Raw genomic sequence first — 57,671 nt, forward strand, 5'->3', positions numbered from 1 at the left:
TACATGTTTTTCCAAGCCATGCTCCTCTTCAACATACGCAAAAGCATATTGTAGCATGAATTTTAATCGGTCTTTTTGAAATAACGAAGTAGCGATCGAATTCGTAGCAGAGTTTGGATTTTTATTCGAGGCAAATTCTTTGGCATTTTTTATACTGATCAAATTAGTATCTTTCAGTACAAAATTTTCTATTTCCTCAGAAACTGGTTTTAATAATTCCCCTAAGTCAAACTGTTCTTCTTCTCTAAAATAGTTAAATATGGGTTTTCTATAATTAGTTGTGCTATAAAAAGCTCCTTCCAACATTTGCGTATCAGCATCATTGTAAGGCATATTGTTAGAAAAAACCATCAACTGTGTTAGGTTGATGAATTTTCTAAATTTTTTATTTTGAAAACGAGTTTGCATTCGCTTGTGTTCCGCTAAAATACCATCTCTATTATTTGGCTTTTTAACTTCAATAAAAACCAAAGGCATACCGTTAATCAACAGGATAATATCTGGTCGAAAATTATCATCGTCTTTTTCATAGGGCAACTCAGTAACCACATGAAAAGAATTATTAGTCTCGAAATTCTCAAAATCGATTAATTTAATTCCAGATTGATCTATTAGCTTGTTGTAAAATACTCTTCCTAAATCTTCATTTTCTAAAGTAAGAGAAATTTCATTGTAAAATCGCTCTGCTTCTTTTTGAGACAGGTTTGGATTTATTTTTATAAGTTGCTCGTAAAAAATAGCCGTAAAGATATTGGTGTTTGCATCCCAACTAGTATCCTTTAAAGATAAATAAGTATATCCTAACTGTATAAAATGTAATATGGAGGGAATTTTAACTCTAGAGTCTTCGTTGAATTTCATTTAATTTTTTGTTTTCAAAGCAAGCATTAAAAATAAATAAATATATCGGCTTTCCTATTTGTTAAGGTATTTACTTTTTACCAAATTACAGATTTTGTAGTATTTTAAAAAGGAAGTCTACATATTTTACTATTTCTACAATTTTATTTGACTATTTACAACAGAAATATTTACTTTAAGGCGAATTTCATTTTAAACAAAAAATTGATTACAAAACAACAAAGAAGAAATGAGCTTGAAAAAATCACGGGTTGTCTGACAGCCGTACTTCGCATCATTGCCAAAAAATTACAAGAAGGAAAAATCACCTCTCGCTTAGAATTGAATGAATTATTAGAAGCAAATTACAAAGGAGAAATTTATTTGAGTTTTATTGAATTGTTTAGCTACAACTGTACAGAACTTAATGCTATTGAAGTTACTGTTCAGTTAAAATTTATTAGTGAAATACTTCCTGCTTTTTCTTGTGGCATTGAAGGAGGCTTTATATTGAAAACACCTCACAATAAACCCGACAGTATTCCAATTCCACAAAGATTGTATGCAAAGGAAGTATTGAAAGAAGATGAGACTTATAAATAAAAACACCCAATTGCAACAGATCTGTTGCTTAGCACGTCACCCATCACTCTTACTTTCTTATTAGCAAAAAAAACCTGTTTCCTCAGTAAAACAAGGACTTCATCTATTTGCAACAACAGCAACAACCGCGTTGCAACAACAGCAACAAACATATTGCAACAATAGCAACAACAGCAACAAACGTATTGCAACAATAGCAACAACAGCAACAAACGCGTTGCAACAACAGCAACAACTTTGTTGCAACAATAAAAACAGTATTTTTCTATAGGTTCCTAACTAAAAAGTCTATGAAAAACACAAACAAGCTACCCTAGCAACTCACTTAACAAATCTTCTAAGTCTGAATTGTATTTATTTTCTTCTTTTAGTTGCGCATCACTTTTTCCTTCTGTCATATCCCAAATTGTAGCTTGAATATTATTGCTAAGGAACTTTTCTTTTTTGGCATTCATTATTTCAACAGCATTGTTGCTAATGTCTGGAATGATTAAAATTCGCTCTCCAGAAAGCACTTTCATTTTAGCATCGGTCAATCCATTAATACCTCCATACGACAACCAATTATAATTTGGAAAAACCATGGAACACACCAATGCCGTTTTTTCACTCTCTACTAAATTAATTGGCTTGTCTTCATTCAATAAATGCTCACCAAACAAACATGCGTAATATCCATCTTCATTTTTAAAAGGAACTTTAAAAACAGAAGTCCTTTTACCATTGTTAGTGTAATAGCTAATTTTATTTTTTTGAAATTTATACTCCTTATTCACATAAAAGAAAACTGTACCTCCATCTTTTGTTGATTTTAAATGGTATTTCTGAATAGCTTCTCTCACCAATTTAGTATCGTATTGCATTAACAGAAATTTGGTTAAATTATCTGTAGGATTTGAGTTATAATATTTTTCTATATCGTTTGGCTCTATAAATCTTTCTTTTTTTTCTGGTTGCAACTTCTCCTGTGGTAAACTTTCCAAAGAAATGCTGTAATCTTCATTTACATACTCCTGAAAACTACCCGCTAGCTCATTCCAAACAAATTTTCTTCCCTTCTCATCGACATATAAAGATGGAGGTTTCGTTATTTGTCCACATGAATGACAATAACCAAAGCGTAAGGGAAGATTCTTAAAATTCACAAATTTCCCATCCTTATTTTCTTTCCCACAACAAGGTGTTATGAGTGAAAAGTTTCTCTTTCTTTGAAAATCTATTTTGACTTCTATTTTTTTCAACATAATTGATATTATGGATTTACTTCGTGCAACTTGCAACTCACAACTTCGTTAAAAAACGCTATACAATATTAATATACTGACACTTACGCCTAAAAACAGCTTACTTGCGAGTTGCAAGTTGCATTTCTAAACGCACCTTTTTAAATCTTCTTGATATAGATCCTTTATCTTTTCCTGTAATCTCGGCAACAGCTTTTTGTTCTGCATTATTTTTTATTGCAAGCTTAACAATTTCATCTAGAGGTAATAATTCCTTATGTACCTGTGTTCGCTTAGCCAATAACATATTGAAATTGAGAAAATAAAATTCATTCAATAAAATCGCTAATTCCACCGTTTCTATATTCAATTTTGAAGCAAAAGTGCCTTCTGAAGAATTTTTCATCATATAACACACAATACAAAGCTTATGAATTGATATTTGCATTTTAGACATGTATTCTTCAATAATTGGCTTGGCTTTTTCTTGAGCACTAACCAAACCTTGAACATATTGAAAGAGTCGATCTTTTGCTTGGTCGGAAAACTCTATTTGAAATTCTTTTTTTGGCTCATCCTCTTTTTCACTTTGATTTTTATACGACAAAATAGTGCCCAAACAAGTATTGTAATTCTCAATAGCCTTTTCTGAAATACTCCCTCTAGATAGCACTAAATTTTTAGTACTTGGAAACACAACTAAAAGCCGATCTACAAAACCACTTTCCAAATTCCCTTTTCCAAATATTTTATCGATAAACTGAGTTTGTATACCTCCTATAAGTGTTGGATAAGATTCTGTCATTCTAAAACTTTCTGAACCAATCCTCGCTACATCAATTGAACTATTATTGTATCCTTCCAAAAACAATTCTCTATACTTAACACCATCCCTACTGTTAGGATTCCCCATTTTATCAATCAAAGTAAAAAGCTCATCTTGACAAATTCCTAACGACTTTGGATTGTCAAAATGAATTCTCTGAACCGCTTCAATTGTTGCATCTTTCACCAAAAGATGTTTTCTCTTAGGCTCCTGCCCTTCTTCTTTATTATAAGAGGTTAACTCCTCTCTATAGTTCTGATAATAAACATCATCTAATTCTTTTAACTTTTTAGTCGCAACTTTAATGGCTTCACTTTTAGCATCTCCTCTACTACCAATTATTGCAAAGTATAGATTCCCATAATTCTTAAACCCCAACTCTTCTATATAAAAAGTAGTCCCAATAGAGCTGCTCACGGCAAACAACATAGAGGACAACATAAATTCTTTGGGTATTCTTTTATGCTTATGAGATTCCTCCAAAAGAAACGTGAATTCTTTTGGTAATAAGTCTATTATTTTATCAAAACACCCTGATGCTTTTGACGAATCGGTGGCATGAAACTCTTTTAAGCTATCCTTAATTTCTTTGATTTTATTTATATCCATATCTAAAAAATTAATAGTTAATTCTTTTTAACGAACTTAAAATCTCTGACTTTTTAAATCGAATTTTATTTCCTATTCGATAACTAATCACAATTTTACTTTTTCGCCAAGCGGCTAAAGTTGGTAATGTAATCTTTAAGATATCACAAGCATCCTTACTTGTGATAAATTCATCTTCTGTGTCTATTTTTGATTTTTCTGTTTTCTCCTTTAAGATCAACTTTAATTCATTTAAAAATCTAGACGACATTCCTTCTAATAATTCCTCAAAAGAAATGCTTTCTATTTGTAAAAATTTATTTTTCATATTACTATATTTAATTATAGTAGCAAGAGAGCTAAATAAAGCAAGGTAAAATGGAGTAAAACGAAGAAAAAAACAAGTAAAAAAAAACCTTAAAAACTAGAAACACTAGTTTTTAAGGGAGCAAAAAATAATTTTAATAAAAAAACTAGTGAATCGGATTCTAAAATGCTGAAAAAAATGTGATTTTCACTAGTTTACTAGTTTTGCCTTTCTACTGATTTAGTAAAAAGTCAGTAAAAACTTTGTCAAATTCTTTAAAAACATCTTCTTCATTTGTAGTTGACGCCACTTGAATTTGAGCGTTTTTAAACGTATAAATTTCATTCTCTTTTAGAAAACTGTAATACCCCTTTGGCTTTTCATTTTTCCAAAATTTTCTAGATTTATAATACCTGTGCAATTTGCTGAAAAATGCATCATTTTGTTTCTTATTATTTTTATGAACTAAAAAACAAAACAACTCTTTTACTTGAGTGTTTAAGAATAATGAATCTTCATCCAAATCATCTAGTCCTTGTACATCAAAAACACTTTTCTTCTTAAGACCATCTATAAAATCAATTACTATAGTAACATATTCTTTTACGTCAGTCATTTCAAATTGTCCCTTAAGCTTAGACAAGCCATGCTGAATAAAATAATTATAAGGTATATAAGACAGTTCATTCTGCTTTTTCTGTAAGAAAGAATTCAAACTATTAATTTTACTACTCTCTTTTGATCCTATCTCATCAATGAAATACGCAAAAAACAAATGCTGCATCAAAACCAGATAGCAAGAATAAAAACCATTGTACAAATCAAACTCTCTATGTATCTGTTGATTATTTTCATCTTTATATTCAATACTCCCCTTTCCTATTTTATTTTCTAGCTGTATTTCTTCAAATCGATCTTTAAACACAACGGCAAGCTCAATCTCTTGATCAATTCTATAAATATCCTTATACACCTCTACCAGAACCTCATTAATATTAAAATCCGCAAAAGGAATAGATCCGTTGAAAGTATTAATAACCTCCAAGACATTGGGAAAAGCTTCCCTCACAGATTTATTGAATTTCGTATCAAACTGTTCAGATTCTAAAATTGAAAGATTACTAATTTTGTTTCTGTAATTCATAGGTTAATTTTTAAAAAATTTATGATTCGAAATTCTTTCCGCAAACTCTTCTTTACTAATTTTTATATATGTCAGAAAACTCTTCTCTGTTTTATGACCTGATAACTGCATAATAGCCAGACTATCCATTCCTGATTTATAGGCGTTAGAGCAAAATGAACGTCTTGCAGAATGAGAACTTATCAATGTGTGTTTTGGCTTATCGTCCTTTTGCCGTATCAATTCTTTAATCTCCGCTTTTTCAGCAATTTCCTTTATCGTTAAATTAATATCTTGTTCGTTTACGAACTTTGGAGACTTTCCGTTTCTTTTTAATAAAATTTTCTCAATAATTGGATGAATTGGAATGATCACATCTGTATTTGTTTTCGTCTGTTTCATTACAAAACATCTTTTGCCATTAAACTCCTGTATATTTTCAGCTACCAACTTTTTCCAATCAGAAATTCGTTGCCCCGTAAACGCTCCTATTAAAAATAAATCTCTTACTCGATCATCAATAGAATCAAACTTTAATTCTAAGAGTTCTATTTTTTTCAATTCTTCGTTCGTCAAGTAAACCTGAAAACTATCTTCTTTAAGGACTTTAAAATACTTATGCCTATGACCTGAACACTTAGTAAATCCATCTTCCAGAGCCGAATTCATAAACATCTTAATGTTTTTAAGATGTTTTCCTATCGTATTCGGACTCATCTCATGTGAATCTTCTAAATACGCGACAAAAGCATAATAAAATTCTATATTAATCGATTCGAATGAAATTTTATACCGCAAAGAACTTTCAAAACTCTTAATCAGATCCAACGTCCTCTCATACGACTGCCAAGTGACCTTTGCGACTCTTTTCTTTGAATTCTCTATAAGTAGGTCTATGTATTGGTAAAACCCCGCTACGACCACTTTACTTGACCTTCTTTGAAAGAAAACATCTAGTTTCTCCTTTACATTCTCTTTTGACAACTCATTACCAACTTTAAGCTTTAGATATTCGTTTTCAGTATACGATTTGATTTTAGCAAGCTTGATATTAATCAAATCCTTGACACCTTCAACTTCTATCTTATTTCTTACTTTTTGATTTTTTGAATCCCAGTATTTTGGAGCGATCTTTAAACCTGTAGAATAAACTAAATCCTTTTTATTAGGTAATAAGATTTTTAGACTTATCGGAGTTTCATTTAAAGTAGATTTATTTCGTAAAAAAAAGTTTAAGGAAGCCATAAATGTGTTTTTTCAATGCCTGATAAACTTAAACAAAAATAACACCGTACCGAAATATGTACCGAAAATAGTTTTATTTACCTTTATTTCATTTTAGTCTACTTTCTAAGAAAAACACTGCAAACCCTCTTTAACATTAAGAAATCTGAAAAAAGAGCATAAAAAAAGGGAAGTATAAACTTCCCTTTTGCGGTCTGGACGGGACTCGAACCCGCGACCCCCTGCGTGACAGGCAGGTATTCTAACCAGCTGAACTACCAGACCGTTGCTGTTAGCGGTTGCAAATATAGAACATTTCATTGTTCTGACAAGTACTTTTCTTGTTTTTTTTCATTTATTTTTTGAATCCACTTGCAAGGTTAGTTTTCTTAACGAAGCCAAGTAATCTTCGATACTATCTACATCGCTAAGGATTAAATTATTACTTACTGAAATTGATTCTGAAGCATATTTTTCTAGTATTTTTTTCGCCCCCCTATCTCCGGAAAGTTTTTTTAAATCTTCAAAGTATGCTTTCGGAATCACGGCAGGAACCCCGAATTTAGTAGTATACAGACTAGAAATGATTTTACTTTTGTTTTGTTCCGCTGACTGTAATAATTCATTCAAATAAGAAGTTAACACAAATGGTTGGTCGGCTAAGAGAATTAAAACATGTGTATAGTTCTTATATTTTTCTAATTCTTTTATTCCAAAACTTAAACTACTCCCAATACCTAAGTTCCAATTTTCATGAAATAACGGCGTTATAGGATATTTAGCTATAGATTCTTTAATTTTTTCATAGTTAGCTCCTAACACTACAAAAACATCATTATCACCAGTGCCTGTAGCCTGTTCAATTGCATTGCCTAACAAAGTAGTCGCTTTCCAAGCTAGTAATTGTTTTGGCCGTTTCATCCTACGAGAACCTCCCGCGGCCAATATTAAAATGGCTGTTTTATTTTTCATTGAAAAATTTTACAGACTTTAGATCTCTATCATGAATAGAACCTTTTTTATCTTGTAAATGGTATGCCTTTTTACCCTGACTTACAGCTATAATTTCAGAAATAATAGAAATTGCAATTTCCTGAGGAGTTTCTCCTCCAATATTTAAACCTGCGGGTCCGTAAATGCTTTCTAAAAAAGCATCTGTTACGTCAAAATGATATTCTATAAAAGACGAAAGCATTTGTTCTTTTCTTTTAGAAGGACCTAACAAACCAATATACATCGGCTCGGTATTTTTCAATGCTTTCAAATACAATACATCTTTTGCGTAATTATGATTCATTAACACAAAAGCTGTTTGTTTGTCAATACCTTCTATAGAAAAATCATCTGCCGATACTTTTACTAAATGACTTGCTCCTGGGAAATTTTGTTTTTCTTTTCTTGAATCTGAAGCGGCAACAATCCAAACTTCCCAACCCAAACAACTTGCTTGTGTACATAAACTAACAGCATCGTGTTCGGTTCCTATAATAATCAGCCGGAAACAAGGAAGTAATTTTTCTTTAAATTCTAAAAAACTAGTACGCTCATTTATCAATCCCTCTTTGGAAGAAAACGAATAAAAGTCTTCTTTCCTACTAAATGAAATAATACTTCCACATTGTATATGCGCTGTATCCTTATTATAAAAAGTACTTATTTCAAATGCATGACGAGCATCAATACTTTTTTTTATGCTATCAATTACTTCTTTCTTTGGAGAAAAAACTTCTAACAAAACAAACAAAGTACCTTCACATCCCAAACGAAAACGCCCGTCATACGTCATTAATTTAGAGTTTCCTGTTTTAAAAACTGTTTGTGCTTGCCGAATGACTTCTTTCTCAACACAACCTCCACTAATTGCACCTACAATTTGTTTGTTTTCCAAAACCAACATACGCACCCCCGCTCCTCTATATGAAGAACCGTCTACAGAAACAACAGTTGCCAAAACAGTTTTTATTCCGGCTTGGTTTGCTATTGTATAGGCTTCAATTATATGTTTAAATTCGTGTGTCATGAAATATTTAATTCCCAGTTTTTAATAAAGGGTTGTTTTCTTAACCTTATTCCCATAGCTGCTTTTATCGCATTTGCTACTGCCGCTGCTGCTGGAGGTAAAGTCGGCTCTCCCAAACCTGTTGGCGCTTCATCACTATCTATAAAATAAGTTTCTACTTGAGGGGTTTCACTCATACGAATCAAACGATAGCGATCATAATTTGAACTTTGAGGAGTTCCATTTTTCAAGTCTAAATCTCCATACATAGCATGGCCGATTCCATCTATAACGCCACCCTGCATTTGATTTTTTGCTCCTAGTGGATTCACCACAATTCCACAATCTACTACGCAATAAACTTTTGTTACCACTGGCATTCCTTCTTTCACCACAACCTCAGCTATTTCAGCAACATGTGTGTTATGACTGTAATAAGCGCTAAAACCTTGAAAGGTTCCTTTTGGAGCATTTCTCCAATTGGACTTTTCTTTCACCATTTTAATGACTTCTAACATTCTTTTTGGTGAATATTCCATTCTATTATCAGAACTATCGGCCGCATTTAATAAATCTATTCTTAGTTGAATTGGATCTATTTTTAATTCTTCGGAAACTTCATCTAAAAAAGTTTGTTCAGCACAACCTAAAAAATTGGAAATAGGGGCACGCCAAGCCATTGTTGTGACTTTACTTCTTAATTTAGCGACTTCTACTTTATAATTTTTCACAGAGCCAGCCGGAAAAAAATTGGCTCTACTTTTATTTATATTTCCTCCAATAGCCGCTTCTTTTATATGATAGGCTGCTATTTTTCCATTCTTTAAACCTGCTTTAAATCTATATTTAACTTTTGGTCTGTAAAAACCTGCGGTCATATCATCTTCCCTAGAAAAAATTAATTTTACGGGTTTTTGAATGATACTAGATATTTCAGCAACTTCTAAAACAAAATCATTTTTTAATCGCCTACCAAAACCACCACCCATACGGGTCATTTCTAATAAAACCTCATCTGGTGAACGCTTTAATAATTTGGCCACTCTATTGGCACTTCCTTCCGGTGTTTGAATAGGTCCTACCAAATGTATTTTATCTGCAGTTACATTTGCATAAAAATTCATCGGTTCCATGGTATTGTGCGGCAAAAATGGAGCTTCGTAAGTTCTTTCTATGACACGATCAACTTTGGAAAAAGCAGTTTCTAAATCACCATCCATACGAACCGTTTTTAGCTTCACTCCTTTTATACTGCCTCCTTCTAACAAGGTAATTAAATCTTCGTCTTGTTTTTCTGTATTTTCTAAAGTAGAATTTGAAGACCAGTTAGCCGTAATTGCTTTCTTTCCTAAAAAGCACAGCCAAGTACTTTCACCTATCACAGCAATCTTATCGCCAAAACGGATGACATCGATTACTCCTTTTATTTTTTTTGCTTCAGCACTTTCAAAATTTAGTAGTTTTTGCCCAAATGCCGGTGGTCTTATAACCGAAGTATACAACATACCCGGTGTTTTAAAATCGATTCCAAACAAAGGTTTTCCTTCTGTAATTTTAGAAGAATCAACATTTTTTATATCCTGACCGATGATGTTAAAATCTTTGGTTTTCTTTAAAGTTACATTTGTTGGAATTTCTAACTTAGCCGCTTCCACAACCAAATCGCCATAACCTATTTTTTTACCTGAACTATGAATGACAAACCCGTTTTTAGTTTGACAACTAGCTATTGAAACTCCCCATTTAGTTGCTGCAGCTTGTACCAACATAGCTCTTGCCGTTGCTCCAGTTTGACGTAAAGGCAACCAAGCAAAACGTATAGATTGACTACCTCCTGCTACTTGTCTTGTATAATTTTTTGTATCTAACTTTCCTTGTGCTACGGTTACATCCTTCCAAGCTACATCCAACTCTTCAGCAATAAGCATGGGCATAGATGTTTTTACTCCTTGACCTATTTCAGGGTTTGGTGAAAAAATAGTGACTTTTCCATTCAACGCAATTTTTATAAAGGCATTGAAATCTTGGTAATTCAAATTAGAAACAGCATCCGTAAGTAAGCTTTCTGGATTTACAGCTTTTATCAAATTAAATCCGAAAAGAATTCCACCACTTGCCAAAAGCGACGTTTTCATAAACGACCTTCTGTCTACATTATTTTTTTTATTTGTATGCATCGCTTCGTTTTAAGAGTTAGATTTCATTTTTTCAGCAGCAGAAACTACGGCTTCTTCAATTCTATTATAGGCTGCACAACGACAAATATTTCCATGCATTGCCATTCTAACATCCTCTGAGGAAGGATTTTTATTTTGCTCTAAAAAAGCAGAAGCCGTCATTATTTGACCAGCCTGACAATATCCACATTGTGCAACATCAAGCTTGTTCCATGCTTCTTGAACTGGATGGTTGTTATTTTCAGACAAACCTTCTATAGTTGTTATTGCACTATCACCAACCATAGCCACCGTTAGCAAACAACTTCTTGTAGCATAACCATTTAAATGAACTGTACAGGCACCGCACTGCCCAATACCACATCCATATTTTGTTCCTACCAAATCCAAAGAATCACGTAAAACCCACAATAGTGGGGTGCTATCATCCACATCAACTGTGTGAATTTTATTATTGATTCTCAATTTAAAAACACCCATAATTAATTCCTTATTTGTTAAATGATCTTTCCCTTATGCAAATTGTCATTTGCAAAGACTTACAAATGACAATTTCTTATTTAATCTTGAAGTTTTTAAACTTCTTGTAGCTTGCCACTAAACTAAGCTGCAAAACCTACTTGAACTTCTTCAATATTACCCGACACTATCTAAATTTTGCCTGCTAAAGTTAAATATTATATTTTAAAGTAAACATTAAATAACGAGGCTGTACAAAATACTCAATGGTTGATATACTATTTTGAACTTCTGAAATATTATCTCTGTTAATGGAATTTGTTTGTAATAAGTTAGTTCCTGAAATTCTATACTCCCATTTGGAACCTTTTTTTCTAAATGTCAAATCGGCTTTTAAGAAACCATAATGATTAGAAATTGTTTCTGCTTTGTCTTTGTAATCAAAATACTCATAATCTGCAGTAAAAATAAAGTGCTTTAAAAACAAGGCATCTACATTTACATAAGGTTTGTCTGTATAAAAAACTCGATCGCCGTAATCATTGATACTTTTTGTATATCCTACTTTTATATTAGGTGCATTGTTAAAATTGGTTCCTACATCACCGCCATAATTATAACTAGTTACCTCATTCAACAATAAATTTGTTTCTCCAGCATTGTTTGTTCTAAAATTGTAAAATTTAGAAAGTGAACCATTGGCTTTTAAGTTTACTTTTATTTTTCTGAACGTTCTACCATATCTAAAGTTTGAAGACAAGGTCTCATCTGGTAAATTCGAGTTTTGTGAAGTAGCTACTTGACCTACTCCATTAAACTCAGTACTGTTTTTTATATCATTTTCCTTTTTGTTATAAGAAATAGAAGCGTTGATATTGGTATAATTATACATAATAAAGCTAAAATAACTCAATGAATAACTATGATAAATAGCGCTTTCTAAATTTCTATTTCCTTGATAAACCGAATTGTAATTATTAAACAATAGTCCTTCCGATAGTTTATTTATATCCGTAAACTGATTGGTCATTAAATACCTAAAACGTAAACTTTCAGATTGTTTGAACTGATAGTTGGCATAAAAATCAGGTAAAAGCTTTGTCAAATTATTTGTATTTGTGGTCGCCAATTGCCTGTCTACTGTTTTGTATTGATGCAATTTAACTCCCGGTTCAAAGGTGAACTTGCCTGTAATAAATTTATAGTGAAAACCTGCGAAAAAATCAGAGAATTGAAATTTCACGTCGTTTCCAAAAGAAGCATCTGTAAAATTATTCACCGTTTTATCATCCAACAATTGAAATAAATCAGAGTTAAAATTCTGTGTGCTTAGTAAAGTCCCTAAGGTAAAATTTAAATGACTTTTAGCATTTAGCACATAAAAATAATTAAGCTTTGCATCAAACTTTCCAGTTGTTGTAATTTTATTTTGCGTTAAATTAAACTTCGATTCTTCGGTCTCTAAATACGGACTTAAATGTTCTTGTACATTTAACAAATCAGAAATTGAATTGAACAACGGACGCTCTTTTTGTGCCATGTATTGTGCTTCAAAAGCCAAAATATTTTTATCATTTATGGTTTTATAAATATTTAAATTCTGCGTAAACACAAAAGGATCGTCTTCTTTTAAGGTCTTTATACCATTCGAATTTGGATTACCATCAATAAACGTATCCGACGAAAGAGAATCTGCTTGTTGTTGTTTCGAAATTTTTAAAAACACATCATAATCTAATTGATAATTTGCACTTGGTTGGTATTTTGCACTCAGTTTTAGCAAGGTTAAATCACTTTCTTGTGAAGTAGTGCTACTTACTTTCTCTGTATTCAAATTATCACGAAACAATTTATTTGTAGTTTGTTCCATTTCAGTTTCTGTACCTGAATAAATTCCAAATCCGCTAAGGTCTAATTTATCATTAGGTTTATGACTAAAGTTAGAGGCCAAGAATTTTGTATTGATATCTTTGGCTCTGTTATTTTGTAAAGTCGACAAACCAATTCCGTTAGAACCTACATTGAATGAGGTTCCTCCTCTTGAAGATACATTTCTGAAACCTCCGGTAAATCGGTAATAATCTCTAGTAGTAAAGGGCACTTCACCAATATTATTGGCATCTGTTAATAAATTGATACTTGTTTTCGGACTGTAGTAAAAAACTTTAGGATGAATTAAATAACGTTCATCTGCTCCTGCACCGGCAGTTACTTCACCAAACCAAAACTTGTCTTTTCCTTCTTTTAAGCGAATATTAATTGCAATATTGTCTTCATTGTTAGAAACGCCCTTCATTTGAGAAACCTCATTGTAATTTCTCAAGACTTCAATTTTAGACAAGGCGTTGGCAGGAATATTTTGAACGGCAATTTTAGAATCCCCATCAAAAAAATCTTTTCCTTCCACCATTACTTTCGTCACTTTTTTCCCTTCAACCTCTATTTCACCATCTTCATTTACAACAACACCAGGTAATTTATCCAAAACATCGCCCAATTTTTGTTCGGTTCCGTTTTTAAAAGAATCGGCATTGTAAACAATCGTATCTCCTTTAATAGTCACCGGCATTTCATAAGCAATTTCCACTTCGTTTAATAAATTAGAAGCTTCTTTTAGCAATACATCTTGGGTAACTTTTTTTGTTGCGTTTGTCAAGTCAACGAGTATGGTTTCTGTATCAAAACCGATATAACTCACTTTTAATTCGTACTTAAATTTAGCAGGTAAGCTTAAGTGATATTCTCCTCTAGGATCTGTAATGGCATAATTTTCCATGGCATTTGTTTCCAAATTAAAAGCTATAACATTGGCCATATCTAAACCTACACCTACACTATCTTTTACGATTCCTGAAACTTTTATAGTTTGACCAAAGGTTACCTGCAACAAGCATAGAAACACAAAGGAAAGGAATGTTGATTTTTTCATCATTATTTTTTTTTAGTATTTTGTTTTATCTTCTTGGTCCTCCTGGTCTACCTCCGCCAGATCTTCCACCACCTTTTCTAAATCTTTCTCTCAGTTCTGCTGTTTTTTCTTGCACTATTTTCTGAAAATCTTCATCGCTAATTTTTTTTCCTTTTTTAGGCGCTTTTAATTCTTTCTTATCGTTAACATTCATCACCACTTTGGTACAAATAATTTGTGTATCTCCAGCATTTACTCCTAAAATTAAACCTGGCAATCCCCAATATTTATCAGGTCCCATACTAACAGGAATCATTGGTGTATACCAAACGGTAACCAAAACCATTTCTTCCTTTTCTTCCTTTGGTTTTTCTTCACCTTTTTCTGGAGGAGGCCCCATTGTTTTCTTTACTGTTTTGATAAAAGTACTTGCCTTAAAGCAAGTATATTTTCCAATTTGTTTGGTTTCCTTTTCCAATTTCCAGTTAAAGTCTTCTAACTTTTCTTCTATTAAAAAATTCTTTCCAAAAAACTCCACTGCTCTTTTGCTTTCTTTAGAGGCTGTATTCTTATAATACTCACCCGTTAAAGCGCCTCCAAAAACAGAAGCAAACATCCTACCTCTTGTGCTTTCTCCTGGCCCTGCCAATTTTTCTTCTTCTTGATAAATAGATTCTGTTTTATTAAAACTAAGCTCGTATGTTTTTTCTGAAAAATCTTTCATTCGTTTTAACATCCGTGCTTTCGCATCTTCAGGAATTTTTCTTCCTCCAAAATCAAAGTCTACTTTGGTTTTAGACATATAAACAACCTTCCCTTGAAAATCTTGCGCCTGAGTTGTATAGGCGAACGAGCATGCTGCAATTGCAAACAATAAAATTCTTTTTAATTTCATCTTTATGTATTTAGTACGAAACAAATATAGACGCTTCCTTGAATAATAATAGTTAACGTGTGTTAATTCAGCTTTGCATAGGAAAATAGACGCATAAATTGCCTTATTTTTGACCTATGAAACGGAATCAAAACATTTGGATAATTGTATTTATTAGCTGCACTATTGTGTTGACTATTAGTGCGCAGGTGTACACCAACATCCGTCAGTACGACACCAATAGACATTTACTATATAAGCAAGTGCACTTTTGTTTAGACAAAGCAGTAGACACTTATTTTGCCAATGTGGCCAAGGGAGGAATTCTTTCTTTAACCTCTGAAGACACGGAAGACCCTAATAAAACCATTACAGAAACTTTAAGAGTAAAGGATCGTTTTTCTGAAAGTATCAAGTCAAAAATTGATAGTACCTTGCAAATACTTTCAAAAACGGACACGACAAAAACCTATATTATTTCGCCAATACATGGCGATAAAAAGTCGTCAAAAAATATTTACAATTATAAAAAAAGAATCCCGAAGCACTTAGACAAATTAATTTCTAAAGTGTATGTTTCATTTACAAAAGACTCTTTAGATTTAAAGAAATTAGATAAGTATTTAGCACGAGACCTAAAAAGAAAAGGTCTAAATTTAAACTATGCATTAAGTTATACGCACCGTAGATATGGTGATGATACTGTAAAGATATCCAAATTACATTTTGAAAATTTCCCGAAAAAACATATCAGCGTTACTTCAAACTCTTCTTATTTACCGCACAAAGGAGGCAAGTTAAAAATTCATTATACCGATGAAACTACTTTTCTGTTAAGACGCTCCTTAAGAGACATCTTTTTTTCTTTAGTGCTTTCACTAAGTATTATTTCTTGTTTGCTGTATTTACTTTACACTATAAACAAGCAAAAGAAAATTGCCGCTATTAAAAATGATTTTATTAGCAATATGAGTCATGAATTTAAAACGCCAATTGCCACAATTAGTGCCGCTTTAGAAGCTATAAAGAATTTCAACAAAACAAATAACACCGCCAAAACAGAAAAATATATTGACATGTCTGCTGTACAGGTTCAAAAACTAAATGAGATGGTGGAGAAAATACTAGACATTGCAACCCTGCACTCCGATAAATTAGTCATAGAAAGAAAACCCACAGATTTGGTGCAACTTTTAAGAAACTGTACCAACAAGCATCAATTAATTTCGCCAGACAAAGTATTTCTTTTCAAACCAAATATTGAAAAACTAAATTATAATGTCGATACTTTTCACTTTGAACATGCCATCGACAATTTATTGGACAACGCTATTAAATATGGAGGAACGGAAATTACTGTTTCAATTACTGCTGAAAACAATACTATTTCTATTCGCATTCAAGACAACGGAATTGGCATAGACAAAAAACATAAACATAAAATATTTGATCAATTTTTCCGAATTCAAAAAGGAAATATACACGATACCAAAGGCTTTGGAATTGGCTTGTTTTACACAAAAAAAATAATTGAAAAACATGAAGCCACCATAGAAATTGAAACCGAAAACACAAAATTGACCAGCTTTAAAATTGATTTAAAAAATGAGTAATCCCATAAAAATTATATTGGCTGAAGACGAACTTTCTTTAGGCGAAATCTTAACGGACAGTTTGGAAAGTAGAGATTTTGACGTGCTTTGGTGTAAAAACGGGCAAGAAGTATTGGAAGCTTACGAAAAAGACAAACCCGAATTATTGGTATTAGATGTCATGATGCCTATTTTAGACGGTTTTAGTGTTGCCAAAAAAATTAGAGAAACAGATGCAGATACGCCCATTATATTTTTAACAGCAAAATCGCAAACCAGTGATGTGGTAGAAGGGTTTGATTTAGGCGGTAACGATTACCTTAAAAAGCCTTTTAGTATGGAAGAATTAATTGTTAGAATTCATGCATTACTAAGGCGAAATGGTCGCCAAGAAAGTCTACAAATAGGACACTATTTTTTTGAATTTAAAAAGCAAATCCTAAAACACAATTCAAAAGAATTTTCTTTAACACATAGAGAAGCTCATCTATTGTTTCATTTATACCAAAATAAGAATGATGTTTTGGATCGTTCTTTTATTTTGAAAAAACTTTGGGGGAATGACGATTTTTTTAATGCCCGAAGTATGGATGTATTCATTAGTAAATTAAGAAAAAAACTTATCTTAGACAGCAACATTAAAATTATCAATGTTAGAGGCTATGGCTATAAACTAATTTGCTAAAACTACATGAAATTTTTACTGACTTGCATAGCTCTTCTTTTTATTACTTTTGGAAACGCACAAATTGAGACGAGCTTACAAAGTACAAAATCATTAAATGCAGATCGTTTTGTTGGTATAGATCAATTTAACAACACCTACTCTATCAAAAACAATAGCTTCTTTAAAAACGAGGAAAAAACCTATACAAACTTTTCTTTAGGAACAATTACTTCCGCAGATATTAGCAATCCTTATAAGATCGTTTTGTTTTACGCCGATTTTAACACGGTTATTTTATTAGACAACCAACTAAACGAAACAGATAAAATTACATTTGACTACAATGTTTTGTTTGCAAGAAAATCTGGCGCCAATAATTTATGGATTTTTAATCGAGATGAAGCGCTTGTGGAAGTCTATAATTACAAAAGCAACACTATTGAAAACAAAACAAGTCCCCTTTTAAACATCCATTTTTCTGCTATGAGAAGTAACTTGAATGAAGTTTTTATGCAATCGGACTCGTTAATAAACACGTATGATTATTTAGGAAATCAAGTAGCAAGCACTCCTATAAAAACTATGGACGATTTTGAAATAGACAACAAACGTATTATCTATCTTAAAAACAAGCAACTGTATCTTCATGACAAATCAAGAATAGAAAAAATAAAAATTTCTATTTCAAACATGGTCAATTTCCAATTTACGAACAATGATTTATATATCTTTGACGGGCAAAAAGTCAATCATTTTATACTAAATAAAAATGACTAAATTAGCCTTTAAATTATTAAGATCTATTCAATGCACATAGCAATAGCAGGAAATATAGGAGCAGGAAAAACGACCCTAACTAAATTATTAGCAAAACATTACCATTGGGATTCTCATTTTGAATCTGTAGACGACAATCCGTATTTGGATGATTTTTATAGTGAAATGGAACGTTGGTCATTTAATTTACAAGTCTATTTTTTAAATACACGTTTCAATCAAATTTTAAAAATTCAAAAGAGTGGTAAAAATATCATTCAGGATAGAACGATTTATGAGGATGCAAAAATTTTTGCACCCAACCTACACGCTATGGGTTTGCTAACCAATAGAGATTATAAGAATTACAATTCCTTATTCGACTTAATGGAAAACTTGGTAACTCCTCCTGACTTATTAATTTATTTACGAGCAGATATCAAAACTTTGGTAGGGCAAATTCACAAAAGAGGAAGAGCCTATGAAAACACCATAAGCATTGATTATTTAAGTCGCTTAAACGAACGCTATGAAGCTTGGGCAACGCAATACACCAAAGGAAAATTATTAATTATCGATGTTGATGCAATTGATTTTGTAGAAAACCCAGAAGACTTAGGCTCTATTATAGACCGGGTAGATGCGCAGATCAATGGTTTATTTTAAACCCAATATTACACTATAAAAAAAGCTTCTCAATTTTTGAGAAGCTTTTTTACTTTTGTTCGATATTTTATTTAACAATCATTTTCCTTTTTTATCGTAGCATACGTTTCAAATAGCTTTATAAACGAAACTTCCTGTGTTTTTGCTTCTTCTAATTCTACCTCCTTAGAAATCTCTACTTTTATTTCTTCTGAAGGAGTAGTAAGTTCAATGGACTCAATCGCATTGTTTTTTTCATTTACATAGGTAACAAGTGCTGCTTCATTTGCAATACTTGGCGCAATAACCAAAGCCACAACCGACATTAATTTCAATAAAATATTTAAAGAAGGACCCGATGTATCTTTAAACGGATCACCAACCGTATCTCCAACTACCGATGCTTTATGCGCATCTGTTCCTTTTTTCCCTTGTTCTTCAATTGTTTTTTTAGCATTGTCCCAGGCTCCACCAGCATTTGACTGAAAGATGGCCATTAGCACACCACAAGTAGTTACACCTGCTAACAAACCTCCTAACATTTCAGCTCCACCAATAAAACCAACAGCGACTGGAACGGCAATAGCCAATAAACCCGGTAAAACCATTTCTTTAATAGAAGCCTTTGTAGAAATATCTACACATTTATCATATTCAGCAACACCATCTGCAGCATCAAAAATAGCTCTATCTTCTTCAGAGGCTTTGCTCATGTCTGAATCATATTTACGCATAACTGTCAATGCCGCTTTTAATTCTGGTATGTCTCTAAACTGACGACGAACCTCTTCAATCATTGCCATGGCAGCTCTACCAACAGCATTCATAGACAAGGCAGAAAACACGAAAGGTAACATTCCTCCAACTAACAATCCTGCCATAATTTGAGGCTGCGAAACATCAATAGCGGTTACATTTGCTGTTTTCATAAAAGCCGCGAACAAAGCCAAAGCTGTTAATGCAGCAGAGGCAATCGCAAATCCTTTTCCTACAGCTGCAGTAGTATTACCTACAGCATCTAATTTATCCGTACGTTCTCTTACTTCACTTGGCAATTCTGCCATTTCAGCAATTCCACCTGCATTGTCACAAATAGGTCCGTAAGCATCTACAGCCAATTGAATACCTGTATTTGCCAACATACCCACAGCAGCAATAGCAATTCCATATAGACCTGCAAAATGATGCGACACCATAATGGCCGCCGCAATTAATAAAATAGGAACTGCGGTAGACATCATGCCTACACCCAAGCCAGCAATAATATTTGTTGCCGCTCCAGTTTCAGATTGCTCTACAATTGACATCACCGGTTTTTTACCCGTTGCCGTATAATATTCTGTTATTTTTCCAACACCTAATCCTGCTACCAAACCAGCAATAGTTGCCCAAAACACGCCCATAGCACCAAAAGGCAATTCAGCATGAGCTTCAGGTATCAAAGCATTGATAATAAAATAAGATGCAACCACCATTAATCCAGCCGAACCAAATTCCCCAATATTTAAAGCTGTTTGCGGATTTCCTCCATCTTTTACTTTTACAAAGAAGGATCCTAGAATAGACATCACAATTCCCACGGCTCCAAGAACCAGTGGCAAATACACGGCTCCTAATCCACCCACAATATCTGGTGTAACAATAAAAGCTCCCAAAACCATGGTACCAATAATTGACCCAACATAAGATTCAAACAAATCGGCGCCCATACCTGCGACATCTCCCACATTGTCACCTACATTATCGGCAATCGTTGCTGGGTTCAAAGGATGATCTTCAGGAATACCTGCCTCAACTTTCCCTACCAAGTCGGCACCAACATCGGCAGCTTTGGTATAAATACCTCCGCCCACACGCGCAAACAAAGCTATAGAAGAAGCTCCTAAAGAGAAACCTGAAAGTACATTTAACACCATGGCTAAATTTTCAGCTCCTGGCCAAATATTTTGATAGATAGCAAATAACCCGCTTAGGCCTAAAATACCCAAACCAACAACACCTAATCCCATAACAGCTCCACCTGCAAAAGCAACTTCTAAAGCTCTTCCTAATGAAGTTCTTGCAGCCTGGGTCGTTCTTACATTTGCTTTGGTTGCTACTTTCATACCAATAAAACCTGCCAAGGCAGAACAAATAGCTCCTATAATAAAAGAAACGGCGACCATTCCACTAGACCCCACTTCAGCATCACCTTTAAAATATAATAAGACAGCTACTGCTGCCACAAAAATTGCTAAAACTTTATATTCGGCTTTTAAAAAAGACATGGCCCCATCGGCAATATTTTTTGCGATACGAGCCATTTTTTCATTTCCTTCTTCTTGTTTAGAAACCCAAGTATTTTTCACAAATACAAAGGCCAAAGCCAACACCCCAAAGAGGGGTAAATAGTTCACGATTACTTCCATTTTTAAGTTTGATTTAGTTTAACAAATTGGTTTAAAGCTCCCTAAAGTAATGAAATATAATTGATAAAAAAATACCGTATCTAATTTAATAGATACGGTATTTATATTTATTTGATCAAAAATCAATTTTAAATAGAAAAATCTCCTTTTGCTTTATGCTCACTGTTATTATATCTGTCAACACATTCGATGTAGATTTTTTTAGCTTCTTCAGCATCACCCCATCCACCTGTATCTACTTTTTTCTTTTCTAAATCTTTGTAAACTTTAAAGAAATGTTCGATCTCTTTTAATCTATGTGGATTTAAATCTGCAATATCTCTTTTATTATTCCAAATAGGATCTGAAACAGGTACACAAATAATTTTTTCATCTGGTCCTTTTTCATCCGTCATATGGAAAACTCCGATTGGACGAACTTCCATTACTACCATTGGGTAGGTTGGTTGGTGTCCTAAAACTAAAACATCTAAAGGATCTTTATCTAAGGCTAAAGTTTGTGGAACAAACCCGTAATCACCTGGATACATCATAGAAGAAAACAACATTCTATCAAATCTAATTTTTTGCAAATCAAAATCAAATTCGTATTTGTTTCTACTTCCTTTAGGAATTTCAATTAATACATCAAAAGTTTTTACTTCTTCCTCGCTCATAATTTATTGGTTTTTAGCTTACTAATTAATTCCTGCAAAAATACGAAAAATATAAACTTAAGCCTTCATATTAAAAAGAAAATCCGAAGGATCCCTTTACGCCAAAGTTATGAGAACCCGGCACATCAAGGTAGGTTCCTCTCCATAAAAACTCTATTTTGAATACTTTTAAAATATTTCCTATTCCGGCACTGTATTCAATATATATGTCTTCAGGAGTTTTATAAATGACATTAGATTTGTTTAAATCTTTATTTTCTTGCGAAACAGATCCCCATACACTTCTAACTCCAACTATTTCTCTTAGGTTTAGTTTTTTAAGAAGTGGTATACGATTGAATATACGACCATTAAAATTATGTTTGAATTTTAAGGTTGTATAAGTATCTGTAACAAACTCATAATAATTCAACAAACCAAAAGTATTGCTAATAGTAAAATAAGATTGATTTCCAGGAACCACACTTAACAAACCTAAAGGTACTTTTCCAAACGTTTTACCCGCTTCTAAAGTCACCTTTGAAGCTCCAAGACCTCCAATTTGAAAAGGCTGACTGTAATAAAACTGAGCTTTGTAATAATCAAAATCACTTTTGTTAAATTTAAAACCTTTTGAATAACTTAGAAAAAGTGTTGGAAAATTACTATTCACATTTTTCAATTCAACACCAGCACCCACTGTTTTTCTTTTAGGTGTATATTCTAATGAAATAGAAGCTTCTAATTCATTTGTATTGGTTTGAATATTTCCTTCACTATCAATATAATTTAAATTAAAATCTCCAGAGCCAGGTGGTTTTAATGTTTTATACGAAGATCCTACTTTAATTTCTAGGTTTTTCTTTAAATTTGCTGCCAACGAAATAGTCGACAAATTTACATTAGTCAACTGATCAGACGGACCACTTGCCAAAAAAGCTGAAGAAGCAAAACTTCTTCCCATCACATCATTTGAAGTGGTTAAGCTAACCCCAATTTGCTCCAAATCTCGTCGTTTTCCTAATTCTAGTATCCAACGATTTTTCTTTCGGAACATCCATTTCCAAGATACTCCATACTTGAATTTTTTGTCTTTCAACCCATATGCCGTATATCCTTGAATTCGCCATAAATCATTTGGACCAAAATACGTTCTACCTCCTACTCTTAGTCGCCAACCTTCAATATCATTGACACCTACCGAAGAAAACACCGGGCCAAAATCAAACTTATTAAAACTAATATATCCTGTGGCCAATATAGAGGCTAAATTGTACATTCTTTTAAACTTTGGTACCGTATTTAGCGTATCTAACATACTGTACACACCTTCCTCGTTTTTATTTAGTTTTTCAAATCTATTCTCCTTCCAATAACTATCAGATTTGTTATGAATACTATCTGCATACACATCAGAAACCACATCGTAAAAAGCGATATCTTTCGGAATATCAAAATTATAATTGTTATAAAGCGTTGTTCGTTTTCCGTAAAACCCTCTCGATTTTTCTTTTTTCGTCAGACTGAAATCAGATTGGATATAATCCTTTTTTAATAAGAAGATTGAATCACTAAGGACTTCATATTTTTGCTCTATATACAAATCTTTGATCCAGTTAATATTGGCACTTTTAGAAGCTTCCATATTAATTTCCTTCACCGCAAAGGTTGTATCATTTACCCAAAAATCTCCTTTAAAGGTTAAGGTACCTGTCCGTCTTGGATAATACACAATATTATAACACCATTTTCCCTCAATAAACGTACTGTCTGCCAAAACATAATTATAGGTATTTACACCTGTTTTAGACAAAGGGCTTGTAAAACTTTTATTAAACAGTTTGATATAATTATCGTAAATATCATATTCTACATACAAATCCTTTACAAAGGAAATAACATATTGATTCCCTTGAAATCCGGAGTTTTTATTAGCCTGTAAATCCTCTTTAAATTTAGTGGTCGGTTTATTTAAACCATAGGTTTTGTAAAAAGCTTCGTTAATAAAGATGGGTAAAAACGATTTTCCAGTGACTCTAGAGGTATCTATATGATCAAAGACAAATTCCATCCCTTTGAAAATTCTACTTTTCATTAGAGTACTGTCGATATTGTTCATATCAAACTCTATCTTTTCATATTTATCGTATTGATATTGCTTGTGTAAATACACCCCATTCTTTTTCTTTTTAGCCCATATTTTTTTTAAAATATCAATAGCAGGATTTCCTTTTACTTTTTGTTTTCCTGAATAAATAACGACTTCATCCAAACTTGAAGCTTCATCTTTTAAGACAATATTTAAATCGTAATTATTCGTTTTGGTCAAAGGAATTGTTTTTGTTTCATAACCTAAAAAGGAAACGATCAATGCAGGATAGCTATTTGTAGATTCAATATAAAAAGTTCCCTTTTCATCTGTTATTTCTCCAATGGAGGAATTCTTCAAAACAATGGTAGCATAAGGAATTGGATTGCCAGAAGTATCTGTTACAATACCCTTTACTCGAACTTGAGCAAAAAAGAGATTACTTATTAGTAAGAAAAATAAAACGATATTTTTTTTCATGCGTTTCTCTAAAAAAAATTCCTTTCTGAAACAGAAAGGAATTTATATAACGTTGATTTATTTGTGCTATTATTTCACGTATAAAACTTCTTTTACTTCTTTGATTACATCCGTATAATCTGGCAACCATTCTGCCAATAAAACTGGAGAAAATGGTGCTGGAGTATCTGCTGTATTGATACGTTTGATTGGTGCATCTAAATAATTGAAAGCTTTTTCTTGTACTTGGTATGTAATTTCAGTTGAAATATTTCCGTATGGCCAAGCTTCTTCCAAAATAACCAATCTGTTTGTTTTCTTTACAGATTCTATGATCGCATCAATATCTAACGGACGAATAGTTCTTAAATCGATAATTTCAATTGAAATCCCTTCTTTTTCTAAAATCTCAGCAGCTTTATAAGCTTCTTTTATAATTTTTCCAAAAGAAACAACAGTTACATCTGTTCCTTTTCTTTTGATATCAGCAACACCTAAAGGAATGATATATTCTCCTTCTGGCACTTCACCTTTATCACCATACATTTGCTCAGACTCCATAAAAATAACAGGATCGTTATCTCTAATTGCTGCCTTTAACAAACCTTTTGCATCATAAGGATTTGAAGGTACCACAACTTTTAATCCAGGAGTATTTGCAAACCAGTTTTCAAAAGCTTGTGAATGTGTTGCACCTAATTGTCCTGCAGAAGCAGTTGGTCCTCTAAATACAATTGGACAAGGAAATTGACCTCCTGACATTTGACGGATTTTAGCCGCGTTGTTTATAATTTGATCAATACCAACCAAAGCAAAGTTGAAGGTCATGTATTCAACGATAGGTCTGTTACCCGTCATTGTAGAACCTACCGCAATTCCTCCGAAACCTAATTCAGCAATGGGCGCGTCAATAACACGCTTTGCACCAAATTCATCTAACATTCCTTTAGAAGCTTTATAGGCTCCATTGTATTCTGCAACCTCTTCACCAATTAAGTATACGCTTTCATCCAAACGCATTTCTTCACTCATTGCTTCACAAATTGCTTCTCTAAATTGTATTGTCTTCATTATAGTATTCTTTATGAGCGAACAAAAATAAGGATTTTCATTTCATTATTTATACTTAGTTTTTAAAAAAGCTAAAAATAATCTAATATTCTATTTTAGATTCCTATCATAACGGCATCCTCATTAAAACTTATAAAAAATTAAGAATCTCCTAAAATCTGCTTTTTGACTCTGACTTGCCTCTAGAAACGAAACCTCACAAAAAAAACACCGTCCTTAATCAATTAAAAATTAGCAAAATATGATCGTATTATTTTACTATGCATGCATAGTTTTTTTGAAAAAAAAACAGTAACTTCGCTTTGCAAAATTAACCTTATAAGTCACTATATAATGAAAATTCTAGTATGTATTAGTCACGTACCCGATACGACTTCAAAAATAAACTTCACTGATAACAATTCAGCATTTGACACCACAGGTGTTCAATATGTCATAAATCCATATGATGAATTTGCACTAAGTCGTGCCATGTGGTTCAAAGAAAAACAAGGAGCAACGGTAACAGTGATTACTGTTGGAAACGCCACTACAGAGCCTACTTTAAGAAAATGCTTGGCCATTGGTGCAGATGATGCAATCAGAATAAATACCGAAGCATTAGACGGTTTTCAAGTTGCGAAAGAATTGGCAGAAGTTGCGAAAGCAAATGCTTATGATTTGATTTTAACAGGTAGAGAATCGATTGATTATAATGGCGCTATGGTTCCAGGAATGCTAGCTGCACTTTTAGATTTTAATTTTATAAATGCCTGTGTAGGTGTAGAAATTGAAAGTGGCGCAGTTACAGCTTCAAAAGAAATTGATGGAGGTACAGAAACTTTAGCGACTACATTGCCTGCAGTAATTGCGGGACAAAAAGGTTTGGTTGAAGAAAAGGATTTACGCATTCCAAACATGCGAGGAATTATGATGGCACGTAAAAAACCACTTGCCATAGTTGAACCTCAAACGATAGAAGTAGCTACAAAAGCAATTAATTTTGAAAAGCCAGCTGAAAAGTCGGCTTGTAAATTAGTAGATGCTTCAAACATTGATGGATTAATTGATTTATTACACAACGAGGCGAAAGTAATTTAACTTTTGGGGACCAAGTATCAAAAATGACCTATGGAGTTCCCTAAAAGAAATTCATTCGTCACAATTTATAATTTATAATAAAAAAAATATGTCTGTATTAGTTTTTGCCGAAGCATCGGAGGGGAAATTTAAAAAAATTGCTTTTGAAGCAGTTTCTTACGGAAAAAAAGTAGCAGAACAATTAGGAGTTTCATTAGTTGCATTGACTATAAACGCAGATAATGCTGCTGAATTGGCTGCCTATGGTGCTGCCAAAATCATAAAAGTAAATAATGAAGTTTTAAAAAGCTTTGATGCCAAAATTACGGCAAATATCATTCAACAAGTAGCAGAAAAAGAGGCCAGTCAAGTTGTGGTTATTGATTCTAGTTCTAACGGATTGTATCTAGCTCCATTGGTTGCTGTAAACTTAAATGCAGGATTTGCCTCGAACGTAATGGCAGCGCCTAGTTCTACAACTCCTTTTGTAGTAAAGAGAAAAGCTTTTTCAAACAAAGCATTCAATAACACGGAAATTAACACCGAAGTAAAAGTAATTGGCTTGGCAAAAAACTCTTTCGGAATTTTTGAAAACAACACAACGGCAAGCGAGGAAGACTTCTCTCCTGAAATCATTGCTTCTGGCGTGAGTTCTGTAGGGGTAAATAAAGCTTCAGGAAAAGTTACTATTGCCGATGCAGAAATAGTTGTTTCTGGTGGTAGAGGATTAAAAGGACCAGAAAACTGGGGATTAATTGAAGATTTAGCAGAAGTATTAGACGCAGCATTAGCTTGTTCTAAACCGGTTTCTGATTTAGGTTGGAGACCACATGGAGAACATGTAGGCCAGACCGGTAAACCTGTTGCCTCTAACTTATATATCGCCATTGGAATTTCAGGCGCCATACAACATGTTGCCGGAATCAACGCTTCCAAAGTAAAAGTTGTCATCAACACAGACCCTGAAGCTCCTTTCTTTAAAGTAGCTGACTATGGAATTGTTGGAGATGCTTTTGAAGTAGTTCCAGAATTAATTGAAAAGTTAAAAGCATTTAAGGCTCAAAATTCGTAATTTTTATTAAATTGTGCCTTCAAAGACAGTCTATACTAGTAAGATAATTTTGTCTTACAGTATAGACTGTTTAATTTTTGCACCCGCTATAGCAGTATCATATATGAGTTTAATTCAACTTGACATCAAAGGAATTTCGTACAGCCAAACCCAAAGTGGTGCTTATGCGCTTGTATTAACTGAAATAGACGGGAACAGAACCTTACCTATTGTAATTGGCGCTTTTGAAGCTCAATCAATTGCCATTGCTCTGGAGAAAGAAATAAAACCTCCAAGACCATTGACACATGATTTGTTTAAAACCTTTTCAGATAGATTTCAAATTAATGTTACCAAAGTAATTATTCACAAATTAGTGGACGGTGTTTTTTTCTCTAGTTTAATTTGTGAAAGAGATGGATTGGAAGAAATAATTGACGCCAGAACTTCTGACGCCATAGCTTTAGCAACTCGTTTTAACGCGCCTATTTTTACCTATGAGGCCATTTTAGAAAAAGCCGGGATTTACTTAAAGTTAGATGCAGAAGAAATTATTTCTGACACAAATGACTACGAACTAGAAGAAATTTTAGGAGAAGATTCGGATACCAATTCAGAAAATGAACTTTCCAAACTTTCCTTAAAAGAACTTAACGAAGCCTTAAACAACGCTGTTTCTCAAGAAGACTATGAGGCTGCGGCAATTATACGTGATGAAATAGACAAACGAGTTTAACTTGTTTTTCACAATAACAACTGCTTTTTCAGACTGTTAATTACTTTTCTAAAAATATCTCAAGACTATTAAAAATTCTTTTTTGGTTTTCTTATTTTTGTGAAGATTGCCTTGTAACAAAAAGGCCATCTTTTTAAACAATTATACATGAAGCAATATTTAGATTTAGTAAAACACGTTCAAGAAAACGGTGTTTTTAAAGGAGACCGAACTGGAACAGGAACAAAAAGTGTATTTGGTTACCAAATGCGTTTCGACTTGTCCGAAGGATTTCCAATGGTTACCACCAAAAAGCTACACCTTAAATCTATTATTCATGAGTTACTTTGGTTTTTAAAAGGCGAAACTAATATTGCCTATTTACAAGAAAACAAAGTAAAAATATGGGATGCCTGGGCAGATGAAAATGGAGATTTAGGCCCCGTTTACGGACATCAATGGAGAAGTTGGAATGGTGAAGAAATTGACCAAATTGCGGAACTTATTGAAACCTTAAAAACAAACCCTAATAGCAGAAGAATGTTAGTCTCTGCATGGAACCCGAGTGTATTGCCTGACACCAGTATTTCTTTTGCTGAAAATGTAGCCAATAACAAAGCTGCGTTGCCTCCTTGTCATGCTTTTTTCCAATTTTACGTTGCTGAAGGAAAACTTTCTTGTCAATTGTACCAAAGAAGTGCTGATATCTTTTTAGGAGTTCCTTTTAACATCGCATCGTATGCTTTGTTTACCATGATGATTGCTCAAGTAGTTGGCTTAGAAGTAGGAGAATTTATTCATACTTTTGGTGATGCACATATTTACACCAATCATTTTGATCAAATAGAAGAACAACTGTCAAGAGAACCAAAGGCTTTACCTACCATGAAAATAAATCAAGAAATAAAATCAATTTTTGACTTTACCTTTGACGATTTTACTTTAGAAGGTTATGATCCTCATCCTTTAATTAAGGGAAAAGTATCTGTGTAATTATCAAAACAAAAACAAACTAAAATAAAATGCTATGAAAAAATTTATTTAGTGCTTGTTTTTTGTTGTCCACTTTAAGTAAGACTAAACAGCAGTTTAAAAAAAAGTAAAGAGGCATTCAACCAAAAAAGATAAACAAAAAATACAAGCTTTTCAAAATTCAAAGGCAACTAGAAAAAACATCTACTGTACTTTCCTATTCCCCTTAGCTTTGAATTGCTTACATAATTAGTATACAATGACAACAATAATAGCCGCAATTGCAAACAACAATGCATTGGGTAAAGACAATGACCTTATATGGCACTTACCCGCAGACTTAATTCGATTTAGAAAAACAACTACAGGTCACCATATAATTATGGGTCGCAATACTTACGAGTCTATAGGAAAACCTTTGCCCAATAGAACAACCGTAATAATTACTAGAAACCCTGCCTATAAAGCAGAAGGCTGCATCATTGTTAATTCTATTGAAGCTGCTTTGGAAATTGCAAAAAACGATGAAAGTCCTTTTATAATAGGAGGCGCAGAAATTTACAAACAAGCCATTTCTTTGGTAGATCAATTAGACATTACAGAAGTACATCATGATTTTGAAGCGGATGTGTTTTTTCCAGAAATAGATTTAACAGTTTGGAAGGAAACCAAACGAAAACGTTTTACAACGGATGAAAAGAATAAGTACGAATATAGCTTTGTATCTTATTCCAAAAAATAAGGCATAAAAAAAAGGAGAAATCTCTAAGAGATTTGCTCCTTTTTCTAAACTAAACTTAAACCAATCTTTGATAAAATAATATCATTGTAGTGAGAATTGATCGTTAGAAGTAACCACTCAACCTTCAATCAATAATCTGATATTAACATCAAATTATGTGACAAAGATACGACCGTTCCAAAGATATATACCTCATCTTAATTGTCATATATATATGCTATTTTAACCTAGTTGATTTTTTATGACTTTATTAACGATAATATAACACAGAAAAAGACGCGATATTCAGTATATTTGCTAAGCCCTTAAGAAACAGCATTATGAATACGACAAAACCTACTTTCAGAAAAATAGAACCCGATTTTGGAAGCTCTTTCCTGTTAAAACACTACAAAGACTCCGTAAAAGATCGTTTTCCATTTTGGCATTTTCATCCTGAATTAGAATTGGTATATGTAAATCATGGCGGGGGAAAAAGACATATTGGAAATCATATTTCTTATTTTAAAAACAGTCAGTTGGTATTGGTTGGTTCTAATTTACCTCATATGGGGTATACCGATAGACTTACTACCAATGGAACGGAAACTATTGTGCAAATGAAGCCCGATTTTTTGGGTGAAGCTTTTATCAACTTACCCGAAACAGACGCCATTCACAAATTATTTGAACGTGCGAAGATGGGCTTGTTGTTTCATCCTAAAATAAAAAAAGAAGTCGGTCCAAAAATAACACAATTGATTCGCTTGCAAGGAATTTCTAGATTGTTAAAATTCATTGAAATACTACATGAACTTGCCATCACAGAAGATTACACCATGTTAAATGCGCAAGATTTTGCTGTTGAAGTATACCAACAAGACAATGATCGAGTGGATCAAATTTTTAAATACATTACTAAAAACTTCCAAAGTCATATTGCTTTAGAAGACATTGCAGAAGAGGTAAATATGACACCACCTTCCTTTTGTCGTTATTTAAAAAAGGTAACTGGGAAAACATTTACAGCTTTGGTAAATGAATATAGAATTGTACATGCGTCAAAACTATTGGCTGAAAAACCGACAAGTATTACCGATATTTGTTACGAAAGTGGCTTTAATAATTTTTCTCATTTCAACAAATTATTTAAGAAAAAAACAGGTTGGAGTCCTTCTAACTATCGAAATGAAATGAAGAGAATTATTACCTAATTCCATTTCTTTTAAAATACAACAAATCCAATTGAGTGCAGTTACTAATGAACTGTATACCAATAACCTTTTATGATGAAATAATTGTAAACCAAAGCATAAATCCCTAATAACCACAAAAGGAACCACTCAATTGATCCTTGTATTTTATGTCTTTCTTTTTTTACTATTAAAATTGTCAATTGAGCGCAATTCAAATGAATTGTATGCCTTAAACACTTCTTATGATGAATTCATTTATTTAACCTCAGCATAAATTCCCATTAACCACAAAAGGAACCACTCAATTGACAATTGTTTTATTCTATAAATTTTTGTAAGTTGTACTTTTAATAATTGTCAAATTGAGTGCAATTCATATAAATTGTATACCAATAACCTTTTTTATGATGAACTAATTTTTAACCTCAGCATAAATTCCTAATAACCACAAAAGGAACCACTCAATTGACAATTGTATTATATTTTTATTACTTTATTTTTTTCACTCGATGCATATACCGCATCCTGTATTCTTAAATTTTTTAAATACTCCGCTCCTTCCGTTTCAAATTCTTGTTTGTTTATAATTCCGGAAACAAAATGTCGTTGTGTTTCAAACACACAATCTCCAGAGAAATTATTTTTTGAATAGGCATAAACATATTTTTCTTCTTTAGCTCCTAATAATTGTAGGCTAATACTCCCATCGCTATGCAACCTTATCGTTCCTTTATTCCCTTCAACAAGCATTACCCCAAAAGTTAACCTTGGATCTTCTGCTGTATTTTCGTTAAATCTATTGGCATCTAACATACCAAAAGCTCCTGATGAAAAATCAAAATGCACCCAAGCCAAATCTTCACCAGCTATATTTTTATTCAAATTTCTTAATCGGGCATATACACTTTCCACTTCTCCTCCTAAAAAACGAAACGTATCAATAAAATGAACACCCGTTTCATACATCAACAATTTTGACATCGTTCTAAAATAGGGCTGTCTATCTAAATACGCATCTTCAGCCCAGCCATCACCGGTTCTTAATCGAAAATTAATCGTGTGTATTTTATCGCCAATTATTCCTGTATTTATTAATTTCTTTATCTCGCGATGCCATGGCTGAAATCTAAAATTTTCATGAACCATCAATCTAACAGCTCCATCTTTAAATAAATTAACGATAGCCTCAGCTGTTTCTAAAGAACCTCCAAAAGGTTTCTGACAAATTACATGTACTTTATATTTTACCGCTAGTTTACACAATTCAAAATGTGATTCTGGAGGCGTAATGATATCTATAAAATCCGGACGCTCAGTCTTCAACATTTCTTCAACATGTGTATAACTGTTTCCTAAGGAATATTTATCAGCAGACAGCTTTGCTTTCTCTAGAGAAAAATCACAAACAGCAACTATTTTCACATTGTCCATTCGTTGCCAAGCTTCAAAATGAAACTGGCTAAAATACCCTGAACCTATACAAACACCTTTTAATATTTTCATCATTTAATACATTTTATATGATTTTTCAGGACGAACTTTTAACCATAAAAATATTGCTATTACATTAAACAAAGCTCCTAAGTAAAAAAACAATTCCACAGAACCTGTCCAACCTTGAATATAAGGAAACAACAAAGCGGTAATAAATGCACCTACATTTCCAGCCATGTTCATGGTTCCAGAAACGGCGCCCGCATGTTTTTCTCCTATATCTATACAAAATGCCCAAGAAGAAGGTAAGGTCATATCGGCTCCAAAAATGGCCAAACTTAAAAACAAAATAGCCCCTTCAACAGTTTCCATATGAACACTCATTAACAAACCTATAGCTGCCAATGCAAAACCTAAAGAAGCTGGTAAAACTCTTGCTTTTTTCCATTGCCCTTTCTTATAAATAAAATCACTTAAAAATCCAGAAAACCAATTTCCAAAAGCTCCAAAAATTAAAGGGATGGCCGCATACATTCCTGCTTCAACATTTTCTAAACCGTATTTAGATTTTACATGCGGAAACAACCAAGTAAGCGCAAAGAAAAACGTAAAATTGCTACAAAAATATTGTCCCATAGCCAGCCACATGTTTTTAGATTTCAACAATCTTTGAAAATCTAATTTTTCTCCTGGCACATCTTTGGCTTTTTGCTGTCTGTTTTCAACAATATAAGCGACTTCCTCTTTATTTAATGAGGGATGCTCTTCTGGATTGTCTCTGAAAAAAGCATACCATACAACAGCCCAAATAATTCCTATAAGTCCTAGAATAAAAAAAGTATTTTTCCATCCAAACCCATCTAATAAATAGGCTACAAGTGGCAATGAAAACGCAGCACCTAAGCGAGATCCTGAAAAATTAATTCCGGTCACCAATCCTCTTTCCGACATGGGAATCCAACTATACACCGCCCTTGAAATACTTGGAAAAGCACCGGCTTCTCCTGCTCCAAACAAAAACCGAACAATTAATAAGGAAACAAAATTCCATACCAAACCGGTAAATGCCGTAAATACGGACCAGATAATAACAATGGCAGAAAGTATTTTTCTTGGTCCAAATTTATCCGCTAAAATTCCACTTGGTGTTTGACACAAAGCATAGCCCAAAGCAAATACAGAAAGTACCCAACCCATTTGTTTATCTGACAATAATAAATCTTCAGAAATAGAATCTTTAGCTACAGAAATACAAACTCTATCGATATATAATAATAAGGACAATAGGAAAGTTCCTAGAACCATGAAATATCGTCTTGGAAAAAATTTAGTGGTTTTATTCATTGTTTAGTTTAGTTAGTATATGGGCAAGGGCATCATTATCTCCCACATTTCCTGGGAAAATAATATAAGGCACCTTTGGAAATTTTGTTTCTTCTCCTAGCTTCCAAACGGGAACGCCAGGAATAATTTGTCCTTCAACAAATGCTTTTTTAACCCCCAAAGCTTTTACAGCAATATCACTTGAAGTAATCCCTCCTTTGGCTAAAATATATTTCGGACAGGTTTGCAATCCTTTTACAATACGGATCAAGCTAGAAGAAACTTGGTTTACAATTTTCAAACTTTCTACGCCATCAATTCCTGTTTTAACAAGTCGTGATGTGTAAATAACCACTTCTTTTCCTGCTCCTAAATTTGCATCTATAAAATGGATTGCTTTATTTATTTCAATCTGTTGTTCTTCTTTTTGCAGTAGTTTAGTTACTTCTACTTCATAAAAAGCATACGATTTGTTTTCTTTTAATTTCGTTAATTGTGCTGTTGTTTTAGGAACATAAGAACCTACAATTGTTAAACCTCCAATTCCTGTACTTATCAATTCTGACTTTTCAAGGAGTTCTTTTTTTTCAATATTCGCAATAGCATTTACAAAGGAAGCCGAACATCTAATAACTGCTGGCAAAGCAGATTGTAAAAAGCCCAAAGCAAACGATTGTAAATCTTCATAACAGGTTGCATTCACCACATAAAACTTGTCAGCTTTATTGACTAATAAAGTTTTACAAACTTGCACGGGACCTTGTTTTCTAAGAACATCTAAAGAAAAACTTTGAACCGCTTCCGCTTTAACCAATCCTCCTGTTTTCTCTGAAATCCATTCTTTTAGATTGGAAGCAGTATATCCAAAAGTTGCATCCTTAGCAAAAGGACTTTCTCCTACGGGAAAAAATACGCCATCCTGCTCCATATAATGCACATCATTCACAGTCACTCTTCCTCCTTCAAAAAACGCAGGAATTAAAAATTGTTTGCAATTATCAAGCCCTAAACCGTTTTCCAAGGCACTTGTTTCTGCTTGATAATGTCCTCGTAAGGTAGAATCTCCCCTACTTAAAATTATGGTACTTTTGTTATATTTCGATGCCGATTTCCCTACTCGATCAGCGATTGTTTTAGCAACTTCATAGGCTTTATTTTCCTGAAAGCTTCTAGAATTAGTCAAAATAAAAAACACTCTTGTACCACTTTCAAATTCGCCATCTAAAGTTTCCTGCTCCCAATCGGTAAGCACTGAAACTCCATGTACTGTTTGCGTACCTGTCGGATCATCATCCAACACAACAATAACGGGTTTGCTTTTAGACAAGCATTCGGCAATCTCTTCCTTATAACTTTTTTGCTTGTCTGAATTATAAACAGCCAATTTTATGTCTATTTGTTCAGTCATTTTATCTTTCAATCGCTATAATTCTTGCCGGAGAACCATCACCTTTTTTTACTTTTAAAGGAAGCGCTATCAAACTTACTGAGGCCGATTTAATTTTATCTAAATTCACCAAACCTTCTACAATAATGATATTCCCTTTCATTAAAATTTCATGAATCAAGGTGACTTCTTCTATTGAGTTTACATCGGCTACAGAAGGTGGTTCTACACCAATCATGTTAATTTTCTTAGCAACACACCATTCAGCAAATTCTTGACTCAACCTTGGCAATTCGTTTCGATACAAATCCGTTCCAAAAAACTGACTCCAACCTGTTTTTAACAACAGGCTGTCACCGTCTTTTACTTTTTCAGCAATTTTCCCTAAATCATTTATAGAAATCAAACCTTTCGATTTGATATGAGATAGATCGACCAACCAGGCTTTAGAAATTAATCTATCTACAGGAATTTCATCAATTGTTTGGCTGCTCACATTAAAATGCAAAGGAGCATCCATGTGTGTTCCAATATGAGAATACAGTTGCAATGTTGAAGCATTCCAACCATCTTCTTCCATAGATTTTGCAACACTAATCGTCACCCCAGGATCACCATTTGAAATGCTGCGTGTTAAATCGATAATTTTATTTCCTGTATCTATTTGCATTTTATTTTTTAGCGTTTAAGGCTTCTAATACATTGTTCATAATATCGGTTGTACTTGCAGTACCTCCTAAATCTTTCGTAAATTCTCCTTTAGAAGTTGCTTTACCTATGGCTTCCATAATTGCTTTTGAAGCCTCCAATTCGCCAATATGTTCCAACATAATCGCTCCTGACCAAATTTGTCCAATTGGATTTGCAATATTTTGTCCAGCAATATCTGGTGCCGAACCATGTATAGGTTCAAACATAGATGGGAATTCGTTTTCGGGATTGATATTTCCACTTCCTCCTAAACCTAAACTTCCCATAATAGCACCTCCTAAATCTGATAAAATATCTCCAATTAGATTTGTCGTTACAATTACATCAAAAACTTCTGGTTTTAAAACAAAACTTGCAGAAGCATTATCTACATACATTTTATCATAGGCTACATCTGGGTATTGTTCAGCAACTTCTGCAATAACCTGATCCCAATATTTTAAACTATGTATTAAGGTATTTGACTTAGTTACATTGGTCACCTTCTTTCTTCTTTTTTGCGCTAATTTAAACGAATAATGTGCAATACGCTCAATACCATGTCGAGTAAATATACTGGTATCAATTGCCATTCCTCCTGGTTTATCAGCATGCATTATTTTTCCGCTTTGTACAAATTCACCTTCGTTATTTTCTCTTACAACAACAAAATCAATGTCTTTTTCTGTTTTATATCTTAACGGACTTTCAACACCTGCAAATAATTTTACCGGGCGGTAATTTACATATTGTTCAAATGCTGTTCTAACTTTAAACGTATAATCTCTTGCTGGCAAAGTATCATCTACTTCTGGCAAGCCAACGGCTCCAAAAAAGATGGCATCAAACCTTTTCAAATCTTCCAAAGCATTGTCTGCCATAAACTGACCATGCTCTTTGTAGTAACCAGCACCATATGGAAACTCTTCTGTCGCTATTTCGAACCCAAACTTTTTAGCAGCCGCATGTACAACTGCCATTCCAGCAGGTACAATTTCTCTTCCTATCCCATCTCCATTTACAACTGCAATACTGTACTTTTTACCCATCTTTCTAGAAATTTAATATAATTTTTATTTTAAAATATTTTGCGCAATTATTTGCACTGTGATTTTATTAATTTATTGTTCTACAATATTAATGATAAAATTAGATTAAAAAAATGCTTCGATTCAAGTTTAATGCGCAATGTTTTGCACAACTCAAAGTTCTGTATTAAATTTGGAAAAATATTATTATGAAAAAAACGACTCTTAAAGACATCGCAATCAAACTGCAAGTTTCGGTTTCAACCGTTTCTAGAGCTTTACAAAATAATCCTAGAATTAGTAAAGAAATTCGTGACTTAGTTTTACAAACAGCGAAAGAATTGAATTATTTTGCGAATAAAAACTTTGATTTTACTGGCTTAAAAAAAATGAATGCCATAGGGGTTATCGTTCCAAAAATAAGTTATCACTTATATGCAATGGCCATTAGTGGTATCGAAAAAATTGCTGAGGACAATAATATGAAAATCATTATATGCCAATCTAACGAATCTTATGAAAGAGAAAAAGGCTTGGTAAAGGAACTTATAGAAATTGGAATTGCTGGATTAATTGTCTCTCATGCCAGTCAGACTAAAAATTTTTCACATTTTCAAGAAGCGAAAGATCACAACATTCCGCTTGTATTTTTTAACCGATTGTGCGACGAAGTTGAAAGTGATAAAGTTGTGTTAGACAACTTTAGAGCCGCTTATGATGCGACGCAGCATTTGATAGAAATAGGTTGCCAAAAAATTGCTTATATCGGTGGCCCAGAAATTTTGCAAATTAGCAACACACGCTTGTTAGGCTATAAAAAAGCACTTGCCGACAGCAATTTTTCCTTAAATGAAAAACTGATAGACTACTGTAATTTCAATCGAGAAAGTCATTTAACCCTTGCTAGAAAACTGCTTTACGCACCAACACACCCCGATGGAATTTTATGTTTTAGCGATCAAATTGCTATTTCTGTAATGTTGGCCGCCAAAGAAAGAGGTATAAAAATACCTGAAGATTTATCGATTATAGGATTTAACAATGAACCTATTGATGAATTATTAGACCCAACCTTAACAAGTGTAGATCAACCTGATTACGAAATGGGTCTTGCCTCCGCACAATTCATCATCAATAGAATAAAAAACCATCAAATAAAAAACACTAGAAAAATATTAAAGTCGAATTTAATTATTAGAAATTCTACTAACAGAAACAAACGCTAATTAAGTTTTCAAGAGCTTTTTTAAACGCATATTCTTATTATGATTTAAGGCTTGCGCCTCCTCTAGAGACACCTGTCTAAATCTAATTTTATCACCCGGTTTTTGCTGTCCTAAAAAAGGAAGGTCAATAGCAATCACATTTGCTATTCTTGGATATCCGCCCGTGGTTTGCGCATCAGTCAATAAAACTATAGGCTGTCCATTTTCAGGGACTTGCACCGTGCCTGTAATGATTCCAGAAGAAAGTAATTCTGCTTTTTCTTTTAAGCACAAAGCGTCTCCTTCCAATCGATAGCCCATTCGGTTACTTTGGGCACCAATCACATATTCCTTTTCGAAAAACGTTTTTTGGGATTCTTCTGAAAATAAATCAAACTCAATGCTAGGTAATACTCTTACTGTTAAACTTGAAGTATAGGCTAACTGAAACTCTTTGGGTACTTTTTTAACTTCTGTAATATTTTTAGTATTTAACAAAAGTCTATCCCCTTTTTTCAATGCTCTTCCTTGAAAACCTCCTAAAGCAGCATATGAGTATGTCGAAAAACTGCCCAACTCTTTTTCTAATTGAAGTCCCCCCGAAAATGAAATATAGGTCCGTACACCTGAACTCAACTTTCCAAAACTAAGCACTGCTCCTTTTTCAACTTTCACACTTTTGTACATGGCAATAGCAGTGCCATTTATTTGAGGATTTAAATTAGCGCCGGTAATCCCTATAAAAGTTGTTGAATGAAATTTCATGACAGGTCCTATTAAAGTAAGCTCTAAAACAGCTTCATTCGAATGATTTCCAACCAGCCAATTAGCCAACTTAGCCGCATCTGTATCCATAGCGCCCGAAATTGGCATTCCGTAGTCTTGGTACCCAAATCTGCCTAAATCTTGAATTGTTGTAGAAAACCCAGGTTTAAGAATTTCAATCATGTTTAAGATTTTTATATTCCTCTAAACTAATTTCAACAAACTTAATTCGATCTCCTTGTTGAACTTTGAATGGAGTTTCCAAATTGGTTTTATCAAAAATTTTAACTGGGGTTTTGCCTATAATTTGCCAACCACCGGGACTCGCCACCGAATACACACCTGTTTGCTGACCACCAATTCCGACAGCTCCTTCTTCAATTCTCATCCTTGGATTGGCTTTTCTAGGACAAAATAATTTTTCATCCAAACCTCCTAAATAAAAAAAGCCAGGAGTAAAACCCAACATATAAACTAAATATTCTGGCGCCGTATGTAGACTAATTATTTCCTCTTTTGTTAAACCAGTATGTAAAATAAGTTCCTCAAAATCCTTTCCAAATTCGGTATCATAACAAACAGGAATTTCAATAAGTCTAGTAAGCTGTCCTTTTTTTTCTTCTAAAGGAATATGTAATAATAGAGCTTTCAATTCTTTAAAAGAAATAATATGCGCATCATAACTTATGGTAATCGTAGTAAAGGCAGGAATGATTGCAACAATTCCTTCTATTTTTTTCTCTTTTAAACTGCGGGTGTAGTTCACGATGATTGTATGTATTTCCTCAGAGAAACCTTCTGAAAAAGTTAACAACACTGCTGAATCTCCATACACCTCACATTTCAACATATTAAAATGATTTTATTTGAATATTTTTATTTAAAAAATCTTTTCGAAGTTTGTTGACAAACACCAGCGCATTTTCAGAATCGCCATGAACACAAATGCTTTCCGCTTCAATATGTAAAAGTTCACCTTCTATAGTACTTACTTTATTCTCTAAAAGCATTTGCAAAGCTTGTTTACTAGATGCTTTTACAGAAGAGATAACAGCTCCTTTTTTTGTTCGTGGAACTAACAAACCATTATTTGTATAAGTACGATCAGCAAAAACTTCCTTTACAAAAGGAATACCGACAAGGGCTGCCGCTTTTTCCATTTGAGAATTTGCTTGTCCTAAAAAAATTAAATTTTGCCCAAAACTTTTGATTACTTCTGCTATTTCTACCGCCAAATTGAAATCCTTAGCCGCTTCATTGTACAAAGCTCCATGAGGTTTTACATGACTCATTTTACCTCCATGAAATTCAGTTAATTTTTGAATAACACCGATTTGATAGCGCAGACTTGCCTTTAATTCCACAGAAGAAAGGTCCATTTTTTTTCTTCCAAAATTCTCTAAATCTGGATACGAAGGATGTGCACCAATTTGCACGCCGTTTTTAATAGCCAAAACAATAGCATTCTGAATGGTTAAAGGATCTCCACCATGAAAACCACAAGCGATATTACAAGAAGTAATCAACGGAATTAAGGCTTCATCTTGACCTATTTTCTTAGCGTAATAACTCTCACCAACATCACAATTTAAATCAATTCGCATAAGGTTTCTTACTTTAGTTCATATACAAAAGGAAGTCTTGCCTGCATACCCATTGCTGTTTTTAAATCTTGTAGTTTTTTAAACAATTGAAAATTTGCAGTACCTACCCATTCTTTTAAAAGTGAGGCTTCCGATTTTATAAAGGGAATTCCTTTTAAAGTCTCTTTAAAATCTTTTTCATAAGAAGGGTAATTTACGGTTCTATAATCGCTCAGTCCGGCTGCTGTTGCTGCAATTTCCATAGCCCTTTCCAATCCACCCAGTTCATCTACCAAACCGTTCTGTAAGGCTTGCGTCCCCGTCCAAACTCTACCTTGTGCAAGTTCATGCGCTTCTTCAAAAGTCATGTTTCTACCTTTGGCAACTTTACTTACAAACGAATGATACACTTTATCAACTCCTTCTTTGGTTACCTTATAGTACGCAGCATTCATCGGTTGAAAAGCACTGTAAGAACCACCTTTATTCGTCGCAACTCTATCAGAATGAATTCCAATGTTTTCAGAAAACTCACTTATATTTGGAACAATTCCGTAAACGCCTATAGAGCCAGTTATGGTTGAAGGTTCAGCAACTATTTTATCCGCATTACAAGCAATATAATAACCACCTGAAGCTGCTAAGTCTCCCATAGAAACAATCAATGGCTTTTCAGCTTTTGTCAACTCCAATTCTCGCCATATCAAATCAGAAGCCAAAGCACTTCCTCCGGGAGAGTTCACTCGTAAAACGACCGCTTTGATGCTTTCTTTATTTCTTGCTTTTTTTAGAGCTTCAATAATCATTTCTTGTCCCACATAATTTTCATCTCCTCGTCCGTAAATAATTTCACCTTGCGCATAAATCACTGCAATTTTATTTGGAGAAGAATTAAACTTAGCTCCCTTACCTGTTTTTATATAGTCGGTCAATGAAATAGTTGAAAATTTACCTCCAAGTAAATTGGTGATTTTAGCATCATAGGCATCTTTATAAATAACACCGTCCACCAAATGATTCTCTTTTGCCAACTCAGCACTTCTTCCTAACAAATTATCAGCAATATGGTTTAAGGTTTCCTTTGTAACCTCGCGTTCTTCTGAAACTCCCGTTAAAACGTCATCCCAAATAGAATCGATCAATTCTTTTAACTGCAATCGATTTGAATCACTCATTTTATTTTCCAAATAAGGCTCTACCGCACTTTTGTATTTTCCATGTCGAATGACTTCCATTTTCATCCCATATTTATCTTGAAAATCTTTAAAAAATAACGTTTCAAAAGCCAAGCCTTTAAATTCGACTTCTCCTAAGGGACTTACAAAAACGGAATCAGCAACGGAGCTTAAATAGTATTCTTTTTGACCATAAAAATCGCCATGAGCGAAAATAAATTTTCCAGACTCTTTAAATGAAGTCAAAGCCTCACGTATAGATTTTACCTGTGTTAAACCTGCTGAAACAGCTTTTGTCTCTAAACTAATTCCTTTTATGTTGGCGTCATACTTTGCATTTTCTATTGCCGTTGCAATAGCATTCAAACCAATAAAATCCTCATTCTGACCTAAAATTTCAGAAATAGGATCGGTTGCTTTTGGTGCATAATCTTTCACTACAGCTTCTAAGGAAAGTTTTAAAACAGAATTCGTTTTCACTTCAATTTCTTCTTCTTGACCAACAAAAAAGGCAATAAGAATAATTGAAAATAAAATAATTGTACAGGCTATGAAAAAGCCCATAACCGAGGCTAGCAAATTTTTTAAAAAGTCCATTGAAAATTAATTTATGAGCAAATATAAACTATTCTGTTTTCTTTCGTTTCTTTGTGGCTTATGAAATCTACTACTTATTTATCCTTAGGAAGCAATTTATCTGACAAGCTTCAAAACCTAAAAAACGCTGTAAATGCTATTGAACAAGAAATAGGAATTGTTTCAAAAATTTCTTCTATTTATGCAACTCCAGCACTTGGATTTGAAGGAAATGAGTTTTATAATATTTGTATTGAAGTAAAAACCGAACTCAATTCCTCAGAACTTTTAGACAAAATTTTAGCTATGGAAATTGAACTTGGTAGAATTAGAAATGCTCGTGTTGGCTATCAAAATAGAGTCATTGATATTGATGTTATTTTATTTCAAAATGAAGTGCTTGTAAGCAAGTCATTAATCATTCCTCATCCCAGAGCTATAGAACGAAATTTTGTACTTTACCCCTTAAATGAAATCGCCAAAGACACCGTATTCCCTAATACAAAAAACACCATACAACAGCTTCTAGAGCTATGCAAAGACACTAGTAAAATTGAAAAAACAGATCAAAAAATCCGTTAAAAAACTGCAATTAATTAACATAGTTTAACGACCAAACCTTAGCTACAATAAATGAGTGAAAAAATTCGTTTAGTAAAATAATAGTATTATTTTTGCTATTGTTCTACCCTAAGGAATTTGATTAATTTAAATTTTAGAATGACTTTAAAAAACAAAGCCTTAAGAATACTCTTTTTTGCCTTAGTTTCCTCTCAATTATTTGGACAAAAAAAAGTAGAAGAAAAAAAATCCACTTTTAGCGAATACTACGATACATGGGCCGTTGGTTTCGGGGTTAGTAACATAATTCTTCATGGTGACTTGCGTTCCTTTGGGAATTCAGATGGTAGAAAGTACTACAACTTTGGTAGCTATTTATACATTGATAAAATGTTCAATCCTATTCTTGGAATGGAATTGAAAGTTGGCTACTCTAGTTTAGGTGGTGGACGTCAATCATTCTCTGATCCTGAATACAGCTATTATGACATTTTATACACAAACGATTTTCCGAATGAAAATTTTTATATGGAAGGAACTGCATATAGCGCAGAACTAAATGCCGTAATAAGTGTCGATAATTTATGGAAAAGACATAGTGACCGTTGGAATTTTAATTTATATGGAGGGTTTGGTTATCAAAAATACAATTCAAGATTATTAATTAGAAATTACGATCCCCTAAGGTATTTAGATGATGTTTCTGACGAAGGAGTTGTTATTGAAGCTGATTTTGGCAGTAATAAGTTCCGAAAAGATAAAAACTACGCTAAATCCGTATTTTTAAATATTGGAGTCGGTTTAAAGTACAGAGTAAATAGAAAAATTGACATTGAACTACGTTCATCAATCTACGTAAATCACGAAGATCATCTTGATGCTGCCATTAGTAATCAACAGAATTATGAAAATTACTTTGTGACAGGTCTTGGTTTGGTTTACAAATTTGGAAAAAAAGACAAATATGCTATTTGGGTACATGATGATGAGGAGGAAGAAAAACCTGATTATGATTTTGGTGATGAAGATAATGATGGGGTAATCAATGAAATGGACAAAGAACCTGAAACCCCTATTGAAGCAGAAGTTTATGGTAGTGGTAAAGCAGTAGATTCAGATAAAGATGGGCTTCCAGATCATATTGATAAGTGCCCACTAGTGCCAGGACCAGAGCACAACGAAGGCTGTCCTCCTGATACGGATGGAGATGGTGTTCTTGATATTGATGATGTTTGTCCTGAAGAAAGAGGAATGAAAGAAACTTTAGGTTGTCCAAAAAACTTTGGAGACGGATCTGGTTACGGTTATGGAAATAACGGAGCACCGAACGATGTTTCTGAAAGAATTTTCTTACTATCAAAAAGTATCTACTTTAAATCAGACAGCGATGAAATTAAAGGTGATTCTTACAGTATCTTAAATGAAATTGCCAACATCATGTTGGAATATCCAAATACGCAATTCCAAATTGATGGACATACGGATGATAGAGCTCCTGCTTATTACAATATGAATTTATCTGAAAGAAGAGCTGAAAGCGTTTTGACCTATCTTACAGGTATGGGGGTAAATACCTACCGTTTGTATTCTCAAGGTTATGGAGAAGAAAAACCTACACATTCAAACGACACTGAGCAAGGAAGAAAATTCAATAGAAGAGTAGAAATTAATTTTATTCAACCTGAATCAGAAAAAGGATTGCAAATTTACGACAAAGAGGTAAACATTACCGAGTCTGCAAATTTAATACAACCGCAATTAAGAAGTATTGGTGGAGAAGATACAGATGGAGATGGTGTGGCAGATGCCTTTGACAAAGAACCCAATACACCAGTAGGTGCATTGGTTTACGGAAATGGTGTTTCTGTTGATACCGATAAAGATGGTGTTGCAGATTACATGGACGACTGTCCTTTGAAATTTGGATCAGCAGACAGAAATGGCTGCCCAGAATTTACAGAACCTGTTGCTACGACAACACCTCAAGGAACTCCTAGAGTTAGCATTACAGATACTGACGGCGATGGCGTAATTGATGCTTTGGATGCTGAAGAAGATACTCCATATGGATCAAAAGTGTACGGGAACGGTGTTGCCATTGACACAGACGGAGATGGTGTGATAGATATTTTTGATGAATGTCCGTTAAAACCTAGCACCAACGAAAGTGGATGTCCTGATAAAACAGAAACAACAAACAATACTGAAGTTGCAGCTACCTATACCGTTAAAGATTCAGATGGCGATGGTGTCATAGACGAATTAGATGCTGAAAACAACACACCAAAAGGCGCTAAAGTTTATGGTAATGGTGTTGCAATTGATACAGACAGAGATGGAATTATTGATTTAAACGATGCTTGTCCGTTAGAACCTGGCGTAGGAAATGGATGTCCTAAAGAAATTAAAACGGCTAATAACGGAACCTTCAACTTAAATGATGCAGATGGCGATGGAGTTACAGATGCTTTAGACCAAGAACCTAATACCCCAAAAGGTGCTAAGGTTTATGGTAACGGAGTTTCTATTGATACTGATGGGGATAGTATTGCAGATCATTCTGATGCTTGTCCTTACAAATATGGATCAGTAGACAAAAATGGCTGTCCACTTTCCGAAGACACAGACGGCGATGGTGTTATCAATATTTACGACAAGGAACCAAATACACCTTTTGGTGTAAAAGTATACGGAAACGGTGTTTCTATGGATACTGATAATGATGGAACTCCAGATCATAAAGATGCATGTCCACTTAGCCCTGGAGAAGACAGCAATGGTGGTTGTCCTAAAGAATTGAAAAAAGATAAAAGCGGAACCGTTACTTTAATAGATACAGATGGAGATGGTGTAGTAGATCAATTTGATGAAGAGCCAAATACACCTAAAGGTGCTAAAGTTTATGGAAATGGTGTTGCCATTGATACGGATTATGATAGTATTCCTGATTATTCTGATAAATGTCCAACCGTAGCAGGAAGTATTGAAAAAGACGGATGTCCTGAAGAAAAAGAAGCTACAGGCCAACTACAATTAGTAGATACCGATGGAGATGGAGTAATTGATTTATTCGACAAAGATCCAAATACGCCGGAAGGCGCATTGGTTTATGGAAACGGAATTCCTATTGACAGCGACCGTGATGGATTACCAGACTACAGAGATGAGTGTCCTTTAAAAGCAGGTCCTGTTGAAAACAAAGGATGTCCAAAAGACGTTAAAGAATTTGATTGGAATGATTCTGATGGTGATGGTGTTGTAAATGAATTTGACAAAGAACCAAACACGCCTAAAAACGCAAGAGTTTATGGTAACGGAGTTGCGGTAGATTCTGATTACGATGATGTCCCTGATCATATGGACGATTGTCCTTTTAAACCAGGAAGTGTTGAAAACAAAGGATGTCCTGAAATTAAAGGAGCTATCAAAGGAAATACAATTGACACAGATCAAGATGGTGTTATCGACTTATACGACAAGGAAGCCAATACGCCTTTCGGTGTAAAAGTATATTCGAATGGTGTTGCTATTGATTCTGACAAAGATGAAGTTCCTGACTATAAAGACAGATGCCCGCTTGTAAAAGGATTAAAAAACAACGAAGGCTGTCCTGTAGAAAGTGACTTAGACGGTGATGGTGTTGCTGATGACGATGATTTATGTCCAGATGTTAAAGGTACTGCTGCTAACAAAGGTTGTCCAGATAAAAACTTCGATAAAAGTGTTTCTGTAAGAATTGAAGACTTGGCTAGCCAAATTAAATTTGCCAGAACCAAAAACACTTTGTCGAATGAGACTACTGAAGTTTTAGATCAAATAACCAAAATCATTCAGGAATACCCTGCTACTAAATTTCATATTGAAGCACATACAGATGACAAGCATAATGAAAAATACAGTTTGTTTCTTTCTAAAAGAAGAGCAAATGCCATTATGAAATATTTAATTGACGGAGGCGTTGAAGAGGACAGATTAACAGCAGAAGGTTATGGTGATGAAAATCCAAAATATCCTAACGACAGTGATCTTGCTACAAGTGAATTAAATAACAGAATAGAATTTAAATTTATTCTTCCTGAATAAAAAGGAAACTTAAGCAACAAAAAAAGGCACTCTAAATTGAGTGCCTTTTTTTATTTCAACTATTTTTATTATTTCTTTAAGTCCAATTTTTCTTCGAAATAATCACAGAAATCTCTCATCGTTTCTGCCATCTTTTCATCATTGGTTGCACGCTCAAAAGTATGACTCATAGAAACTAATGTTTGATGAAAAAACTGTTTCATTTCATCAACAGGCATGTCTTTTGTCCAAAGATCAATACGCAATGTATCCTTCTTTTTCGCATCCCATATAGACATCATGATTGCTTTTGTTTCATCTTTTTCTACGCCTCCATCTTCTGCGTTCCAAAGCATTTTTTCCGGAACTTTATTTTCGTCTAATCCAATTTCAAATTCGATTTTCGATTTATGTACTACTGCCATATCTATCCTATTTTTCTTTTTACAAAGGGCAAAGATACAGTATTCAAAAAATTATAATTAACAATTTCAAAAAAAGAAAAGAAACCAAGTCTGTAAAACAAATTATTATTCAGAAAAACACAATTAGCTTTCTTAGAAAGTAAGTATATTTGTTACAAAAAATAAAATTATGGACGCAGCAAAAGCCAACAGCAAAAACATCATTCTTAATTACGGAGCCATACTAGGAGCCACTTCTATTTTAATTAGCCTTACCCAGTATGTTTTAGGACAACATTTATCTCCGAATATGATTTATGGTTTGTTGAGTATTGTGATCATGATTCTAATTACTTTTTTAGCCATTAGAAACTTCAAAGCTACCAATGATGGTTTTTTATCTTTTGGTGAAGCCGTAAAAATTGGCGTTGGCGTTGCAGTTATAAGTGCGGTTATTGCCATTATTTACAATCAGTTATTCATGACTTTTATTGAACCTGATTTTATGGACCAACTGATAGCCAAACAAGAAGAAGATTTATTTAACAAAGGTTTGAACGAAGAACAAATTGAAGCAACCATGAATATGACCAACAAAATGAAAGGCCCCTTTATTTCTTCTGCTATCGGAATTGTTGCTAGTGCATTTATTGGTTTTATTATTTCTGCAATCACTGGAGCCATTATGAAACAATCTAAAGAAGCTTAAACAACATCCCCTCAATGAATTTATCCCTAGTTATCCCCTTATTAAACGAGGAAGAATCTTTAATAGAGTTACATGATTGGATTGTCAAGGTAATGACAGAACACAATTTTAGCTATGAAATACTATTTATAGATGATGGTAGTACGGATACTTCGTGGCAAATTATTGAAAACCTATCCTCTATTAACAAGAATGTTAAGGGAATCAAATTCGCTACCAATTTTGGAAAATCTCAGGCATTAAATGCTGGTTTCTTAAAAACAAAAGGAGATGTAGTCATAACGATGGATGCCGATTTACAAGATGCACCAGACGAAATCCCGGCCTTGTACGACTTAATTACCAAAGAAAAATTTGATTTGGTTAGTGGTTGGAAAAAGAAACGTTTTGATTCTAAAATAAGAAAAAACATACCCTCAAAATTATTTAACTGGGCAGCAAGAAAAACTTCTGGAATTCAATTAAATGATTTTAATTGCGGATTAAAAGCTTACCATCATCGTGTGGTAAAAGCCATTGATGTACATGGAGAAATGCACCGCTATATTCCGGTACTTGCCAAAAATGCGGGTTTTAATAACATTGGAGAAAAAGTAGTCAAACATCAAGCCAGAAAATATGGTGTGACCAAATTTGGAATGGAAAGATTTATCAATGGTTTTTTAGATTTAATTACCATTTGGTTTGTCAGTAAATTCGGCAAAAGCCCCATGCATCTTTTTGGATTAGGAGGTACGTTTATGTTTGTATTTGGTTTCTTTTCAGCCATGGTTATGGGGGGTATTAAATTGGTCAATGTTTTTTATTACCACAAACCTTCTCCTTTAGTTACCGACAGTCCCCTATTTTATATTTCTTTAACCACCATGATTTTGGGAACACAACTATTTTTAGCCGGTTTTATTGGGGAATTAATTTTGAGAACTAAAAAGAACAAACCCGATTACCAAATAGCATCGGAAATATAGATAAAATGTACGTTTTACGCTTATTTCGTTAAGAAACCGTTATAGTAGATTTACGCATTTACTTCAAAAAAAATTGTGAAAATTAACTTATTTTTGCTCAAATTATAAAAAAAACATATGAATACTCAAAACATCATCGACACGGCCAAAGAATGGTTATCTGCAACTTTTGATGCAGCAACTCAACAAGAAGTACAATCTTTAATAGACAACAATCCTGAAGTTTTAGCGGATAGTTTTTACAAAGACATGGAATTTGGAACGGGTGGTATGCGTGGTGTTATGGGTGCTGGAACCAATAGAATTAACAAATATACTTTAGGAAAAGCGACACAAGGTCTTTCTAATTTTTTAATTCAACAAAACCCAAACAAACAATTAAAAACAGTAATTGCTTTTGATTGTCGTAACAACAGTAAAGAATTTGCCAAAGTTGTTGCAGATGTTTTTACAGCCAATGGAATTCAAGTATTCTTATTTGAAGACCTAAGAACAACTCCAGAATTATCTTTTGCTGTTCGTCATTTAGGCTGTGATGCTGGTATTGTATTAACCGCCTCTCATAATCCACCAGAATACAACGGTTATAAAGTTTATGGAGCAGACGGTTGCCAAGTAACGCCACCTAATGATGGTTTAATTATTAGCGAAGTGAACAAAGTTTCTTTTGATAAAATTAAATTTGAAGCCAACGAAAGTTTGTTAACCTATATAGGAAAAGAAGTTGATGAAGCTTTCAACGAAGTTTCTGTTGCCAATGGAACTTTTGGTACTGTAGATAGAAGTGATGTAAAAGTAGTTTTTACAGCTTTGCATGGAACTTCTATTATGTCGGTTCCTCAAGTTTTAGAGAAAGCTGGTTTTAGCGATGTGCACTTGGTAAAAGAACAAGCAGAACCTAATGGTAATTTCCCTACGGTTGTTTCTCCTAATCCAGAAGAAACAGAAGCTTTAGCCATGGCTACAGAATTATCTAACAAAATTGGCGCTGAAATTTTAATGGGATGTGATCCTGATAGTGATCGATTAGGAATTGCTGTTAGAGATTTAGAAGGAAACATGAAATTATTGAATGGAAATCAAACCATGATTTTAATGACCGATTTCTTAATCAAACAAAAGAAAGCAGCAGGAAAACTAGATGGTACACAATTTACAGCAACAACCATTGTTTCATCTGAATTGGTAAAAGTTTTGGCCGACCATTACGGTGTAGAAACGGTTATTACCTTGACAGGTTTTAAATGGATTGGAAAAGCAATAGCCGACAACCCAACGAAAGATTTTGTTGGTGGTGGTGAAGAAAGTTTTGGTTATATGATTGGTGATTTTGTAAGAGATAAAGATGCCGTTACAGCTTGTTTATTAGCCTGTGAAATGGTTGCTCATGCAAAAGCTAACGGAACTACTTTGTACAAACAATTGTTAGAGATTTATAAAACTCATGGTTATTACAAAGAATCTTTAATTTCTATTACCAAAAAAGGTATGGATGGCGCTGAGCAAATTCAACAAATGATTGCCAACTATAGAGAAAACCCGATTCAAGAAATTCTAGGATCAAAAGTAAAATATGTTTGTGATTACGGAACTTCTATCCAAAAGAATTTACTTAACGGAGAAGAAACAGTTATTGATATCCCAAAATCAAATGTATTAATTTACCATACAGAAGATGGAACGAAACTTTGCGTTAGACCTAGTGGGACAGAACCTAAAATAAAATTCTATTTTGGGGTTAAAGCAACACTAAGTGCTATTGAAGATGCAGATAAAGTAGAAGCTCAATTAGATCAAAAAATACAAGATATTATTGAGACCTTAAACCTAAAATAATAAATGAAAAATTTCAAAAGATTTTTATCTTATGCCTTGCCATACAAATGGCAAGGTTTTTTTGCTATATTCTTTAACGTATTTTATGCGTTATTTACAGCATTGTCCTTTGTTACTTTAATGCCCATGTTAGGCGTTATTTTTGGAGAAACGGAAAAAATATTGATAAAACCCGAATTTCCTGGAACCTTAAAAATTTCAAAAGACTATTTAGAAAATCTTCTGAATTATTTCGTCACCACAAACACAACAAACAATGGAATTGATAGTACCCTTATTATTATGGTTTCTATCATCATTTTTGTCTTCCTTCTAAAAAACATTTTTGGCTATCTTGGAAATGTCTATATGGCCTTCACAAAAAACAATGTTCTAAACGACCTGCGAAAAGAAATTTTTGATAAAATTATTTCACTCCCCGTTTCTTATTATTCTGAAAAGAAAAAAGGGGATGTTATTTCCAGAGCAACCAATGATATTAACATCGTAAATTCTACCTATTTAGACTTGGTAATTGTTTTTATACGAGAACCATTGAACATCATTTTCACGTTGATTATTATGATTGGCATGAGTTGGGAATTGTCATTGTTCATTTTTACATTTATACCTGTATCAGGTATTGTCATTTCGCTGATTACAAAAAAAATAAAAGAACAAGCACGCTCTATTTTCGATCAAGGTGGCGATCTATTGAGTAAAATTGAAGAATCTATAACCGGATTGAAAGTCATAAAAGCTTTTAATGCTGAAAAATTTATTACCCAAACCTATAACAAAAGAAGTGATAATATTAGAGTGGTTAGTGATAAAATGAGTTTGAGAGATGCCGCCTCTAGTCCTACTTCAGAATTTTTAGGAATCGCAACCATTGCCTGTTTGCTTTGGTTTGGAGGAAGAATGGTATTGGTTGGACACTCTATTCAGCCTAGTGCATTTATTACATTTATGGCTTTGGCATATAATGTCTTAACTCCTGCCAAAAACATTTCTAAGGCAAACAACCGCATGAAAAACGGAAACGCTGCTGCCGAAAGAGTTATTGAAGTTTTAGACAGTAAAAATCCTTTGGCCGATCAAAAAAATGCTGTAGAAATTACAGGCTTCAACAAAGAAATTGTATTCGATAATATTTCTTTTAAATATGATCAAGAATATGTTTTGAAAAACTTTACATTGACGATTCCTAAAGGTAAAACCGTTGCTTTGGTTGGACAATCTGGAAGTGGTAAATCGACTTTAGCCAATTTAATCACACGTTTTTGGGACGTTAATGAAGGAGCTATATTAATTGATGGTATTGATATCAAAACCATCAATACAAAATCTTTAAGAGCACAAATGGGGATTGTTGCTCAAGAAGCTTTGTTGTTTAATGAATCTATTAAAAACAATATTGCCTTGGGTGATTATCATGCCGATGACGAACGAATCATACAAGCGGCAAAAATTGCAAATGCCCATGATTTTATTCAAGAATTACCTGACACGTATAACAGTCCGGTTGGAGATGGTGGCGGCTTATTTTCTGGAGGTCAAAAACAAAGAATTGCTATTGCAAGAGCTGTGTATAAAAACCCACCGATCATGATTTTAGACGAAGCGACTTCGGCTTTGGATACAGAATCAGAAAAATCGGTACAAGATGCTTTGGAAAATATGATGCGTAACAGAACATCTATTGTTATTGCTCACAGACTTTCAACCATCCAAAATGCCGATACCATTGTGGTTTTACGAAAAGGAATTATCGTTGAACAAGGATCTCATGAAGAATTAATTTCTAAACAAGGAGAATACTACAAATTGGTAAATTTACAATCGATATAAAAAATAAATATGCTTAAGCAGGCTGTCTTTTTAAGATACAGCCTGAAGGCCAAGTGAAGCTCCCTGCTTTAACATTAATTGAAACGCTGCTTCGTATTCATTTGGAATTACTCCTTCCAGCACCGCTTCTTTAATAGCTTCTTTTATAATTCCAATTTCACGTCCAGGTTTTAAATTAAAGGTTTCCATAATTAATTCTCCTGAAATTGGAGGCTCAAAATTTCGAACATGATCTCTTGCTTCGACCTCTTTCACCTTGTCTCGAACTAATTTATGATTGTTATGGTACCTTTTGAATTTGATTGGATTTTTTGTGGTAATATCCGCTTCGCATAAAGTCATTAAACTATCCAAATCGTCACCTGTATCAAACAACAATCTTCGAACGGCCGAGTCTGTAACATCTGAAGCCAAAACAATGGGACGAGAACTTAACAAAACCATTTTCTGAACAAACTTCATAGGTTGGTTCAATGGCATTTTTAATCTTTTAAATAGTTTAAACACCATTTTCGATCCAACAAATTCATGCGCATGAAAAGTCCAACCAATTTTTTTCTGAAATTTCTTTGTCGGTGCTTTTCCTATATCGTGTAACAAAGCTGCCCAACGCAGCCATAAATCGTCTGTTGTGGGTGCAATATTATCTACTACTTCTAAAGTATGGTAAAAATTATCTTTGTGTTTCTGTCCGTCAACCTCATCTATTCCTTTTAAATTTGTCAACTCTGGCAGAATTCGTTCTAGCAATCCCGATTTTTCAAGTAACAAAAAACCTATAGAAGGTTTATCGGCCATGATTATTTTGTTCAGCTCTACAACAATTCGCTCTTTGGTAATAATATCTATCCGAGGCGCATTTTTTGTTATGGAAGCAAAACAATAATTATCTATTACAAAATTCAATTGGGTTGCAAAACGTATGGCACGCATCATTCGTAAAGGATCATCAGAAAAAGTAACATCTGGATCTAAAGGCGTGATTAATTTTTTAGATTCCATATCCGCTACTCCCTCAAAAGGATCTAATAACAAACCGAAATCTTCTTCATTCAAACTTAAAGCCAAGGCATTGATACTAAAATCTCGACGCTCTTGATCGTCCTTTAATGTACCCTCACTAACAATTGGGTTTCTACTATCTTTTGTATAAGATTCTTTCCTTGCACCTACAAACTCAACTTCAATATCTTTGTAGCGCAACATGGCGGTACCATAGGTTTTAAAAACCTGAACCTTGGGTTTGTTCGGCAATAAACTGGCAACTTTTCTAGCCAAATCTATTCCGCTTCCTACCGCAACAACATCTACATCTTTGGCTTTTCCTCTTTTCAATAAAAAATCACGGACAAAGCCCCCAATTACATAGCTCTTAATATCTAACTCTTTCGCAGCTTGTGAAATGTAGGTGAAAATTTCAGAAGCTAAGGCTTCTTTGTAATATGAGTTTTGCATAAATCTTATTCTCTAATAACTTCAATTTCATCTTTGTTAACAATCCTTAAAATTGTTGATGATTTATCGGCCATTTTATCGTGCTGCGAATTTACTATATAATCTACGTTACGCAAAACAGCATCGCTTATTTCTGAAAAGCTTTTTGGAGTAGCTTCACCACTAACATTTGCTGAAGTTGAAACAATAGGTTTGCCAAATTTTTGAATCAATTGTTCACAAAATTCATCTTTTACGATACGAATGGCAATGGTATTATCACTGGCGATGGTATTTTTCGCCAATCCTTTTGGATTCTCATAAATAATAGTCGTTGGCTTCTTAGCTAATTTGATAATCTCCAAAGCTTTTTGAGGAACATAGCTTACATACTCCTGAAGCATTTCAACAGAATTTACCAAAATAATTAAACTCTTAGTTTCTTCTCTATTCTTTAATTGGTAAATCTTAGCCACAGCCTCTTCATTGGTTGCATCACATCCTATCCCCCAAACCGTATCGGTTGGATACAAAATTATTTTATGATTTTCTAAAAAAACGTTTGTTGTCTCTATTTCCGCAATCATGTCTAATTATTATGAAAAAAAATTTCTTGCGAAACTATAAAATTTTTCTTGAAAACATCCACTTTTCTTTTAACGTACCCCTGTCTAATTATTCTAATTATTCTAATTAATCAATTAGTATTGTTATTTAAATTGTATTTTTGTTCCTGTTTTTTAACCTCTTCAAACAAATATAATGATTATTGTAAGGATAATAGGTGGTCTTGGAAACCAAATGTTTCAGTATGCATATGCCAAGGCATTAGAGGCTTCCGGAAAAAATGTTCAAATAGATTTATCCAAAATAAAAAAATACAAACTACACGGTGGCTATCAATTAGACAAGTACAATATTGATTTAAAAGCAGCTAGTAGTCTTTCTGTTTTTCTTGCTAAAATTGGTCTTATAAAATCAGTAAAAGAAAAAAACTCTCTTTTTAACGAAAACTTACTTGAAGTTGATGGCAACACTTATGTAAAGGGTTATTTTCAAACAGAAAAATATTTCAAAGAAGCTCGGAAAACAATCTTAAGTCAGTTTCAACAAATAACTGCAAAAGGAGTTTCAACCCTTGATTATGCAAAACAAATAAATAGCACACAAAGCAATTGTTCATTACATGTACGCCGAGGAGATTATGTAAGTAAAAAGATAAACCAAACCATTCACGGAGTTTGTAGTTTAGATTATTACAGAGCTGCTATTGACCACATTCTTTCAAAAGAAAGCCATACTACATTTTTTGTTTTTTCGGATGATATTGAATGGACAAAAGAAAATTTAAACATTGAAAATGTTGTTTTTGTAGATCATAAATGCACACCTCATGAAGATATTTATTTAATGAGCTTGTGTAAAAATAACATTACGGCAAATAGTAGTTTTTCATGGTGGGGCGCTTGGCTCAATCAAAACAAAAACAAAACGGTTATTTCTCCCAAGCAATGGTTCGTTAACAAAGAAACAAATATTATTTGTGAAGATTGGATACAATTGTAAGTCAACTTGCTTGAGATTTCAAATTAAAAAAAATATAAAATATGAATGTTGGTGTTGTCATAACTACCTATAACCATCCGGCATGGTTAGAGAAAATTTTTTGGGGATATTTAGCACAAAATGATCAAGATTTTACGCTAATTATTGCAGACGATGGTTCAAAAGCTGCGACAAAAGAGGTCATTGAAAAATATGCGACTCAATTAAAAATAGAACATGTTTGGCACGAAGATATTGGCTTTAGAAAAACCAAGATACTAAACGATGCCATTAAGCAAACAAAATGTGATTATTTAATTTTTACCGATCACGATTGTTTGCCTCGACAAGATTTTATTGAAACACATAAAAAATACGCTCAAGAAGATTTATTACTATCTGCAGGCTACTACAAACTAACCATGCCTGTGAGTTTAAAAATTACGAGAGAAGATATAGAGTCTCAGAATGCCTTCGATTACCATTGGTTGGTGAAACACGGACAAACAAAATCATTAAAATCTATAAAACTGCGCGTAAAAGGGAAATGGGCCAGATTTATGGATCGGATTACTACCACTAAGGCGACTTGGAATGGGGCTAACAGTTCTACCTATAAAAAGAACATTGTTGCCGTAAATGGTTTTAACGAAGACATGACCTATGGTGGTTTGGACCGTGAAATGGGCGAACGAATGATGAACAATGGCATTACAGGAAAACAAATCAGACATCAAGCTATTTGTTTGCATTTAGACCATAAGCGTGGCTATGATGGAAAAGAAACTTGGGAACGAAACCGAAAAATCCGTCAAAAAGTAAAACAAGAAAACATAAAGTGGGCCAAAAACGGTATCGTAAAATAGCGTAACAATTTAGTATTTATGGCAAAAATTCTCGCATTAGATTTCGGAAAAAAAAGAACAGGTATTGCAGTTACTGATGATTTGCAAATAATTGCATCAGGACTTACAACTGTTGAAACACCAAAGCTTATTTCCTTTCTATTAAACTATAGCAAAAAGGAAACTGTAGAAACCATTGTTATTGGAAAACCAAAACAAATGAACTACAGTGATAGCGAAAGTGAGGTTTTAATTTTGGCTTTTATAAAAAAACTAAAAGGTGCTTTTCCTAAAACTCCTATAGTTAGAGAAGACGAACGCTTTACATCTAAAATGGCTTTTCAAACAATGATTGATGGAGGTTTGTCTAAGAAAAAAAGACAAAACAAAGCACTTATCGACGAAATAAGCGCCACTATCATCTTACAATCCTACCTGTACAACAAATAATTAGCTTTTAAAAAGCCGTATTTTCCATAGCAAACACCTTAAAAAGTAACACAAGAATTTTGATTTCAATTAAGTTGTAATTAACTCCTTATTCTTTGTACTTTTGCATCCATAAATTATAAAGCTTAAAAAATGATTTTACCTATCGTTGCCTATGGTGACCCTGTTTTAAGAAAAGTAGGAAAAGAGATTGATGCTGATTATCCTGAGTTAGAAAAATTACTTTCTAACATGAAAGAGACCATGGCAAATGCACAAGGTGTTGGTTTGGCAGCTCCACAAATAGGTAGAGCCATTCGTTTGTTTTTAATTGACGCCACTCCTTTTGCTGAAGACGAAGATTTAAGTCCGGAAGAACAAAAGGTACTAAGTACATTTAACCATGTTTTTATCAATGCAAAAATTGTAAAAGAAGAAGGTGATGAATGGGCTTTTAACGAAGGTTGTTTAAGTATTCCTGACATTCGTGAGGATGTTTTTAGAAAAGAAAAAATTACCGTTACCTATCAAGATGAAAATTTTGACAAACATGAAATTGTACTAGACGGAATTGCTGCTAGAGTTTTTCAACACGAATACGACCATATTGAAGGAATTTTATTTACCGATAAATTATCTTCTTTAAAGAAACGACTGCTAAAGAAAAAATTAGAAAATATTTCTAAAGGAAAAAT

The 57,671-nt window shown here is 33.5% G+C and carries 50 protein-coding genes and 1 tRNA gene (1 of these 51 running past the window's edge); 22 read left to right on the forward strand and 29 right to left on the reverse strand.

Features of this window, described 5'->3' with window-relative positions:
* Window positions 1-861 (reverse strand): type I restriction endonuclease (locus FGM02_RS00910; RefSeq protein WP_243739319.1); only part of this gene is annotated, 861 nt, incomplete at its 3' end.
* Window positions 862-1,065: 204 nt separating this feature from the next.
* Between FGM02_RS00910 and FGM02_RS00915 the strand changes: the two genes are divergently transcribed.
* A complete protein-coding gene (locus tag FGM02_RS00915) occupies window positions 1,066-1,443 on the forward strand; it encodes a hypothetical protein (RefSeq protein ID WP_139956046.1) in 378 nt (125 codons plus the stop codon).
* Window positions 1,444-1,751: 308 nt separating this feature from the next.
* On the opposite strand, the gene FGM02_RS00920 is transcribed toward FGM02_RS00915, so the two are convergent.
* The 12 genes from FGM02_RS00920 to FGM02_RS00975 all read right to left on the reverse strand — a co-directional run bounded on the left by FGM02_RS00920 (window position 1,752) and on the right by FGM02_RS00975 (window position 15,172).
* Entirely contained in the window at window positions 1,752-2,687 is a 936-nt protein-coding gene (locus FGM02_RS00920; protein ID WP_139956048.1) for a DUF6371 domain-containing protein, read from the reverse strand.
* Window positions 2,688-2,787: 100 nt separating this feature from the next.
* Entirely contained in the window at window positions 2,788-4,101 is a 1,314-nt protein-coding gene (locus tag FGM02_RS00925; protein ID WP_139956050.1) for a DUF3987 domain-containing protein, read from the reverse strand.
* A 10-nt stretch (window positions 4,102-4,111) separates the two neighbouring features.
* Entirely contained in the window at window positions 4,112-4,408 is a 297-nt protein-coding gene (locus tag FGM02_RS00930) for a helix-turn-helix domain-containing protein (protein WP_139956053.1), read from the reverse strand.
* 211 nt (window positions 4,409-4,619) lie between these two features.
* Window positions 4,620-5,531, reverse strand: a complete 912-nt coding sequence (locus tag FGM02_RS00935) for a hypothetical protein (RefSeq protein WP_139956055.1) — start codon at window positions 5,529-5,531, stop codon at window positions 4,620-4,622.
* 3 nt (window positions 5,532-5,534) lie between these two features.
* Window positions 5,535-6,755 (reverse strand): site-specific integrase, encoded by a 1,221-nt coding sequence (locus FGM02_RS00940; protein WP_139956057.1) that lies wholly within the window; start codon window positions 6,753-6,755, stop codon window positions 5,535-5,537.
* A 190-nt stretch (window positions 6,756-6,945) separates the two neighbouring features.
* Window positions 6,946-7,019 (reverse strand) — tRNA-Asp (locus tag FGM02_RS00945).
* Between the two features lie 66 nt (window positions 7,020-7,085).
* Window positions 7,086-7,706, reverse strand: a complete 621-nt coding sequence (locus FGM02_RS00950; RefSeq protein WP_139956059.1) for a nucleotidyltransferase family protein — start codon at window positions 7,704-7,706, stop codon at window positions 7,086-7,088.
* Window positions 7,696-8,754 carry an XdhC family protein gene (locus tag FGM02_RS00955; protein WP_139956061.1) on the reverse strand — a complete coding sequence of 353 codons (1,059 nt, stop codon included), beginning with the start codon at window positions 8,752-8,754 and terminating at the stop codon, window positions 7,696-7,698. Before FGM02_RS00955 ends, FGM02_RS00950 begins: the two co-directional genes overlap by 11 nt.
* Window positions 8,751-10,910: a xanthine dehydrogenase family protein molybdopterin-binding subunit gene (locus FGM02_RS00960; RefSeq protein WP_139956063.1), complete on the reverse strand. Its 2,160-nt coding sequence runs from the start codon at window positions 10,908-10,910 to the stop codon at window positions 8,751-8,753. The genes FGM02_RS00955 and FGM02_RS00960 overlap by 4 nt, the downstream gene beginning before the upstream one ends.
* Before the next feature lie 9 nt (window positions 10,911-10,919).
* Window positions 10,920-11,390 carry a (2Fe-2S)-binding protein gene (locus FGM02_RS00965; protein ID WP_139956065.1) on the reverse strand — a complete coding sequence of 157 codons (471 nt, stop codon included), beginning with the start codon at window positions 11,388-11,390 and terminating at the stop codon, window positions 10,920-10,922.
* A 190-nt stretch (window positions 11,391-11,580) separates the two neighbouring features.
* Complete coding sequence (locus FGM02_RS00970; RefSeq protein ID WP_243739320.1) at window positions 11,581-14,301, reverse strand: carboxypeptidase regulatory-like domain-containing protein; 2,721 nt, start codon at window positions 14,299-14,301, stop codon at window positions 11,581-11,583.
* Window positions 14,302-14,323: 22 nt separating this feature from the next.
* A complete protein-coding gene (locus FGM02_RS00975; RefSeq protein ID WP_139956067.1) occupies window positions 14,324-15,172 on the reverse strand; it encodes a GLPGLI family protein in 849 nt (282 codons plus the stop codon).
* 116 nt (window positions 15,173-15,288) lie between these two features.
* Between FGM02_RS00975 and FGM02_RS00980 the strand changes: the two genes are divergently transcribed.
* From FGM02_RS00980 to FGM02_RS00995, 4 genes are read left to right on the forward strand one after another with little or no spacing between them, the layout of a single operon-like run.
* Window positions 15,289-16,764: a sensor histidine kinase gene (locus tag FGM02_RS00980; RefSeq protein ID WP_139956069.1), complete on the forward strand. Its 1,476-nt coding sequence runs from the start codon at window positions 15,289-15,291 to the stop codon at window positions 16,762-16,764.
* A complete protein-coding gene (locus FGM02_RS00985; RefSeq protein WP_139956071.1) occupies window positions 16,757-17,428 on the forward strand; it encodes a response regulator transcription factor in 672 nt (223 codons plus the stop codon). The genes FGM02_RS00980 and FGM02_RS00985 overlap by 8 nt, the downstream gene beginning before the upstream one ends.
* Before the next feature lie 6 nt (window positions 17,429-17,434).
* Window positions 17,435-18,187, forward strand: coding sequence for a hypothetical protein (locus tag FGM02_RS00990; RefSeq protein WP_139956073.1), 753 nt, complete (start codon window positions 17,435-17,437; stop codon window positions 18,185-18,187).
* 30 nt (window positions 18,188-18,217) lie between these two features.
* Window positions 18,218-18,832 carry a deoxynucleoside kinase gene (locus tag FGM02_RS00995; protein WP_139956075.1) on the forward strand — a complete coding sequence of 205 codons (615 nt, stop codon included), beginning with the start codon at window positions 18,218-18,220 and terminating at the stop codon, window positions 18,830-18,832.
* Window positions 18,833-18,903: 71 nt separating this feature from the next.
* On the opposite strand, the gene FGM02_RS01000 is transcribed toward FGM02_RS00995, so the two are convergent.
* The 4 genes from FGM02_RS01000 to FGM02_RS01015 all read right to left on the reverse strand — a co-directional run bounded on the left by FGM02_RS01000 (window position 18,904) and on the right by FGM02_RS01015 (window position 25,473).
* Window positions 18,904-21,219: a sodium-translocating pyrophosphatase gene (locus FGM02_RS01000; RefSeq protein WP_139956077.1), complete on the reverse strand. Its 2,316-nt coding sequence runs from the start codon at window positions 21,217-21,219 to the stop codon at window positions 18,904-18,906.
* A gap of 128 nt (window positions 21,220-21,347) precedes the next feature.
* Window positions 21,348-21,875 carry an inorganic diphosphatase gene (locus tag FGM02_RS01005; RefSeq protein WP_139956079.1) on the reverse strand — a complete coding sequence of 176 codons (528 nt, stop codon included), beginning with the start codon at window positions 21,873-21,875 and terminating at the stop codon, window positions 21,348-21,350.
* A 70-nt stretch (window positions 21,876-21,945) separates the two neighbouring features.
* A complete protein-coding gene (locus tag FGM02_RS01010) occupies window positions 21,946-24,423 on the reverse strand; it encodes a DUF5686 and carboxypeptidase-like regulatory domain-containing protein (protein ID WP_139956081.1) in 2,478 nt (825 codons plus the stop codon).
* 69 nt (window positions 24,424-24,492) lie between these two features.
* The gene (locus FGM02_RS01015; RefSeq protein WP_139956084.1) at window positions 24,493-25,473 is read right to left on the reverse strand and encodes a pyruvate dehydrogenase complex E1 component subunit beta; all 981 of its coding nucleotides are present in this window, start codon (window positions 25,471-25,473) and stop codon (window positions 24,493-24,495) included.
* A gap of 333 nt (window positions 25,474-25,806) precedes the next feature.
* Between FGM02_RS01015 and FGM02_RS01020 the strand changes: the two genes are divergently transcribed.
* The 6 genes from FGM02_RS01020 (at window position 25,807) to FGM02_RS01045 (ending at window position 31,205) form a co-directional block, all read left to right on the forward strand.
* A complete protein-coding gene (locus FGM02_RS01020; RefSeq protein WP_139956086.1) occupies window positions 25,807-26,553 on the forward strand; it encodes an electron transfer flavoprotein subunit beta/FixA family protein in 747 nt (248 codons plus the stop codon).
* A gap of 88 nt (window positions 26,554-26,641) precedes the next feature.
* The gene (locus FGM02_RS01025; protein WP_139956089.1) at window positions 26,642-27,604 is read left to right on the forward strand and encodes an electron transfer flavoprotein subunit alpha/FixB family protein; all 963 of its coding nucleotides are present in this window, start codon (window positions 26,642-26,644) and stop codon (window positions 27,602-27,604) included.
* Between the two features lie 103 nt (window positions 27,605-27,707).
* Window positions 27,708-28,319: a bifunctional nuclease family protein gene (locus FGM02_RS01030; RefSeq protein ID WP_139956091.1), complete on the forward strand. Its 612-nt coding sequence runs from the start codon at window positions 27,708-27,710 to the stop codon at window positions 28,317-28,319.
* 147 nt (window positions 28,320-28,466) lie between these two features.
* Window positions 28,467-29,291 carry a thymidylate synthase gene (locus FGM02_RS01035; protein WP_139956092.1) on the forward strand — a complete coding sequence of 275 codons (825 nt, stop codon included), beginning with the start codon at window positions 28,467-28,469 and terminating at the stop codon, window positions 29,289-29,291.
* 238 nt (window positions 29,292-29,529) lie between these two features.
* Window positions 29,530-30,012: a dihydrofolate reductase gene (locus tag FGM02_RS01040; protein ID WP_139956094.1), complete on the forward strand. Its 483-nt coding sequence runs from the start codon at window positions 29,530-29,532 to the stop codon at window positions 30,010-30,012.
* 320 nt (window positions 30,013-30,332) lie between these two features.
* Window positions 30,333-31,205 carry an AraC family transcriptional regulator gene (locus FGM02_RS01045; RefSeq protein ID WP_139956096.1) on the forward strand — a complete coding sequence of 291 codons (873 nt, stop codon included), beginning with the start codon at window positions 30,333-30,335 and terminating at the stop codon, window positions 31,203-31,205.
* 459 nt (window positions 31,206-31,664) lie between these two features.
* On the opposite strand, the gene FGM02_RS01050 is transcribed toward FGM02_RS01045, so the two are convergent.
* From FGM02_RS01050 to FGM02_RS01070, 5 genes are read right to left on the reverse strand one after another with little or no spacing between them, the layout of a single operon-like run.
* Window positions 31,665-32,693 carry a Gfo/Idh/MocA family protein gene (locus FGM02_RS01050; protein WP_208021458.1) on the reverse strand — a complete coding sequence of 343 codons (1,029 nt, stop codon included), beginning with the start codon at window positions 32,691-32,693 and terminating at the stop codon, window positions 31,665-31,667.
* Window positions 32,694-33,965 (reverse strand): MFS transporter, encoded by a 1,272-nt coding sequence (locus tag FGM02_RS01055; protein ID WP_139956099.1) that lies wholly within the window; start codon window positions 33,963-33,965, stop codon window positions 32,694-32,696.
* Window positions 33,958-35,352, reverse strand: coding sequence for a four-carbon acid sugar kinase family protein (locus FGM02_RS01060; RefSeq protein ID WP_139956101.1), 1,395 nt, complete (start codon window positions 35,350-35,352; stop codon window positions 33,958-33,960). Before FGM02_RS01060 ends, FGM02_RS01055 begins: the two co-directional genes overlap by 8 nt.
* 1 nt (window position 35,353) lies before the next feature.
* Complete coding sequence (locus FGM02_RS01065) at window positions 35,354-36,001, reverse strand: cyclase family protein (RefSeq protein ID WP_139956103.1); 648 nt, start codon at window positions 35,999-36,001, stop codon at window positions 35,354-35,356.
* Window position 36,002: 1 nt separating this feature from the next.
* Window positions 36,003-37,070, reverse strand: a complete 1,068-nt coding sequence (locus FGM02_RS01070; RefSeq protein ID WP_139956104.1) for an isocitrate/isopropylmalate dehydrogenase family protein — start codon at window positions 37,068-37,070, stop codon at window positions 36,003-36,005.
* A 188-nt stretch (window positions 37,071-37,258) separates the two neighbouring features.
* On the opposite strand from FGM02_RS01070, the gene FGM02_RS01075 reads away from it, so the two are divergent.
* Window positions 37,259-38,275 carry a LacI family DNA-binding transcriptional regulator gene (locus FGM02_RS01075; protein ID WP_243739321.1) on the forward strand — a complete coding sequence of 339 codons (1,017 nt, stop codon included), beginning with the start codon at window positions 37,259-37,261 and terminating at the stop codon, window positions 38,273-38,275.
* Here the strand turns inward: FGM02_RS01075 and FGM02_RS01080 are convergent, their stop codons facing one another.
* From FGM02_RS01080 to sppA, 4 genes are read right to left on the reverse strand one after another with little or no spacing between them, the layout of a single operon-like run.
* Complete coding sequence (locus FGM02_RS01080; RefSeq protein ID WP_139956106.1) at window positions 38,276-39,202, reverse strand: 5-oxoprolinase subunit C family protein; 927 nt, start codon at window positions 39,200-39,202, stop codon at window positions 38,276-38,278. It lies immediately after the preceding gene.
* The gene (gene pxpB, locus FGM02_RS01085) at window positions 39,195-39,869 is read right to left on the reverse strand and encodes a 5-oxoprolinase subunit PxpB (RefSeq protein WP_139956108.1); all 675 of its coding nucleotides are present in this window, start codon (window positions 39,867-39,869) and stop codon (window positions 39,195-39,197) included. Before pxpB ends, FGM02_RS01080 begins: the two co-directional genes overlap by 8 nt.
* 1 nt (window position 39,870) lies before the next feature.
* Entirely contained in the window at window positions 39,871-40,623 is a 753-nt protein-coding gene (locus tag FGM02_RS01090) for a 5-oxoprolinase subunit PxpA (protein WP_139956110.1), read from the reverse strand.
* A gap of 8 nt (window positions 40,624-40,631) precedes the next feature.
* Window positions 40,632-42,374, reverse strand: coding sequence for a signal peptide peptidase SppA (gene sppA, locus FGM02_RS01095; RefSeq protein ID WP_139956112.1), 1,743 nt, complete (start codon window positions 42,372-42,374; stop codon window positions 40,632-40,634).
* 60 nt (window positions 42,375-42,434) lie between these two features.
* On the opposite strand from sppA, the gene folK reads away from it, so the two are divergent.
* Window positions 42,435-42,935 carry a 2-amino-4-hydroxy-6-hydroxymethyldihydropteridine diphosphokinase gene (gene folK, locus FGM02_RS01100; protein ID WP_139956114.1) on the forward strand — a complete coding sequence of 167 codons (501 nt, stop codon included), beginning with the start codon at window positions 42,435-42,437 and terminating at the stop codon, window positions 42,933-42,935.
* A 138-nt stretch (window positions 42,936-43,073) separates the two neighbouring features.
* Window positions 43,074-46,997, forward strand: a complete 3,924-nt coding sequence (locus FGM02_RS01105; RefSeq protein ID WP_139956116.1) for an OmpA family protein — start codon at window positions 43,074-43,076, stop codon at window positions 46,995-46,997.
* A 68-nt stretch (window positions 46,998-47,065) separates the two neighbouring features.
* On the opposite strand, the gene gldC is transcribed toward FGM02_RS01105, so the two are convergent.
* On the reverse strand, window positions 47,066-47,401 hold the full coding sequence (gene gldC / locus FGM02_RS01110; RefSeq protein ID WP_139956118.1) for a gliding motility protein GldC: 336 nt from the start codon (window positions 47,399-47,401) through the stop codon (window positions 47,066-47,068).
* 169 nt (window positions 47,402-47,570) lie between these two features.
* Between gldC and FGM02_RS01115 the strand changes: the two genes are divergently transcribed.
* From FGM02_RS01115 to FGM02_RS01130, 4 genes are all read left to right on the forward strand, one after another.
* Window positions 47,571-48,089, forward strand: a complete 519-nt coding sequence (locus FGM02_RS01115; protein ID WP_139956120.1) for a DUF4199 domain-containing protein — start codon at window positions 47,571-47,573, stop codon at window positions 48,087-48,089.
* Window positions 48,090-48,103: 14 nt separating this feature from the next.
* Entirely contained in the window at window positions 48,104-49,057 is a 954-nt protein-coding gene (locus FGM02_RS01120; protein WP_139956122.1) for a glycosyltransferase family 2 protein, read from the forward strand.
* A gap of 117 nt (window positions 49,058-49,174) precedes the next feature.
* Window positions 49,175-50,893 (forward strand): phospho-sugar mutase, encoded by a 1,719-nt coding sequence (locus FGM02_RS01125; RefSeq protein ID WP_139956124.1) that lies wholly within the window; start codon window positions 49,175-49,177, stop codon window positions 50,891-50,893.
* Between the two features lie 3 nt (window positions 50,894-50,896).
* Window positions 50,897-52,723, forward strand: a complete 1,827-nt coding sequence (locus FGM02_RS01130; protein ID WP_139956126.1) for an ABC transporter ATP-binding protein — start codon at window positions 50,897-50,899, stop codon at window positions 52,721-52,723.
* A 30-nt stretch (window positions 52,724-52,753) separates the two neighbouring features.
* Here the strand turns inward: FGM02_RS01130 and FGM02_RS01135 are convergent, their stop codons facing one another.
* Window positions 52,754-54,178, reverse strand: coding sequence for a CCA tRNA nucleotidyltransferase (locus FGM02_RS01135; protein ID WP_139956128.1), 1,425 nt, complete (start codon window positions 54,176-54,178; stop codon window positions 52,754-52,756).
* Window positions 54,179-54,183: 5 nt separating this feature from the next.
* The gene (locus FGM02_RS01140; protein WP_139956130.1) at window positions 54,184-54,744 is read right to left on the reverse strand and encodes an L-threonylcarbamoyladenylate synthase; all 561 of its coding nucleotides are present in this window, start codon (window positions 54,742-54,744) and stop codon (window positions 54,184-54,186) included.
* A gap of 175 nt (window positions 54,745-54,919) precedes the next feature.
* On the opposite strand from FGM02_RS01140, the gene FGM02_RS01145 reads away from it, so the two are divergent.
* The 4 genes from FGM02_RS01145 to def form a co-directional block, all read left to right on the forward strand.
* Window positions 54,920-55,723, forward strand: coding sequence for an alpha-1,2-fucosyltransferase (locus tag FGM02_RS01145; protein WP_139956132.1), 804 nt, complete (start codon window positions 54,920-54,922; stop codon window positions 55,721-55,723).
* 41 nt (window positions 55,724-55,764) lie between these two features.
* Window positions 55,765-56,568, forward strand: a complete 804-nt coding sequence (locus FGM02_RS01150) for a glycosyltransferase (RefSeq protein WP_139956134.1) — start codon at window positions 55,765-55,767, stop codon at window positions 56,566-56,568.
* Window positions 56,569-56,586: 18 nt separating this feature from the next.
* Window positions 56,587-56,997, forward strand: coding sequence for a Holliday junction resolvase RuvX (ruvX, locus tag FGM02_RS01155; protein ID WP_139956136.1), 411 nt, complete (start codon window positions 56,587-56,589; stop codon window positions 56,995-56,997).
* A 132-nt stretch (window positions 56,998-57,129) separates the two neighbouring features.
* A protein-coding gene (def, locus tag FGM02_RS01160) for a peptide deformylase (RefSeq protein WP_139956138.1) crosses the window boundary here: on the forward strand, window positions 57,130-57,671 show its 5' portion. The gene runs 46 nt beyond the window's last position; only the first 542 of its 588 coding nucleotides appear in the window; it begins with the start codon at window positions 57,130-57,132; its stop codon lies off the right edge, out of view.

The sequence above is a fragment of the Flavicella sediminum genome, from assembly GCF_006381105.1.
In the GTDB taxonomy this organism is placed as follows: Bacteria; Bacteroidota; Bacteroidia; order Flavobacteriales; family Flavobacteriaceae; genus Flavicella; species Flavicella sediminum.

Coding starts and splice junctions, on each gene's coding strand:
- FGM02_RS00975 (WP_139956067.1), bottom strand. CDS start 15,172: ATGAAATTAAAAAGAATTTTATTGTTTGCAATTGCAGCATGCTCGTTC.
- FGM02_RS00990 (WP_139956073.1), top strand. CDS start 17,435: ATGAAATTTTTACTGACTTGCATAGCTCTTCTTTTTATTACTTTTGGA.
- FGM02_RS01050 (WP_208021458.1), bottom strand. CDS start 32,693: ATGATGAAAATATTAAAAGGTGTTTGTATAGGTTCAGGGTATTTTAGC.
- FGM02_RS01055 (WP_139956099.1), bottom strand. CDS start 33,965: ATGAATAAAACCACTAAATTTTTTCCAAGACGATATTTCATGGTTCTA.
- FGM02_RS00960 (WP_139956063.1), bottom strand. CDS start 10,910: ATGCATACAAATAAAAAAAATAATGTAGACAGAAGGTCGTTTATGAAA.
- FGM02_RS00950 (WP_139956059.1), bottom strand. CDS start 7,706: ATGAAAAATAAAACAGCCATTTTAATATTGGCCGCGGGAGGTTCTCGT.
- FGM02_RS01040 (WP_139956094.1), top strand. CDS start 29,530: ATGACAACAATAATAGCCGCAATTGCAAACAACAATGCATTGGGTAAA.
- FGM02_RS00980 (WP_139956069.1), top strand. CDS start 15,289: ATGAAACGGAATCAAAACATTTGGATAATTGTATTTATTAGCTGCACT.
- pxpB (WP_139956108.1), bottom strand. CDS start 39,869: ATGTTGAAATGTGAGGTGTATGGAGATTCAGCAGTGTTGTTAACTTTT.
- FGM02_RS01015 (WP_139956084.1), bottom strand. CDS start 25,473: ATGAAGACAATACAATTTAGAGAAGCAATTTGTGAAGCAATGAGTGAA.
- FGM02_RS00985 (WP_139956071.1), top strand. CDS start 16,757: ATGAGTAATCCCATAAAAATTATATTGGCTGAAGACGAACTTTCTTTA.
- FGM02_RS01120 (WP_139956122.1), top strand. CDS start 48,104: ATGAATTTATCCCTAGTTATCCCCTTATTAAACGAGGAAGAATCTTTA.
- FGM02_RS00940 (WP_139956057.1), bottom strand. CDS start 6,755: ATGGCTTCCTTAAACTTTTTTTTACGAAATAAATCTACTTTAAATGAA.
- FGM02_RS01065 (WP_139956103.1), bottom strand. CDS start 36,001: ATGCAAATAGATACAGGAAATAAAATTATCGATTTAACACGCAGCATT.
- FGM02_RS01145 (WP_139956132.1), top strand. CDS start 54,920: ATGATTATTGTAAGGATAATAGGTGGTCTTGGAAACCAAATGTTTCAG.
- FGM02_RS00930 (WP_139956053.1), bottom strand. CDS start 4,408: ATGAAAAATAAATTTTTACAAATAGAAAGCATTTCTTTTGAGGAATTA.
- FGM02_RS01135 (WP_139956128.1), bottom strand. CDS start 54,178: ATGCAAAACTCATATTACAAAGAAGCCTTAGCTTCTGAAATTTTCACC.
- FGM02_RS01130 (WP_139956126.1), top strand. CDS start 50,897: ATGAAAAATTTCAAAAGATTTTTATCTTATGCCTTGCCATACAAATGG.
- FGM02_RS01025 (WP_139956089.1), top strand. CDS start 26,642: ATGTCTGTATTAGTTTTTGCCGAAGCATCGGAGGGGAAATTTAAAAAA.
- FGM02_RS01070 (WP_139956104.1), bottom strand. CDS start 37,070: ATGGGTAAAAAGTACAGTATTGCAGTTGTAAATGGAGATGGGATAGGA.
- FGM02_RS01080 (WP_139956106.1), bottom strand. CDS start 39,202: ATGATTGAAATTCTTAAACCTGGGTTTTCTACAACAATTCAAGATTTA.
- FGM02_RS00965 (WP_139956065.1), bottom strand. CDS start 11,390: ATGGGTGTTTTTAAATTGAGAATCAATAATAAAATTCACACAGTTGAT.
- FGM02_RS00925 (WP_139956050.1), bottom strand. CDS start 4,101: ATGGATATAAATAAAATCAAAGAAATTAAGGATAGCTTAAAAGAGTTT.
- FGM02_RS01010 (WP_139956081.1), bottom strand. CDS start 24,423: ATGAAAAAAAATATCGTTTTATTTTTCTTACTAATAAGTAATCTCTTT.
- FGM02_RS01035 (WP_139956092.1), top strand. CDS start 28,467: ATGAAGCAATATTTAGATTTAGTAAAACACGTTCAAGAAAACGGTGTT.
- FGM02_RS01140 (WP_139956130.1), bottom strand. CDS start 54,744: ATGATTGCGGAAATAGAGACAACAAACGTTTTTTTAGAAAATCATAAA.
- FGM02_RS01030 (WP_139956091.1), top strand. CDS start 27,708: ATGAGTTTAATTCAACTTGACATCAAAGGAATTTCGTACAGCCAAACC.
- FGM02_RS01060 (WP_139956101.1), bottom strand. CDS start 35,352: ATGACTGAACAAATAGACATAAAATTGGCTGTTTATAATTCAGACAAG.
- FGM02_RS01020 (WP_139956086.1), top strand. CDS start 25,807: ATGAAAATTCTAGTATGTATTAGTCACGTACCCGATACGACTTCAAAA.
- FGM02_RS00955 (WP_139956061.1), bottom strand. CDS start 8,754: ATGACACACGAATTTAAACATATAATTGAAGCCTATACAATAGCAAAC.
- FGM02_RS00970 (WP_243739320.1), bottom strand. CDS start 14,301: ATGATGAAAAAATCAACATTCCTTTCCTTTGTGTTTCTATGCTTGTTG.
- FGM02_RS00935 (WP_139956055.1), bottom strand. CDS start 5,531: ATGAATTACAGAAACAAAATTAGTAATCTTTCAATTTTAGAATCTGAA.
- FGM02_RS01105 (WP_139956116.1), top strand. CDS start 43,074: ATGACTTTAAAAAACAAAGCCTTAAGAATACTCTTTTTTGCCTTAGTT.
- FGM02_RS01075 (WP_243739321.1), top strand. CDS start 37,259: ATGAAAAAAACGACTCTTAAAGACATCGCAATCAAACTGCAAGTTTCG.
- ruvX (WP_139956136.1), top strand. CDS start 56,587: ATGGCAAAAATTCTCGCATTAGATTTCGGAAAAAAAAGAACAGGTATT.
- FGM02_RS01000 (WP_139956077.1), bottom strand. CDS start 21,219: ATGGAAGTAATCGTGAACTATTTACCCCTCTTTGGGGTGTTGGCTTTG.
- FGM02_RS01090 (WP_139956110.1), bottom strand. CDS start 40,623: ATGCGAATTGATTTAAATTGTGATGTTGGTGAGAGTTATTACGCTAAG.
- FGM02_RS01115 (WP_139956120.1), top strand. CDS start 47,571: ATGGACGCAGCAAAAGCCAACAGCAAAAACATCATTCTTAATTACGGA.
- FGM02_RS01150 (WP_139956134.1), top strand. CDS start 55,765: ATGAATGTTGGTGTTGTCATAACTACCTATAACCATCCGGCATGGTTA.
- FGM02_RS01005 (WP_139956079.1), bottom strand. CDS start 21,875: ATGAGCGAGGAAGAAGTAAAAACTTTTGATGTATTAATTGAAATTCCT.
- FGM02_RS00995 (WP_139956075.1), top strand. CDS start 18,218: ATGCACATAGCAATAGCAGGAAATATAGGAGCAGGAAAAACGACCCTA.
- gldC (WP_139956118.1), bottom strand. CDS start 47,401: ATGGCAGTAGTACATAAATCGAAAATCGAATTTGAAATTGGATTAGAC.
- FGM02_RS00920 (WP_139956048.1), bottom strand. CDS start 2,687: ATGTTGAAAAAAATAGAAGTCAAAATAGATTTTCAAAGAAAGAGAAAC.
- sppA (WP_139956112.1), bottom strand. CDS start 42,374: ATGGACTTTTTAAAAAATTTGCTAGCCTCGGTTATGGGCTTTTTCATA.
- folK (WP_139956114.1), top strand. CDS start 42,435: ATGAAATCTACTACTTATTTATCCTTAGGAAGCAATTTATCTGACAAG.
- FGM02_RS01125 (WP_139956124.1), top strand. CDS start 49,175: ATGAATACTCAAAACATCATCGACACGGCCAAAGAATGGTTATCTGCA.
- FGM02_RS01045 (WP_139956096.1), top strand. CDS start 30,333: ATGAATACGACAAAACCTACTTTCAGAAAAATAGAACCCGATTTTGGA.